Here is a 57,281-nt window from a genome sequence, read left to right as displayed (position 1 = left end):
GAGAATGTCGGCACCCTCACTGATGAAGTGTTCGGCCTCGAGGTCACCTCTACGGGCTTCCATTACCTGCTTCAAAAGGCCGCAGCCAGCCACTCGGGCTACGAAGAAGCTCTGGAATCATTCGGGCGGCAACTCGGCGCTGAAGGCCGGGCTATTCTCCGCGCGATGACAAAAATGCACCGGGGTCATGTGGAGTCTTGAACCTCCCAAGGTCACAGTTCATGAGACTGCCTCGACCTGCGCGGAACAGATTGCGAACCAGGGCTTAGCGGAGCGCGTACTCGCTGCCCGTGCGCAGCTCACCGATAACAGTGCCAAGCTGCAGTACGCTGCCCGCAGCGATCAGCTGTACCTTATTGATCGCACGATGTGCGCGGTCGCCGAACTCGACGACGACGAACTTACCGACCTCTACACGAACCACCTGTCGAGGAAGCGTAAACGTGCACGCGAGCACTACGACGCGATCATGTCTGGCGCCCTGGACGGCCTGTGCAGCTACTGCCAATACGGAATAGCGAAGCAACTCGATCACTTCGTGCCCAAGACACGCGTTCCTGGGCTCGCTATCGACCCGTGGAATCTGGTTCCGAGCTGTGCGGACTGCAACCACCGGCTGCGCAACACCTACGCCAGCTCTCCCGAGGGGCAGCTGCTGCACCCCTATGCGATGCCGGTGGTGGGGCGGTGGCTCCACGCCCACGTGCCCATCGAACAGTTGCCCGTCAACGTCGAGTTCTTCGCTGATCCGGACGCCGTGCTCGATGACGGACTGCAGAAGCGGATTCGGAACCAGTTTGAGGTCCTGGGCCTGGCGGAACTGTACGCAACGGTAGTGAGTCGAGAGCTCACCACAGCAACCCGAAGACTCGTCCGCCTGTTCAGCGACGCCGAGACAAGCGTGATACGTGCCCATCTGCGTGAAGCAGCAGTAGAGCGAGGCATGCCCGATCCCAATGCTCACGTTGCAGTCATGTACGAGGCATTGAGTGAAAGTGATTGGTACTGCACCGAAGGATTTCGAGCTGAGGAATGCTAACGATAGTAATACGGACTGCTGTGCCGGGCCACGGCCGACGGGGGTCCGCCGATTTGCCCTCAGCTCGACGCAATCCGCGAACTTGAGACGAGCTGGCGATCATCCGACACCCCGTGAAGTTCCTGTAGAGGACTCTGCGCAGCATCAGTCAACCGGGCGTCGATCACGAGCCCCAGCAGACTACTGCTAGCCAGATGGATTCCGACGACCGACGCAATTGCGACGCTAATGGCTGACGGACTGTTTGCAAGATCGCTGGATGTTCGATTTAGCAGAGGAAGCTGGGCGGCCTGTAAGAGCTCCTAACAGGATCTGCCGAGTGGCGACGAATGGGGCTGTAGTGCAGCATGTTCCGCTGTGGCAGCAGCACCCTGGATCGTGGACGACGAGTTGTGTGCGGTTATCGAGCCGCTACCACCGGAGCGGCCGGCAGGGACACCAGGACCGGCGCAGATGGACCCTCGACTGGTGCTACAGGGCATCTTGTTCGTGCTGTTCACCGGCATCGGGTGGGAAGACCTACCCCCGGAACTCGGCTTCGGATCCGGAATGACCTGCTGGTGCCGGTTGCGGGGCTGGCAGGCCGCCGATGTTCGAGAAGATGCATCAGGAGATGTTGGCCCGCAGTCACGCTGCGGGGCTGATCGATTTCGACCGCGTCATGGTCGACGGCTCTCACATCCGGGCGAAAAAGGGGGCGCCGCGACCGGCCCGTCCCCGGTCGACCGCGCCAAAACGGGCTCGAAGCACCACGTCCTGACCTGCGCCAACGGGTTCCCGCTCGCGGTGACCTTGTCCGCGGCCAACGTCAACGATCACCTGCTGCCCGAACTCCTCGACCGCGTCCGCCCCCTGCGCGGACGCTGCGGCCCGCCGCGCCACCGGATCAAAACTCTGATCGCGGACAAGGGTTACGACTATCCCCGCGTCTACGAGGAACTGCGGCAATGTCGCATCACCGGCCACATCCCACGACCAGGAACCCGCGACAAGGTGACCGCGGGACGCTGGATCGTCGAACAAACCCTCGCCTTGCTCCATCAGTTCCGCCGCCTGGCCACCCGATGGGAACGCCGCACCGACATCCACCACGGGCTCCTCCACCTCGCCGCCGCGCTCATCTGCTGGCGACGGGTCGGCAACCGAACCGGATAGGGAGCTCTAAGGGGCCGCAGTCTAAGGAGCGCGGCCGCGTCGTGGGCCATCAGCGCGGAGCGTGAACATCAAGGTCGTTCAAGGATGCACGAGGCACCGGCTCCCACCATAATTTGACGCTGTCGCGAGAAGTGGGCGAGGGGCTTGGACTGCAGTGGCCTGCTTGAGGTGAGAGAACATCAGTGCGTCGGCGAAAACGCCGCCGACCGTGGTGCCGAGTGTGGGACTCGAACCCACACGTCCTTTCGGACAACGGTTTTTGAGACCGTCGCGTCTGCCAGTTCCGCCAACCCGGCGCACCGAGTGAGAACTATAGCGGGTCGGCGGCCGATCGCCGAAAACGGGGCGGGTGGCGCCGATCGGTGGGGACTTTGCGCAGGGTATATGCGTTGTGCGGGCCTCGCAACGGTAGTCTTTACATCACTCGACACCCTGTCGGGCGGGAGAGGCCGAATGCCGGTGTCGCCGCGCCGCGTGGGTGGTCGGGACAGGCGTCGGGACGGCAGAGGGGTCGAGGTATGAGCACTACAGCTGGGGATGCCGGCGCGCAGGACGCCGGGGTGAAGAAGTCTGCCGGTGCGAAGCGGGTTGTCGTGGCCGAGGACGAGGCGCTCATCCGGATGGACCTGGTCGAGATGCTGACCGAGGAGGGCTACGAGGTCGTCGGCGAGGCGGGTGACGGGCAGCAGGCGGTGGATCTGGCGGTGGAGCACCGGCCGGATCTGGTGATCATGGACGTGAAGATGCCGCGCCGCGACGGGATCGACGCCGCCGCCGAGATCGCGTCGAAACGTGTTGCGCCCGTGGTGATCCTGACCGCGTTCAGTCAGCGCGACCTGGTCGAGCGGGCCCGCGACGCGGGGGCGATGGCGTACCTGGTCAAGCCGTTCACCAAGTCGGATCTGGTGCCCGCGATCGAGTTGGCGGCGAGCCGTTTCCACGAGATCACGGCGCTCGAGAGCGAGGTCGCCAATCTGTCCGAGCGGCTGGAGACGCGCAAGCTGGTCGAGCGCGCCAAGGGTGTGCTGATGCAGACGCAGGGGTTGTCGGAACCGCAGGCGTTCAAATGGATTCAGCGCACCGCGATGGACCGGCGTACGACGATGAAAGCGGTTGCCGAGGTCGTGCTGGAGAACCTCGCGCCCAAGTGAGCTGGGGTGTTGCCGTGTGCGGGGTGATCCCGGAAAGAATTAACGCACCGGAAACACAATCACCGGAAAGAATTCGGCTCGTCGTCGTCTGCATGTGCCCATTGCCGTGCGGATCGCCCGTACCGACGCTATGTTTCTGTCCGGGCCGACATTGGTCGGCCTCCTCGGTGACCCGGGGGAGCTCAGGACGTAGAGGTGAGACGTGCGCAGTTCGACTTGGTTGGGTTCGACATCGTCGCGTTCGGTATCGCGCGGCCGCACGACGCGGGGCATGCTGGCCATCGGTGCCGCCGCCGCGCTCGTACTGACCGGATGCAGCGATAAATCGACCGACAGCGGTTCCGATACGACTGGCGCCGGCACCGCGGGCCTGTCCATCCAGCCCGTGACGCAGGTGGATCTCGAGGGCAAGAAGGTTCCGGCCACCGACTCCGCCTCGGCGGCCGATCCGGCCGGTGACGGCAAGGCGACCTGCGCTCCCGGCACGGCGATCGCGATGGCCGGCGCGCTGACCGGCCCGGACGCGGCGCTGGGCATCAATATCGTCAACGGCGCGAAGCTCGCGATCACCAAGCACAACGAGGCCAATCCCGGCTGCCAGATCGAGCTGAAGCAGTTCGATACCGAGGGCGATCCGCAGAAGGCCACCCAGGTGATCCCGCAGGTCATCAACGACCGCTCGATCGTCGGCCTGGTCGGCCCGGCCTTCTCCGGCGAGACCGAGGCCACCGGCCAGATCCTCAGCGACGCGGGCCTGCCCACGCTGACCTCCTCGGCGACCAAAGCCACCCTCACCGACAACGGCTGGACCAGCTTCTTCCGCGGCCTGGCCAACGACGACGTGCAGGGCCCCTCGGTCGCCAAGTACCTGGTGAACACCGCGGGCTACGACAAGGTCTGCGTCGTGCAGGACAACACCGCCTACGGCGTCGGTCTGGGCACCAAGGTCACCGAGTCGCTGGGCGCGGCCGCCGATCCGGCGTGCGCGGCCGGTGTCAAGAAGGGTGACAAGGATTTCTCCGCCACTGTCACCAAGATCGCGGCGGCCAAGCCGGACGCGGTGTTCTTCGCCGGTTACTACGCCGAGGGCGCCCCGCTGGCCCAGCAGTTGAAGTCCGGCGGCGTGGACGCGGTCTTCGTCGGCCCCGACGGCGTGAACGACCCGCAGTTCCTCTCGCAGGCCGGTAGCGCCGCCACCGGCGCCGTGCTGACCTGCCCCTGCGGCCCCGGCCCCGAGCAGTTCGCCAAGGACTACCAGGAACTGAACGGTCAGGCGCCCGGCGTGTACTCGGTCGAGGCCTACGACCTGGCCACCATCATGGCCAAGGGCATCGACAGCGGCAAGGTGACCCGACCGGACCTGCTGGAGTTCGTCCGCGCCTACGACGCTCCGGGTCTGGCTCGCCAGTACAAGTGGAGCCCGGACGGCGAGCTGGCCAACGCGCAGATCTGGATCTACGAAGTCAAGTAGTCCGGTAGCGACACAGCACGCACGACAGGGCAGGGACGTCCCGTCGTGCGTGCTGTTTCATGGGGGCAGAAGATGAGGGCGAATCGGTCATGACAACAACGGTATCGGCGGGAGCGGTGATGCACGCCGCCGGCTCGATCGGATTCGATTATCAAGCGGTGATCGATCAATTCTGGCGACTGACGGTCGACGGAGTCACCTACGGATCCATCTACGCGCTGGTCGCGGTGGGCTACACGCTGGTGTACGGCGTGCTGCGGCTGATCAATTTCGCCCATTCCGAGATATTCATGCTGGGCATGTTCGGCCAATTGGTCGGCCTCATGATCTTCGGTTTCACGGCGGGACCGGACGCCTACAACCAGGGCGTGCTGCTGACGGTGGTCTACCTGGGGCTGGCGATGGTCGTCGGCATGGCGGTCTCCGGCGGCGCGGCCGTCGGGCTCGAACGCGCGGCGTATCGGCCGTTGCGCAGACGCGGCGCGAAACCGCTGGCCTTTCTGATCACCGCGATCGGCATGTCGTTCGTGCTCCAGGAATTCGTGCACTTCCTGCTTCCCAAAATCGATCCCGATCTCGGCGGCGCGAATGCTCAGCAGCCGATCCAGCTGGTGACCCCCACAGTGCAGTTCAGCTTCGGCGGCGCCGATGTGACCAATGTGGCGATTCTGATCGTCGCGGCCGCCGTCGCACTGGCGCTGGCCACCGAAGTGCTGATCAACAGAACCAAATTCGGCCGCGGCATCCGCGCGGTCGCCCAGGATCCGGACACCGCGACGCTGATGGGCGTCTCCCGTGAACGGGTCATCATGCTGACCTTCCTCATCGGCGGCGTGCTCGCCGGCGCGGCCGCGACGCTGTACGCGATCAAGATCCCGCCCGCGATCATCTATTCCGGCGGATTCATCCTGGGCATCAAGGCCTTCGCCGCCGCGGTGCTCGGCGGTATCGGCAACCTGCGCGGCGCGCTGCTGGGCGGTCTGCTGCTCGGTGTGGTCGAGCAGTACGGACAGATCCTGTTCGGCATCGAATGGCGTGACGTGGTGGCCTTCGTGGTGCTGGTCGCCGTGCTGATGGTTCGTCCCACCGGCATCCTCGGTGAAAGTCTCGGGAAGGCCAGGGTATGACCACCTCGACTGTTACTCCGCCCGCGTCGACTCCGCCCACCTCGGCCGGCTCGGCGCCGCCGCGCGCGGGCATCGGCGACGCCATCCGCACCTGGTGGGACGGCTTGTCCCGTCCCGCGCAGTGGGGCGTCGGCGTGCCCGCGATCGTCGCGCTCGCGCTGTTGCCGCTGTTCCCGCCCTCGTTCCTGGACACCCCGTCCTACAACTTCGGTCTGGTCATGGCCGAGTTCGCGATGTTCGCGCTCATCGCCATCGGCCTCAATGTCGTTGTCGGCCAAGCCGGTCTGCTCGACCTCGGCTATGTCGGCTTCTACGCCGTCGGCGCCTACACCGTCGGACTGCTCACCAGCCCCAACAGTCCGTGGAACCAGACCGACGGCGGCTGGCTCGACCCGCAGTGGGCGTGGCTGGCCTGTCTGCCCATCGCGGTGCTGGTCACGGCGGTCTCGGGTCTGATCCTCGGATCGCCGACCCTGCGTCTGCGCGGTGACTATCTGGCGATCGTCACCCTCGGTTTCGGCGAGATCGTCCGTCTGCTCGCCGACAACCTGCACGAGCTGACCAACGGCAGCCTCGGCCTGTCCGGGGTCGCCTACCCGCGTGTCGGCGAGTCCGAGGAGAAGCCCAACGGTGTGTTCTCCGCGGGCAACACCGGCGACCCGGACAGCGCGAATCTGCTCGACCGCGCCAGTTACGGCACGTACTGGTTCTGGTTCGGCCTGGTGATGGTGATCATCGTGCTGCTGATCGTCGGCAATCTCGAGCGCAGCCGGGTCGGCCGCGCCTGGGTGGCCATCCGCGAGGACGAGGACGCCGCCGAGGTCATGGGCGTGCCCGCGTTCAAGTTCAAGCTGTGGGCGTTCACCATCGGTGCCGCCATCGGTGGTCTGTCCGGCGCGATCTATGCCGGTCAGGTGCAGTTCATCAATCCGACCGGCTTCAACATCATCAACTCGATGCTGTTCCTGTGCGCGGTGGTGATCGGCGGCCAGGGCAACAAGCTGGGCGTGATCTTCGGCGCCTTCATCATCGCCTACCTGCCTAAACGGCTCAGCTCGGTCACGCTGGTCGACAGCGAGTCCAGCGGTTATCTGTGGCTGACTGTGACGGTGCTGATCTTCGTCGGTCTGCTGGTGTTCTGGAAGTTCCGGGGCAAGGAGTTGATGGGCTGGCTGCGCACCGCCGTGATCGCGGGCATGGTCTTCACCGGCGTGATGGCCGCGTTGCTGCTGGGCAGTGTGCTGCTGTTCCGGCAGGGCGGCGCGCAATCGCTCGGCGACCTCAAGTATCTGTACTTCGGTATCGCGTTGGTGGTGATGATGATTCTGCGGCCGCAGGGTCTGTTCCCGGTGCGGCAGAAACTGCTCACCTACGGCAGACAGGTGTATCAGGCCGTGCGCAGACCGACGGTCGGCGAGCCGATCGGAGCGGACAAGTGACCGGGCCGGGCGCGGGTGACGCGCTGTTCGACAACGAGGACATGGCCGCCGGTTACACCGCCGAGCCGGAGGCCAGGAGCGCCGGCGAGGTCGACGTGACCGCGGTGTTGCCGGTGCTGGCCGACGAGGAGGCGGTCGCCGAGGTCGTCGCTCCGCATCGGGCGTTCGAGACCGCGGTCGGCGAGCCGCTGCTGCGCACCGACGGCCTCACCGTCCGCTTCGGCGGCCTGACGGCGCTCGACGATGTCAGCTTCGAGATCCGCCGCGGCGAGATCCTCGGGCTGATCGGGCCCAACGGCGCGGGCAAGACCACCTGCTTCAATGCCATCACCGGCGTCTACACCCCGTCGGCGGGACAGGTGTTCTTCGACGGCCGACCGTTGAAGAAGACCAAACGCAACGCCATCACCCGCCTCGGCATCGCCCGCACGTTCCAGAATGTGCGGCTGTTCGGGGAGATGACCGCGCTGGAGAACGTGGTGGTCGGCACCGACGCCAGGCACAAGACCTCGGTGCCCGGCGCGATCTTCCGCACGCCGCGGCATCGCCGGGAGGAGCGCGACGCCATCGAACGCGGCATGGCGCTGCTCGAGTTCGTCGGCATCGCCGAGCGCGCGGTGGAGAAGGCGCGCAATCTCTCCTACGGCGATCAGCGTCGCCTGGAGATCGCCCGCGCGCTGGCCACCGAGCCGAAGCTGTTGTGCCTGGACGAACCGGCGGCGGGGTTCAATCCCAGCGAGAAGTCGGCGCTGATGGATCTGATCCGCAAGATCCGCGACGACGGGTTCACCGTGCTGCTCATCGAGCACGACATGCGGCTGGTCATGGGCGTGACCGACCGGATCGTGGTGCTCGAGTTCGGCCGCAAGATCGCCGACGGACTGCCCTCGCAGATCCGCGAGGATCCGGCGGTGATCGCGGCCTATCTCGGTGTCCCGGACGAGGAGATCGCGTCGGGCAAGACCGCTGCGGCGCCGTCACCGCCCGCGCAGCCGTCGAGCGCGCCGTCGCCCGCCGACTATCCGACGCAGAAACTGCCGGTCCAGAAACCAGGCGCAGGCCCGGTGGTCGAGGTCTCCGAGCCTGTCCGCGAGAAGCCGAACCTCGGCAAACCCGCACCCGCGGCGAGCAAGGCCGGCAAGCCATCGGACGGGCCCCCGCTGCTCGAGGTGGAGGACATGGTGGTCAACTACGGCCGCATCCAGGCCCTGCACGGAGTGTCGCTGCGGGTGGCCGAAGGTGAGCTGGTGACCCTGCTCGGCGCCAACGGCGCGGGCAAGACCACGACGATGCGCGCCCTGTCCGGCCTGCTGCCGCTCACCCGCGGCCGCATCACCTTCGAGGGCCGCGACATCACGACGATGAAGGCGCACGACCGCGTCATCGAGGGCCTCATCCAGGCACCCGAGGGCCGCGGGGTGTTCCCCGGCATGACGGTCCAAGAAAATCTCGACATGGGTTGTTACGGAAGGACTTTCAAGCAGAAGTCCGAGTACGACCAGACCCTCGCGTGGGTATTCGAGCTCTTCCCCCGCCTGCTCGAGCGCCGCAAACAGGTCGGCGGCACCCTCTCCGGCGGCGAACAGCAGATGGTGGCCATCGGCCGCGCCCTGATGGCCCGGCCTCGCCTGCTCCTGCTCGACGAACCGTCGATGGGGCTGGCACCCATGGTGATTAAGCAGATCTTCCGCATCATCACCGAGATCAACGAGCAGGGCACCACGGTGCTGCTGGTGGAGCAGAACGCCCAGCAGGCTCTCGCCCGCAGCGACCGGGCCTACATCCTGGAGACCGGTGGGGTGACCAAGACGGGCCGGGGCTCGGAACTGCTGACCGACCCCGCGGTCGAATCGGCGTATCTCGGCGTGGGCTGAGCGGGACACCGCCGCCCCGAGGTACCTGCCTCGGGGCGACGGCGTCCGTCGCGAGCGGGTCTCGTGCCCTGTGCCGACGTTGTCGGTGCGGCTCAATACACTCTGACGGGTGACTCCAGCGACCACCACTCAGCGTCCGGGTTCCAGCGCCGCCCCCGCCGGGGGTGACCGGCCGACACTGCTGTTGCTGGACGGCCATTCCATCGCTTATCGGGCGTTCTTCGCGCTACCCGCGGAGAACTTCAAGACGGTGACGGGGCAGACCACGAACGCGGTGTACGGGTTCACCGCGATGCTGATCAATCTGCTGCGCGACGAGAAGCCCACGCATATCGCGGCGGCGTTCGACGTGTCGCGCAAGACTTTCCGCACCGAGGCCTACCCGGAGTACAAGGCCAACCGTAGCCAGACGCCGGACGAGTTCCGGGGGCAGGTGGAGCTGACGAAGGACGTGCTGGCCGCGCTGGGTATCCCGGTCATGGCGATCGAGGGGTACGAGGCCGACGACCTGATCGCGACCATCACCACACAGGCGCGAGCGCAGGGATTCCGCGTCCTGATCGTCACCGGGGACAGGGACTCGCTGCAACTGGTCGACGACGACGTGACGGTGCTGTATCCCCGCAAGGGCGTCTCCGATCTGACCCGATTCACCCCGGAAGAGGTGATGGCCAAGTACGGGCTGACCCCCGCGCAGTATCCCGACTACGCGGCGCTGCGGGGCGACCCGAGCGACAACCTGCCCGGCATCCCGGGTGTGGGGGAGAAGACCGCCGCGAAATGGATCCGCGAGTACGGCGATCTGGCCACGCTGGTGGAAAAGGTCGACACGGTGAAAGGCAAGGTCGGTGACGCGCTGCGGGCCAATCTGAGCAGCGTGGTGCTGAACCGGCAGCTGACCGAGATGCTCAAGGACGTGTCGCTGCCCTACACCCCGGACCAGCTGGCGCAGGGGCCGTGGGATCGGGAGAAGATCCACCGGCTGTTCGACGACCTCGAGTTCCGGGTACTGCGCGACCGGCTGTTCGAGACGCTGGCGCCGCCGCAACCCGAAGCCGAGTCCGGGTTCGAGATCAGCGGTGGCGCGCTCGCCGTCGGCGCGGTCGCGGACTGGCTGGCAGAGCACGCGACATCCGGTGTGCGCCATGGCGTCTCGGTCGTCGGCAAGGGCACCCCCGCGCACGGCGACGTGACGGCGCTCGCCATCGCCTGCGGCGACGGGGAGAGCGGCTACATCGATGTCGCGATCCTGACCCCGGAGGACGAGGCGGCGCTCGGCGCCTGGCTGGCCGACCCACAGGTGCCGAAGGCACTGCACGAGGCGAAGGCGGCGATGCACGCGCTGCGCGGGCGGGGCTGGCACCTCGGCGGGCTCACCAGCGACACCGCGCTGGCCGCCTACCTGGTGCGACCGGGCCAGCGCAGCTTCAACCTCGACGACCTCTCGCTGCGCTATCTGCACCGCGAACTGCGCGCCGAGACCGACGACAGCGCCCAGCTCTCGCTGCTCGACGACGAGGACACCCTCGATGCCGAGATCGCGCGCGCGCAGATGCTGCGCGCTCGCGCGGTGCTCGACCTGGCCGAGGCGCTGGACGCCGAGCTGGAGAAGATCGAGTCCACGGCGCTGCTCACCGATATGGAGCTGCCGCTGCTGTCGGTGCTGGCCGAACTCGAGCACGCGGGCATCGCGGTCGACTGTGATCAGCTCGAGGCACTGCAACGGCAGTTCGCCGACAAGGTGGCTCGAGCCGCCGAAGCCGCCTACGGGGTGATCGGCAAGCAGATCAACCTCGGCTCGCCCAAACAGTTGCAGGTGGTGCTCTTCGACGAACTCGACATGCCGAAGACCAAGCGCACCAAGACCGGCTACACCACCGATGCCGACGCACTGGAATCACTGTTCGAGAAGACCCAGCATCCCTTCCTCGAACACCTGCTCGCGCACCGCGACGCCACCCGGTTGAAGGTGACCGTGGACGGCTTGCTGAAGTCGGTCGCCGACGACGGCCGCATCCACACCACCTTCAACCAGACCATCGCGGCCACCGGCCGGTTGTCCTCCACCGAGCCGAACCTGCAGAACATCCCGATCCGCACCGACACCGGCCGGATGATCCGCGACACCTTCGTCGTCGGGCCCGGCTACACCGAGCTGATGTCGGCCGACTACAGCCAGATCGAGATGCGGATCATGGCCCACCTGTCCGGCGACGAAGGGCTCATCGAGGCGTTCAACTCCGGCGAGGATCTGCACAGCTTCGTGGCCTCCAAGGCGTTCGACATCCCGATCTCGGAGGTGACCCCGGAGCTGCGCAGGCGCATCAAGGCCATGTCCTACGGGCTGGCCTACGGGCTGAGCTCCTACGGCCTGTCGGCCCAGCTGAAGATCAGCACCGCCGAGGCCAAGGAACAGATGGACATCTACTTCTCCCGGTTCGGGCGCATCCGCGACTACCTGCACGAGGTCGTCGAGCAGGCCCGCAAGGTGGGGTATACCGAGACCCTGTTCGGCCGTCGTCGCTACCTGCCCGATCTGGATTCCGGGAATCGGCAGCGTCGCGAATCGGCCGAACGGATGGCGCTCAACGCCCCGATCCAGGGCACCGCCGCCGACATCATCAAGGTCGCGATGATCGACGTGCACCAGGCGATCCCGGCCGCGGGCCTGCGGTCGCGCATGCTGCTGCAGATCCACGACGAACTCGTCTTCGAGGTCGCCGACGGCGAGCGAGAGGCGCTCGAAGCGCTGGCCCGCGACCGGATGGCGTCGGCGATCTCGCTGTCGGTGCCCCTGGACGTCTCGGTCGGCACCGGTCGCAGCTGGGATTCCGCCGCGCACTGATCGGGCATGAGCTGAGTCACGCGCTGTCACACGGGTCGCGCAGCCGGTGTCCTGTGTCCGAACCCTGCGATGGAGGAGGACACATGAATCGCAGCCGCCCGCACCAGCCGGTCGCCGGTCGTGGATTCGGCGGGAGCTGCTGTCGGATCGGGTCCGGCTGGTGGTCTTCGTGTTCGGTGTCATCCGTGACGGCGGCGCGGCGCCGTCTTTCGAGCCGGTCGTGGTCGACGGCGGCCCGGCATTCGTGATCAGCGTGAACGGCGAAGTGGACGGCGTGCTGTCGATCCACGTGGCCGACGGCCGGATCACCGGTCTGTACTACGTCCGGAACCCGGAGAAGCTGACGCACATCGTTTCGGCGACCACCCTGTCACTGCGCTGACGGCGGCGACCGGCTTCATCGTGGGGCGATCTCCGGGGGATGCCGGTCGAACCACGGCGCGGCCGACTCCAGCTGGGCGGCCAAGCGCAGCAACAGCGCTTCGCTCCCGGTCGCGCCGGTGAAATGCGCGCCCATCGGCAGGCGCTCGGGGGTCTTCCCGAGCGGGACGCTCATGGCAGGCCTGCCGGTGACATTGGCGAGCTGGGTGAACGGGGCCGCGGAGAGGTTGGCGGTCACGGTGTTGCGGTACATGCCGGTGCGCGCGACGATATGGCCCGCACCCGCCCGCAGCAGGTGCGGCAGGATCGCGGCGGCCGCCCGAGGCAGATCGTCACGGCCGATGAGCAGGGGCGGTTCGGCGAGTGTGGGGCTGAGCAGCAGGTCGTAGCGGGTGTGGAACTCGGCCAGGGCGCGGGTGTACGCGTTCCAGCGGTCACCGGCGGCAACCAGGGCGGGACCGGACAGGCTGCGGCCCACGGCGGCCATGGCCTGGGTGTCGACATCGAAATCGGTGGGTGAGGCCCCGGTGCGGGCGCAGGTCTGGGCGATCGAAGCGGCCAGGTGCGCGGTCCAGACGGTCATGAAATCGTGCGCCAGTGCCAGCCCGTCGATGTCGGGTTCGGCCGGCTCCACCTTGTGTCCCAGAGACTCCAGCAGGCGGGCTGTCTCGGTGACGACGGCGGTCGCGTGCTCGTGTACGGGGGTGCCGAGGGGGGAGCGGTCGGTGAAGCCGATACGCAGCGGTCCGGGCGGCAGCGCGATCGCGTCGAGGTAGGGCTGGAGCGGGCGAGCCACGGTGTAGGGCGCGCCGGGGTCGGGCGGGGACAGGAGATCGAGCATGGCGGCGGTGTCGCGGACACTGCGCGAGACCACACCCTGCACGCCCGCACCGAGGATGGAGTCACCGGCCAGCGGCCCGTTGGGGACGAGGCCGCGGCCGGGTTTCAAGCCGAACAGTCCCGTACACGCGGCGGGAATGCGAATGGAGCCGCCGCCGTCGTTGGCGCCCGCGACCGGTACGACTCCGGCGGCCACAGCCGCGGCCGACCCGCCGGAGGAGCCGCCCGGAGTGCGCGTGAGATCCCAAGGGTTGCGGGTGATTCCGAAGGTGCGCGAGACGGTGACGGCCTTGCAGCCGAATTCGGGGGTGGTGGTCTTGCCGAAGATCACCAGACCTGCATCGAGCCAGCGCCGGACGACGATGCTGTGCTCCGCGGCGGGGACCGCGCGCAGCGGACCGGTGCCCGCCGAGGTGGGATGCCCGGCGTAGTCCTGCATCAGGTCCTTGACGAGGAACGGGACACCGGCGAACGGTCCGTCGAGGGCGCCGGCGGCACGCTCGCGGGCAGGGCGCTCCAGCAGGGTGGTGAGGACATCGAGAGCGGGATCGACCTCGGTGCAGCGGGCCAGCGCGAGTTCGAGGAGTTCGATCGGGCGCACCTCACCGGCGGCGACGAGCGCGGCCAGACCGATCGCGTCGTACGCGCGGTATTCGTCGAATCGCATGTGTCATTCCTCTCACACCTCGCGCCCGGACGGGCTCGCGCCACGCCGAGTTCGGCGCCATGGCCGTGAGCTGCGGTGATGATACTCACCGGTAGCGACATCAGGGGCTCGATAAGGTTGCGGTCCGGCATTCGGGTGCCTATTGTCGAGACCGTGCCGAATCCCGCCCATCGCTTTCGCGCAGCGCAACACAGCAGCGCAGCGCTAGGTGTCGCCGACCGCGACGCCGTGTCGCCGATGGCTCTTGCCGGGCTCACCATGAACGCGCAGACCGCCGCCACCCCGGCATACGCGCTACCCGTCGTAGTAACCCGCCGTAGCGGGGTCTGATTTCGGACCGGCCCCCTCGCTGCGGGCTGTTACCTCTGTTGATGCTGGTCCCCTCCACCGACTTCTTCGGGAAGACCTTCTTCAATGACCATGTCCTTTGCCACCATGCCCACGACCATCGACCCCCAGGCGCTGGCCTCCGCCGCCCCGCGCGGCCTGCGCGCCGAGAGCGCCGGAATGACTCCGGCCGAGTTCCACGATCGCTACTGCCGCGAGACCGGCCCGATCCGGCTCAGTGACTGGGCCGCGACCGGTGACCGGGCCGCCGCCTATACCGCGACGCTCGAGTTCGCCGACAGGCTGCGCACCGTGGCCACCACCGGCAGCCCGGTCGCCGCACTGACCTCGGCCCTCTACGAAGAGGGCTATCCGGTCGAGATCCTGCAGTTCCACCAGCGCCGCACCGGTGAGGGCACCGCGACCTTCATCCGCTGCGAGTTCAACGGCAAGCGCGGCTGGGGCGCCGCCATGGCCGATGACAGCGCCGAATCCTCGGTCCGTGCCATTCTTTCCGGCGTCAACCGGCTCGGTTCCTGACCGGTTTCGCACGGAAGAGTTCCGCGGAAGAACAACGGCTCGCCCAACCAAGTATGGGCGAGCCGTTCGCGCTGTGCCGGGACTACTCCCCGGCGGACTGCTGCTCGGCGAGCTGCTTGCGCACCTCGTCCATGTCCAGCGCCTTCACCTGTGTGACCAGGTCCTCGAGCGCGGCGGGCGGCAGCGCCCCGGGCTGTGCGAACACGAGCACGCCCTCGCGGAAGGCCATGATGGTCGGGATCGAGCGGATATTGGCGGCGGCGGCCAAGCCCTGCTCGGCCTCGGTGTCCACCTTGCCGTGCACGACGTCGGGATGCTTGGTCGAAGAAGCTTCGTAGGTGGGCGCGAAGCTGCGGCACGGTCCGCACCATTCGGCCCAGAAATCGACCAGCACCACGTCGTTGCCGGTGACTACTTCGTCGAAATTCTGCTGGGTGAGCGTCTGGGTCGCCATGACGTCCTCTCGTGTCGTGTGTCGCCTGCTGTAACGCCGGGGACGCCGTCCATCTTCCCCCGTGGCATGCCGGCCCGGCGTGGCGTCGTTCGCCGTTCCGCTCGGAGTACCCGAGGCTCGGGTGGGAAAACGCCTCGTCGGGCGGGTCGCGCGAGCGGCGTGAGGAGGCGGCGCCATGATAGGCCGGTGAGCGAAGCGAAGAACGCCGGTCCTTCCCGATCAGGCCGAGCCGCCGCACCGACGATCCCGAGACGGCTCGGCCTGATCGAAGGCGACGGCATCGGTCCCGAGGTCGTCCGGTCCGCCCGCGCGGTGGTCGACGAAGCGGTGTCGGCGGTCGGTGGCGCGCCGATCGAATGGGTGCCCGCCGTCATCGGCCATCGGGCGATCGCGGAGTTCGGCCACCCGCTGCCGGAGCGGACGATCGAGGTGCTCGCGGGGCTGGACGCCTGGGTGCTCGGCCCGCACGACAATGTCTCCTACCCCGCTGAGTTCCGGGCCTCGACGCCGCCGGGTGGTGCGATCCGCAAGCGCTTCGACCTCTACGCCAATATCCGCCCGGCGCGTGCCTTCCCCGGCGTGCGGGCCGCGGCCCTCGGGATCGACCTGGTGGTGGTGCGGGAGAACAGCGAAGGTTTCTACGCCGATCGGAACATGTTCGCCGGATCGGGCGAGTTCCAGCCCACCGCCGACATGGCCATGTCGATCGCGGTCATCACCCGCGCGGCCAGCGAGCGGATCGCGCACCAGGCGATGCGGCTGGCCGCGAGCCGCCGCAAGAAGGTGACCATCGTGCACAAGGCGAACGTGCTGCCGCGCACCATGGGGCTGTTCCGCGATGTCTGCTACGAGGTGGCGAGGGCATATCCCGATGTGCGAGTCGACGACGAGCACGTCGACGCTGCCGCCGCCCACCTGGTGCGCGCCCCGGGCGACTACGACGTGGTGGTCACCGAGAACCTCTTCGGCGACATCCTCTCCGACCTCGCCGGCCAGCTCAGCGGATCGCTGGGCACCGCGCCGTCGCTGAACTGCTCGGCGACCCGCGCGATGGCCCAGGCGGTGCACGGCGCGGCCCCCGACATCGCCGGGCACAATCGCGCCGACCCCGTGGCGATGCAGCTGTCCGCGGCGATGTTGTTGCGGTGGTTGGGAACTCGCGACGGCGATGCGACGCTCACCCACGCCGCCGAACGCATCGACGCGGCGGTGGCGGCCACCTTCGCGGCGGGCATCGCCACAGCCGACCTCGGCGGCACGGCCTCGACCGCGGCGTTCACCGAGCAGGTGTGTGCGCGGACGCATCGCCGCTGAAGGGGCCGCACGCGCCCCTCTCATCGGCCGGAAATCGGTGAACGCATCGCCGCCCGAGGCCGTCCTCCCGGCGCGCATCCTGTGGTGCAGGGTGGGCCGCCGCGAGTCCGCCGCGGTGTCACCGCCAATTCGTCACCAGCGGTCGCGGAGCTCGTCCGGACGACGGTGATGCTTGCCGACCGGACGCTCGGCGCCGAACGCGAGCTGCTCCTCGGAGCGGACCGGGTCCCCCTCGCGCGGTGCGGCGTCGCCGCGCCCCCGAGACATCGGATCGACGGAGCCGGAGCGCATCAGCTGACCGCCGTGGTCCCAGGCCGACTGCCCCGGATCGATGCCGTAATGGGAGAACAATTCGGCCTCGGCGTCGCGGCTGATACGACCGTCGGAGTCCAGGTTCGGGGCGGACTTGACTTGGGCCTTGCTCACCTGCACCCGCACGGCATCCTTGTCACCCTGGCGCCGGGCACCCACCAGAGGTACCAGCGAATCGCTGGAGAACAATCCGGTGGACACCGCGACCCAGGTGGGGGAACCGCTGTCGTTGTCGAGGTAGATCTGCTTCACTCTGCCGATCTTGTCGCCGTCGGCGTCGAGAACCGTGCTGTCGAGCAAGGAATCGAGCAGTGACCGAGCCATGTTCGCTCCTCGGTGGTCGTGGGGTTTCCCGGGGCCCCTGCGAGAAGGCATCGGGGCATGAGCTGCTGATCAGCTACATTCAGGCAACTACCCGAGGGGTCCCTTCGGCAAACACCACAGGCCACGTTCACGCCGTAGCGGCGGATTCCTGCCGGGCGATGCGTTCATCGTGTCGGGTGGGGGAGGACGTCCGATCACCGCTGCGCAGCAGACGAGGGCCACCGCTCCGCGGCAGCCCTCGTCATCATCGCTCCGCGGCGCCTCTCGTCATCATCGCTCCGCGGCGCCTCTCGTCGTCACCGCTCCGCGGCGACGTACCTGCGCAGGCGCACTGAGGCGACCGGCTCCGTGCGCGTCGAGGCGTGGCGATCGGGCTGTGTCGCGGGTCCGTGGGTGAGGGGCTCCTCGGATCCGGGGTGGATGCGATGGCGTCCGTAGGTGTCCCAGCCGCTGCGGCGCGGGTCGATGCCGTAGTGCGCGAACAGTTCTGCTTCGGCCCTGCGGCTGACTCCGCCGTCGCGATCGCGATGCGGGGCCGTGCGCACGCGTTCCTTGCTCACCTGGACTCGGAGCGATTCGCGGTCGTACCGATGCTGGGCACCGGAGAGCGGCACCAGCGAATTGCCTTCGACCATGTCGGTGGCGACCGCCACCCATGTCGGCGAACCGCTGTCGTCGTCGATGTAGATCTCTTCGACGGCGCCGACCGTTTCGCCGTTGGCGTCGAGAACCGTGCTGCCGATCACGGAGTCGAGCAATGACTGAGCCATGATCACTCCTCGGTTGTCGGATGGATCTCGGTTGGCCGTGCGGGGTGTACCCGCACCTACCCGTGCCCGGTGCGCCGCAAACACCGGCCCGCTGCCCGGGGTGCGCCGGGCGGATCGGGCAGGCTTCCCGGCCGGGCTCAGGCCGTGAGAGCGGTGAGGTCGTCGAGCAGGATCATGACCTCGCCCGCCTGTTTGGTCACCACATCGAGCCGGATCCGCAGGGCGCGCAGTTCCGTGGCGGCGATCGGTGTGGCGAATCGGTGGTGCAGCCGGATCCACTCGCCCGCGGCGGAGGTCGAACCGAGCGGCACCGCGCCCTCGGCCAGATCCGCCCACACGCGAACGTCGGCGTGTGGCGAACGGATCCACAGCCGCAGTTCGCTGGTCGCGGCGGGCAGGCTCCGCGAGTGCTCCGCCCGCGGTGCGAGTTCGACCTCGAAACCTTCGGTGGCCGAGCGGATCAGCAGGACGACCGCGCGATGGTCGGCCCCGCGCTCGCCGTCGGCGTAGACGCCGGGGCGCTTGGCGGGCGCGCCCTCGACAAAGGTGGTCAGATGCGTCTGCGTCGCGCCTGAGCCCACGATCGCCCAGTCGTCCCTGTGCTCGAAATCGTCGAGGAGTACCTCGGTCGAGGTATCCGGCATCGCCTGCATTCCCTTCTCCGCGGGCCCGGCACGTGCTCCGGGTTCCAGGGCTCACCCTACAAGCCGCCGCGACCCGAAACCTGTGGCGGCGGTAAGGAATCAGGCTAGCGGCAGGCGTGCTCGCGGATCCGGTGCGCGTGCGCGTGGATGACGGTGGGCACCGCCTGCAGCGAGACCGCCGCCGCGTAGTCGATGAGGAAATCGCCGTCGGGATCGCAGACGGTCAGGCTGTAGCCGACCAGCGGTTCGTCGAGCACCGACAGCGCCCGCGCCCAGTGGTCGATGCGGACCCGCACCGCCAATTCGTCCAGCGCCGCCGCCACCTGCGCGCCGGTACCGGTGTGCCGGGCTGCCCACCACGGCCGCGAACCGGCCGGCCAGGTGATCTCCACCAGGCAGTCCAGGTCGCGAATCTCCGACACATCGGTCACGCGGGTCATTGTTCCCCCGGTGAGGGACACGCCGGGAACTCCCAGCCGTGAGTTCGGCGTGTCCGGCTTCGCGGGGAGTTAGCCGGCGGTGCTCTCCTGTTCCTCGAGCGCGCGGCGCAGCAGCTTGCCGGTGGCGTTGCGGGGCAGTTCGTCGAGGAAGACGACATCGCGGGGCACCTTGTGACGGGCCAGGTTCGCCTTGACGTAGTCCTTGATCTCCTGTGGATCGCGGGCGGCGTCCGCGGTGGTGACGACGAAGGCGCGCAGGCGCTTGCCGAAATCGCGATCGGGCACGCCGACCACCGCGGCCTCGAGCACGTCGGGCCGCTCCACCAGCAAGTTCTCCACCTCCAACGGGAAGACGTTCTCGCCGCCGGAGATGATCATGTCGTCGTCGCGGCCGTCGATGAACAGCCTGCCCGCGGCGTCGAAATGCCCGACGTCACCACTGGAGAGCAGGCCGTCGACGGTCTCTTTGGTGCGGCCGTCGGTGTAACCGCTGAAACTCAGGCCACTGGAGACGAAGATCGTGCCGACCACGCCCGGTTCGGTGACCTTCCTGCGCTGTTCGTCGTAGATCGCCACCCGGCAACCGACCGGCGGGCGGCCCACCGTGCCCGGCGCTTCGCGCATGTCGCGTGGGGTGGCGACGGCGGCGACGGCGACCTCGGTGGAGGCGTAGAGGTTGTACAGGACCTCGCCGAAGGCCGCTTCGGTGCGCGCGCTCAGATCCGGTGACATCGCGGAGCCGGCCGCGAAGATCACCCGCAACGACGAGGTGTCGTAGCGGGAGAGGACCTCCGGGCCGAGATCGACGATGCGCTGCAGCATGGTCGGCACCAGAACCAGGGTGGCGGCGCGATGCTCGGCGATCGCCGCGACGGTGGCTTCCGGGTCGAACTTGCGCTGACGCAGCACCACCTTGTTGCCCAGGCCCCAGCCCAATCCGAGCTGGGACAGCCCGGTGCCGTGGAAGACCGGCGCGGCCATGACGATGGTGTCCTCTTTCGGCAGTGGGATGCGATCGAGGAACTGGGCCGAGGTCAGCGGTGAGACCTTGTCGCGCGGCGCGCCCTTCGGCGTTCCGGTGGTGCCGCTGGTCAGGATCACGATCCCGCCGGGCTCGGCGGGCGGCGCGGGCGGCGGGCCGTCGGAATGGGCTGCGACGAGCGCGTCGATCGTCGGCGTGGTGTCGCCGGGAATCGGTTCGTCGACCCAGGTCAGGAAGCGCTTGGTGGTCGCGGGCACCGCTTCGACGACCGCCGCGAACTCGCTGTCGTACAGGATCGCCTGGACCTTCTCGCGAATCGACACGTCGGCCAGTTGCGGCTTGGCGAAGCCGGTGTTCATCAGCACCAGACGCGCGCCGAGCTTGCCCGCCGCCAGCATGGTCAGGATCATGCCGCGGTGATCGCGGCACAGCGAGGCGAGCACCGTGTCGGCGCCCAGCCCGGCCGCGGCCAGGCCGTGAGCCAGGGCGTCGGACTGCCGGTCGAGTTCGGCGAACGTGAGGGTGCCGCGCTCGTCGACGAGCGCGGGGGAATCGCGGTGGGCGCGCACCCCGTGTCGCATCACCGTCGTGAAAGGACCGTAGATCTTCGAGTCGCGCACGGTGCGCAGCGTTTCCGCGGGTCGCAACGGGTCGATCATCCCGCGCTTGCTCAGCACCCTCACCGCGGCGACCCCATCGGCTGCCGTTCGCACGATCTCCCGTGGCGAAACCATCTTTCCCAACTGCACTCTCCACTCGACTCGACCGCGTTCCCGCGCCCCGCACCAGTGGGGCCGAGCCTAGCCGAGGGGGAGAATCCTCATTCACTTATTGGTGAGATCACTTCGGGCGGGCGGGCGTGCCGAGCCGCCCGCGCGGTGCCCGCGGCCCTGACACGTGATGCCCGAAATTCTGTTTCCTTTGGATTACTGTCCAGCGCGAAGGCGTCGTCTCGCTTACATTGCGACCGTGCGGTGAACGCGCGGTTTCACCCATGGAGAGTGGAGGCTGCTGTGTCTGTTGTGCGAGCGTTGTGCGTGGTGTTCGGCGGCGCGCTGATCCTGAGCGGGTGCACGACCAACACCGAGGGCTCCGGTGACGAGGTCGCCGAAGTCGAGGTCTCCGAGGTCTCCGAAATCGCCGCGACGTTGCCCGATGACATCGCGCAGGCGGGCAAGCTGGTGGTCGGGGTCAACGTGCCCTATCAGCCCAACGAGTACAAGGACGCCTCGGGCAACATCGTCGGATTCGACGTGGACCTGATGAACGCCGTGACCGCGGTGCTCGGTATCGAGGCCGAATACGTGGAATCGGCGTTCGAGAAGATCATCCCGGCGATTCAGGCCGGCACCTACGACGTCGGCATGTCGTCGATCACCGACTCCGCGGAGCGTGAGAAGCAGGTCGACTTCACCACTTACTTCAACGCGGGCATCCAGTGGGCGCAGCAGACCGGTAAGCCGATCGACCCGGACAATGCCTGCGGCCTGCGGGTCGCCGTGCAGGCCACCACCGTCGAGCACACCGACGAGGTACCCGCCAAGAGCGACAAGTGCGTGGCCGAGGGCAAGGCGCCCATCGACATCAAGGCCTTCGACGAGCAGAGCGCGGCCACCAACGCCCTGGTCCAAGGTCAGGTCGACGCCATGTCGGCGGATTCGCCGGTCACCGCGTACGCGGTCAAGCAGAGCGGCGGCAAGATCGAACTCGCCGGCCCGGTCTTCGACTCCGCCCCGTACGGCTGGGCCGTCGAGAAGGGCTCGCCCCTGGCGGCCGCCCTGCAGGCCGCGGTCAATCACCTGATCGAGAACGGCCAGTACAAGCAGATCACCGAGAACTGGGGTGTGCAGGAAGGCGCCATCACCGAGTCGGTGATCAACGGGGCCGTGAGCTGATCGATGACAGACAGCGACGACGAGGCGGCCGCACCGACGGATCCGCTGCGCGAGGACCTGCCGGCGCGACCCTCCGGTGACCCGATGCTGGAGCCCGAGCCGATCCGGGCGGTGCCCCTGCGCAGGCCGGGGCGGTGGATCGCGGCGGCGGTGATTCTGGTCCTGGCCGGACTGTTCGTCTACGGCGCGGCCACCAACGATGCCTACCAGTGGGGCACCTACGGCCGCTACCTGTTCGACACCCGCATCCTGTCCGGCGCGGTGGTCACCCTCGAACTGACCGTGCTGGCCATGCTGATCGCGATCGTGCTCGGCACCGTGCTGGCCGTCATGCGCTTGTCGCCGAATCCGGTGCTGCGCGCGACTTCGTGGGTCTATCTGTGGATCTTCCGCGGCACCCCGGTATTCGTGCAGTTGGTGTTCTGGGGCCTGTTCCCCTCGCTCTACAAGCAGATCGTTCTCGGGGTGCCGTTCGGGCCGAGCTTCTTCGAACTGGACGTGCAGAATCTGCAGGCCGCGTTCACCTTCGCGGTGATCGGTCTCGGGCTCAACGAGGCGGCCTACATGGCCGAGATCGTGCGCGCGGGCATCAACTCGGTCGGGGAGGGGCAGCGGGAGGCCTCGATCGCGCTGGGCATGTCCTGGTCGCAGACCATGCGCCGCACGGTCCTGCCGCAGTCGATGCGGGTCGTCATCCCACCCACCGGCAACGAACTCATCGGCATGCTCAAGACCACCTCGCTGGTCACGGCCATCCCGCTGAGCACCGACCTGTACGGCCGCGCCCGTGACATCTACGGCGTGAACTTCCAGCCCATCCCGTTGTTGCTGGTCACCGCCACCTGGTACCTGGCTATCACCAGCGTGCTCATGGTCGGGCAGTACTACCTGGAACGGCATTACTCGCGGGGCGTGTCACGGCAGTTGACCGCCAGGCAATTGCGGGCACTGGCCGACGCGCAGAAACCGGATGTGGCGAAATGACAGTGACGGCGGGTGGGCCGGTCCCGATGATCCGCGCCGAGCGGGTGTGCAAGAGCTTCGGCGCGCTGCGGGTGCTCGCGGGTGTCTCGCTCGAGGTGGCGCGCGGGGAGGTGATGTGCCTGATCGGCCCGTCCGGCTCGGGCAAATCGACCTTCCTGCGCTGTATCAACCATCTCGAGCAGGTCGACGCGGGACGGCTCTATGTCGACGGCGAACTGGTCGGTTACCGGCAGAAGGGCGACAAACTCTACGAACTGCATCCGCGTGAGGCGGCCAGGCAGCGCCGCGACATCGGCATGGTGTTTCAGCACTTCAATCTGTTCCCGCACCGCACCGCGCTGGAGAACATCATCGAGGCGCCGACCCAGGTCAAGAAGGTGCCCAAGGCCGAGGCCGTCGAGCGCGGGCGCGAACTGCTCAGGAGGGTCGGCATGGCCGACAAGGCCGACGCCTACCCCGCGCAGCTGTCCGGCGGCCAGCAGCAGCGCGTCGCCATCGCCCGCGCGCTGGCGATGGATCCCAAGCTCATGCTCTTCGACGAGCCGACCTCGGCGCTGGATCCGGAACTGGTCGGCGAGGTGCTCACCGTGATGCGAGAACTCGCCGACAGCGGGATGACGATGGTGGTGGTGACCCACGAGATGGGCTTCGCCAGGGAGGTCGCGGATCAGCTGGTGTTCATGGACGGCGGCGTGGTCGTCGAATCCGGCCCGCCCCGTGAGGTGCTGGCCGAGCCGAAGCAGGAGCGTACGAAGACCTTCCTGTCCCGCCTGCTCTGAATATCCTCCACACCCACAGGAGCCCCGGATACGTCCGGGGCTCCTGTATGCCCGGGACCCGCATGCTATCTTTGTGATATCACTTCGATATTCCGGGAGGTTGTCATGGAGTTTCGGCCCGCGTCGCGCGTCAACGGATTCCTCGTACTGCTGGCGTTGCTGGTGCTGTTGCTCGTCTTCGGTGGTGCGGCCGCGCTCGGCTTCGTCGCCGCGGCCGGCGGTGACAACGTGCCCGCGCTGATCGCCGCCATCGCGGCCTGCGTGGGGGTTGTCGTCCTGCTCCTGTCGGCCACCGGGCTGACCGTGGTCAACCCCAACGAGGCGAAGGTGGTGCAGTTCTTCGGCCGGTACATCGGGTCGGTGAGCGAGCCCGGCTTCTACTCGGTGATCCCGCTGACCGACCGCAAGTCCATCTCTCTGCGGGTACGCAACTTCGAGACCCAGAAACTCAAGGTCAACGACGCCGACGGCAACCCGGTCGAGATCGGCGCGGTGGTCGTCTACAAGGTGGTCGACAGTTTCAAGGCGGCCTTCTCGGTCGACGACTACGAGGAGTACGTGGAGACCCAGTCCGAGGCCGCGGTCCGGCACCTGGCCACCACGCACCCCTACGACGCGCACGACGTCGGGCGCACCAGCCTGCGCGACGGCACCGAGATCGCCGAGGAGCTGACCGTCGAGCTGCGCGAACGCACCGCGATGGCGGGCATCGAGGTGATCGAGGCGCGCATCACCCACCTGGCGTACGCGCCGGAGATCGCCCAAGCCATGCTGGTCCGTCAGCAGGCGGCGCAGGTGGTCGCCGCCCGCACACACATCGTGGAGGGAGCGGTCGGGATGGTCAGCATGGCACTGGATCGGCTCACCGCGCAGGGGGTGGTCGAACTCGACGAGGAGCGCCGCGCGGCGATGGTGTCGAACCTGCTGGTCGTGCTCTGCGGCGACCGCGCGACACAGCCGGTGGTCAACGCCGGATCGCTGTACTAGCGGCGCGCCCATGGCCGAACGGAAGAAGGTGCTGCTGCGGCTCGACCCGGCCGTCCACGAGGCGATCGCCCGGTGGGCGGCCGACGACCTGCGCAGCATCAACGCGCAGATCGAGTACGCGTTACGGCTGGCCCTGGAGCAGGCCGGGCGCAAGCCGAAGCCCGGCGCTCGACCCGATGGCGAACTCGGCTGACGGGCACGCGGCATGCGCGTCCGTGCCCGGCTACGCGACCTGAGCGGAAGTACGGACGACCCCGGCCTGTGCGTGCCGGGGCCGTCCGGCTCTCACGCCGGTTTGTGCGTGACGAAAATGGCGGTACCGGGGAAGATCTCGCCGCGCAGCGGGCTCCACTGCCCCCACTCCCGCTCCAGCCACTCCGGCCAGTCCGGCTCGACCAGGTCGTCGATCAGCAACCCGGCGGCGACGATCTCGCGCACCCGGTCGCCGATCGTGCGGTGATGCTCGACGTAGGTCGGCTCGCCGTCGGCGTCGACCTCCACGTACGGGGTGCGGTCGAAATACGGGATGGTCGCGCGCAACCCGTCGGGGCCGGGATCGTCGGGGAAGACCCAGCGCATCGGATGGTTCACCGAGAACACCCAGCGACCGCCCGGCCGCAACACCCGAGCGACCTCGCGCATCACCGCCGCCGAATCGGCCACGAACGGTACCGCGCCGAAAGCCGAGCAGGCGGCGTCGAAGGACTCGTCGGCGAAGGGCAGCGACTCGGCGCCCGCTTGCACCAGCGGCGTCCGGGGTTGGTGGGGAGCGGACTGCGCCATCGCCGCCAGCCCGCGCCGCAGCATTCCCATCGACAGATCCAGGCCGACGGCGTAGGCGCCCTGTCCGGTGAGCCAACGCGCGCACGGGGCGGATCCGCAGCCGATCTCGAGGACGCGTTTGCCCGCCAGGTCCTCGCCGAGCAGGTGTACATCTCCCTCGTGCAGGCCCTCCGGGCACCAGACGAATTCGCCGCCGGGTGCGTCGACGCCGAGGAACTCCGCGTGCGTGCGGTGATAGTCGTCGGCATCGGCGTCCCACCAGCGGCGGCTGGCGCGCTGGCTGTCGGCCGAACTCAGCCGCGTTCTGGCGATACCCGTGGTACCCAGCGTTGCGTTCGCTTTCGCATGGCGATCATCCGACACCCGAGCACTGTATCGGTGCGTTCGAGAGGGGCTCGCGACTGCGTCCGGAACGACATCTCGGCATGTCGACGCGGGGTTCATCTCCGGTTCGGTCGTGTCGCCGGAGTGGCGTACGGACCGGTTTGCCCCGGTCGACCAAGGTCGCGTACGCTGAACGCGCGAGTGTGCAGTGGGTCCTTGCGTGCTTGGGGGTTTCGGGTATCGGATCGCGATATCGGAAGACTCGAGCGTACTGGGAAACGAGGCACCCCGTGCTGGGTTTCACGCATCGAGCGGTGCGGTACGGTTCACGTACCCGTCATCGCAGCGCCGCGATGATCACGCAGCGTACCGAAAGTTCCAATGTCCGCAACCGACCACAATCCGTCCGGAGCAAACCGACATATGCCCACCACCGTCACCTCGCCGCAGGTAGCCGTCAACGACATCGGCTCCGCCGAGGATTTCCTCGCCGCCATCGACGCCACGATCAAGTACTTCAACGACGGCGACATCGTCGAAGGAACCATCGTCAAGGTCGACCGCGACGAGGTCCTGCTCGACATCGGTTACAAGACCGAAGGCGTCATCCCCTCCCGCGAGCTGTCCATCAAGCACGATGTCGACCCCAACGAGGTCGTTTCCGTGGGCGATGAGGTCGAGGCTCTTGTTCTCACCAAGGAGGACAAGGAAGGCCGCCTGATCCTGTCGAAGAAGCGGGCGCAGTACGAGCGTGCGTGGGGCACCATCGAGGAGCTCAAGGAGAAGGACGAGGCCGTCAAGGGCACCGTCATCGAGGTCGTCAAGGGCGGCCTGATCCTCGACATCGGTCTGCGCGGCTTCCTTCCCGCCTCGCTGGTCGAGATGCGTCGTGTCCGCGACCTCCAGCCGTACGTCGGCAAGGAGATCGAGGCCAAGATCATCGAGCTCGACAAGAACCGCAACAACGTGGTCCTGTCGCGTCGCGCCTGGCTCGAGCAGACCCAGTCCGAGGTCCGTAGCGAGTTCCTGCACCAGCTGCAGAAGGGCCAGGTCCGCAAGGGTGTGGTCTCCTCGATCGTCAACTTCGGCGCCTTCGTCGATCTGGGCGGCGTGGACGGCTTGGTGCACGTCTCCGAGCTGTCCTGGAAGCACATCGACCACCCGTCCGAGGTCGTCGAGGTCGGCAACGAGGTCACCGTCGAGGTCCTCGACGTCGATCTGGATCGCGAGCGCGTCTCCCTGTCGCTCAAGGCGACCCAGGAAGATCCGTGGCGTCAGTTCGCTCGCACCCACGCCATCGGCCAGATCGTGCCGGGCAAGGTCACCAAGCTGGTTCCGTTCGGTGCCTTCGTCCGCGTCGAAGAGGGCATCGAGGGCCTGGTGCACATCTCCGAGCTGGCCGAGCGCCACGTCGAGGTGCCGGACCAGGTCGTGGCCGTCGGCGACGACGCGATGGTCAAGGTTATCGACATCGACCTGGAGCGTCGCCGGATCTCGCTGAGCCTGAAGCAGGCCAACGAGGACTACAGCGCCGAGTTCGACCCGTCGAAGTACGGCATGGCCGACAGCTACGACGAGCAGGGCAACTACATCTTCCCCGAAGGCTTCGACCCCGACACCAACGAGTGGCTCGAGGGTTACGAGAAGCAGCGGGACGAGTGGGAGTCGCGCTACGCCGAGGCCGAGCGTCGTCACAAGATGCACACGGCTCAGATGGAGAAGATGGCGGCCGACGCCGAGGCCGAAGCGGCCAACGGCGGCAGCGGCAACTACTCCTCCGAGAGCGGTGCGCAGTCGGCCGCGAGCCAGGCCGAGCCGGCCGGTGGTTCGCTGGCCAGCGACGCGCAGCTCGCCGCGCTGCGGGAGAAGCTGTCCGGCAACGCCTGAGGCACGCCGACACGAGCATGACGGAAAGGCCCCGGTCCGATTCGGACCGGGGCCTTTCCCGTTGCTCGGGCTGTGGCACCCAGAGCTGCGGAGACGACAATGGCCCAGCCGTGCGGCCGGGCCATCGAGAACAGGTGGGATCAGCTCGCGGTGGCGGGCACCCAACGAGTGGTCGCGGGCGCCGGAGTCCTCCGGCGGCGGGCGGCCAGACTGTGCCGGGCAGGCTGCCGCAGCGAGGTCGGCCACGGCCGGCGATGCTCGGCGAAGGCGGCCGCGACAGCGGGGATCGTGAGGCAGTGCACCCCGCCTGCCATGCCGAGGCGGTGGCGACCCGCTCGGCGGATTCTCATGCGCAATGGAGTTCCTTCGCTCGGTGTTCGGATCGGGGTCGTGCGGATGGATTCGCCACGGCGAAGATTAGTCGAACGAGCCCGCTTCCAACGTATTTTGCGAAGGTAATTACGTCGCGTGTCGTAAGTTTGCCGCCGATGTCCGGCCTCGGGCGGAATTATGTTGCGAGCTGGTCTCGGTAATATCACGGTACGAGCAAAAAGAATGGTGACCGGTAACGAAGCACCCACCCGTGGACCGGTGCGGGGCCGCGCTGCCCGCCGCGCTGCCCGTCGAGGTCCGGCTGTGCCGGGGATGCGAGACTGAGCGCATGTTGCGGATCGGCCTCACCGGAGGCATGGGAGCGGGCAAGTCGACGGTGGCGCGGATTCTCGCCGAGCGCGGGGCGGTGATCGTGGATTCCGACATCATCGCCCGGGAGGTGGTGGCGCCGGGGACCGAGGGGCTGGCGGCGCTGGTCGAAGCGTTCGGCTCGGATATCCTGACCGCGGACGGCAGCCTGGATCGGCCCGCGCTGGCGGCCAAGGCATTCGCCGACGACGAGTCCAGGACGACACTGAATTCCATCACCCACCCGCTCGTCGGCAAGCGCACGGCGGAATTGATCGGGGCCGCGCCGGCCGACGCGATCATTGTGCAGGATATTCCACTGCTGGTGGAGAACGGTCTCGCGCCGTTCATGAATCTGGTGGTGATCGTGGATGTTCCCGCCGCGACGAGAATTCGCCGGCTGGTCGAATTCCGCGGTGTGCCGGAAAGTGACGCGCGTGCTCGGATCGCCGCGCAGGCCACCGACGAGCAGCGCCGCGCGGTCGCCGACGTGCTGCTCGACAACAGCGGTCCGGAGGGCGCGATCGAACCGGTCGTGCACGAACTGTGGGAGCGGCGCCTGGTCCCGTTCGAACGCAACTTGCGTACCGGCATCGCGGCGGAGGCGGGCGCCGAGCTTCTGACAGCCGATCCCGGCTGGGCCGCGCAGGCGGGGCGACTCATCGCCCGGCTGCGGGTGGCCTGCGGTGGCGCGGCATCGAGCATCGAGCACATCGGTCCGACCTCGGTGCCGGAACTGCCCGCGCGGGATCTGCTCGACATCAGGGTGAACGTGGTCGACGAGCCCACCGCGGACGGTCTGCGTGATGTGCTCACCGCGTCGGGATTTCCCCCGCTGCCCGGCGGCGCGAACGATGCCGAGCCGGGGGAGCGCCTGTACGGCAGCGCCGATCCCGGTAGGCCCGCGATCGTGCGCGTTCAGGTCACGCCGCAGAACCCGAACTAGTTAAAAGGATTTATTTCAGAAATAGCCGTGGGCTTGCCTCCGTCTGTGTAGCGTGACGCCTACCCACACGAGTGGGTAGGGAAGACAGGAAGTTGCAACGCCCATGACAGCATCACACCGTCACCTGCGGCGCGCCGGTTTCGGCGCGTCGGCCTTCGGGGCCATGGTCGCCACCGCGGTTCTCACCGCTCCGCACGCCGCCGCCTGGGTCGGCGATCTCTCCGTGTCCGGCGAGAACCACAAGGTCGACTGCTCCTACACCCTGACCGCGCGGGTCGACATCGACCGGCTGACCGAGGTCAAATTCACCGACAACGGTGTGGCGATCCCGGGCAGCCCGGTCAAGCCCTCGATCCTCAGCGACAAGGTCACCATCAAGTGGAAGCCGACCACCGCCGGTTCGCACCGGCTGGAGGCCAGGCAGCTGCTGATCAGCGACTCGGTGACCGTCCAGGTCGCCGAGGGATCCGGCGGATTCACCGGCAGCGCGTCCTGTGGCGGCGGCCTCGGCGGATTGCTCCCGAGCCTGTCGGCGGGCTGATCCGCACTCGAATCCGTGCGTATGGCCCGGCGGATCTCCGCCGGGCCATACGTGTTTTCCGGTCTGTTCAGCGCCAGGTGAGTGTGACGCCGAGCGAGTCGAGCCACCGTTCCAGCGAGTATCCGTGCGCGGCGATTCCGTCGATCGTGCGAGTCGCGTTCTCCACGGCGGCCTGGGCCTCGGCGGCGGTCAGCAAACCGGTGGCGTGCGCGGCAAGAAGCTCGTCCACGTCGAGCAGTTCGGTCTCGCGTCCGGTTCGTACGACGATGTCGAGATAGTGGTCCACCGAACGCCACAGGTCCGGCTCGACCTGGGCGAAGACGCCGAGGTCGAGGTAGAAATCCTGATCGCGGGGACATGCCGGGGTGAAATCGAAGACGGTGACGCGCAACGACAGTCGCGGCAGCAGCCAGGACTGCAGGTAGTGGAACTCGGGGTGATCGGAGTGTCGCGCCATGTACAGCCCCCACGGTTCCACCTGGTAACGCTCGACCGTGCGGACGAAACCCTTCGGGTCGGTGTTGGTCTTGTTCGCCACATCGAAGTGCTCGACCTTGGGCCGGTGCACGTGCACGGGTGCCTGCGTCATGGATCGAAATCTACCGGTGCCGACGTGACGATGCGTCCGACCGACCGGTAGGGGGAGGTTGCCGTACCGCCCGGTCCGGATAGTCGACCGGCGAATATGTTGCTGAATGGTAGCTGATGGCCTATCCTGGTGCGGCCCGAGCGCGTGTTCCGATCCGGATCCTCACCGGTGGACCGGGCGGTGAGCCGGGCCGGGCCGGAGGGGAGTCCGGCCCGCTCCAGGGATTCTGTCGGTCCCCGCAATTACGCTGGTGTCATGGCTTTCGCTACCGAGATCCCCGCCGAGGACGAGAGCACGCCTCTCGCGCACTCGGAGTTCCGCCCGGTCGGCTCCATCGAGCGTGTCGAGGGCCACTTCGAGGTGGTCAGCGAGCACAAGCCGGCCGGTGACCAGCCCGCCGCCATCGCCGAACTCGAGCGGCGCGTCCGCGCCGGTGAGAAGGACGTGGTGCTGCTCGGCGCCACCGGCACCGGAAAGTCGGCGACCACCGCGTGGCTGATCGAACGACTGCAACGCCCCACGCTGGTGATGGCACCGAACAAGACCCTGGCCGCCCAGCTGGCCAACGAGCTGCGCGAGATGCTTCCGCACAACGCGGTCGAGTACTTCGTCTCCTACTACGACTACTACCAACCCGAGGCCTACATCGCCCAGACCGACACCTATATCGAGAAGGACAGTTCGATCAACGACGACGTGGAGCGGTTGCGTCACGCCGCCACCTCGAGTCTGCTGTCCCGGCGCGACGTGGTGGTGGTCGCCTCGGTGTCGTGTATCTACGGCCTCGGCACCCCGCAGTCGTACCTGGACAGGTCGGTGGCCCTCGAGGTCGGCTCCGAGGTCGATCGCGACGCGCTGCTGCGGCTGCTGGTGGACGTCCAGTACACCCGCAACGACCTGTCGTTCACCCGCGGATCGTTCCGGGTACGCGGCGACACCGTCGAGATCATCCCGTCCTATGAGGAACTCGCCGTGCGCATCGAGTTCTTCGGCGACGAGATCGAAGCGCTGTACTACCTGCACCCGCTGACCGGCGACGTGGTGCGTCAGGTGGACACCGTGCGCATCTTCCCGGCCACGCACTACGTGGCGGGCCCCGACCGGATGGAACGTGCGGTGGCCGACATCGAGGCCGAACTCGAACAGCGGCTGGCCGAACTGGAACGGCAGGGCAAGCTGCTCGAGGCCCAACGCCTGCGTATGCGCACCCAGTACGACCTGGAGATGATCCGCCAGGTCGGCTTCTGCTCCGGTATCGAGAACTACTCCCGCCACATCGACGGCCGCCCGGCCGGGTCCGCGCCCGCGACGCTGCTGGACTACTTCCCGGAGGATTTCCTGCTCGTCATCGACGAGTCGCACGTGACCGTCCCGCAGATCGGCGGCATGTACGAAGGCGACATGTCGCGCAAGCGCAATCTGGTCGAGTACGGCTTCCGTCTGCCATCCGCCGTGGACAATCGCCCGCTCACCTGGGAGGAGTTCGCCGAGCGGATCGGTCAGGTGGTCTATCTGTCCGCCACTCCCGGGCCCTACGAACTGGGGCAGACCGGCGGCGAGGTGGTCGAGCAGGTCATCCGCCCGACCGGTCTGGTGGATCCGCTGGTGGTGGTCAAGCCGACCAACGGCCAGATCGACGACCTGCTGCACGAGATCCGGCTGCGCACCGACCGCGACGAGCGGGTGCTGGTCACGACATTGACCAAGAAGATGGCCGAGGATCTCACCGACTATCTGCTCGGTCTCGGCGTGCGGGTGCGCTACCTGCACTCCGAGATCGACACCCTGCGCCGGGTGGAGCTGCTGCGGCAACTGCGGCTGGGTGAATACGACGTGCTGGTCGGCATCAACCTGCTGCGTGAGGGGCTGGACCTGCCCGAGGTCTCCCTGGTGGCGATTCTCGACGCCGACAAGGAAGGCTTTCTGCGCAGCAGCACCAGCTTGATCCAGACCATCGGCCGTGCGGCGCGCAACGTCTCCGGCGAGGTGCACATGTACGCCGACAAGATCACCGACTCCATGCAGCACGCGATCGAGGAGACCGAGCGGCGCCGGGCCAAGCAGATCGCCTACAACGAGGAGATGGGGATCGACCCGCAGCCGCTGCGCAAGAAGATCGCCGACATCCTCGATCAGGTCTATCGCGAGGCCGAGGAGACCGAGGTGGAGATCGGCGGCTCGGGCCGCAACGCCAGCCGGGGTCGCCGTGCGCAGGGCGAGCCCGGCCGGGCGATGAGCGCGGGTGTGCTCGAGGACCGCGACGTGAAGACGATGCCGCGCGCCGAATTGGCCGATCTGGTCGCTCAGCTCACCGATCAGATGATGAATGCCGCGCGGGAGTTGCAGTTCGAGCTGGCCGGTCGGTTGCGTGACGAGATCGCGGATCTGAAGAAGGAACTGCGCGGCATGGATGCCGCGGGGTTGAGCTGAGCCGTGCCCGCGCCGTGCCGCGTCGCAGTTTCTTCCGGTCGATCAGGACTGGGTGGCCAGCCACTCGTTCACGCGGCGCTCGCCTTCCTCGCGGGAGACGTCCTCCACCCGGGTCATCACCACCCAGCGGTGCCCGAACGGGTCGAGAACCACCGCGAAGCGATCTCCGGTGACGAACGTCTGCGGTTCTTCCACGCCGCGGGCGCCGTGTTCGGTGGCCCGCCGGATCACCGCGTCGACATCGGGGCAGTAGTGCACGATCGAGGTGTGCACCCATTCGCCGTTGGGGGCGAGCACGCCGTGCTCGGGCACCGGAAGGCCGACCTGGACGGTGGAATCGCCGATACGCAGTTCGGCATGCGCGGGGCTGCCGTCGGGCAGGTCGTTGCGGCTGAGCACTTCGGCTCCGAACACCTCGGAGTAGAAGTCGATCGCCGCGTTGCCGTCGGCGACCGCCAGGAAGCACGTGATCGAGTGGTAGCCGTCGGGGATCGGATTCACCTTCGCTGTCATGGCTTCGAGTCTGCCGACCCGCGGCGCGGCGAGCTTGTAAGAAGGCGACAATCCGGCGGAGCGCGCCATGGAGGCTGACCCGGGGGAGAAAGGCATCCTGCATCCGCGTGAGCAGTCCCGGCATCGCAGCCTGCGCCGGCTGCGGCCCGGACCGTCGGTGGGCCGCTTCGTGCACTGGTACTGGCTGGTGGACTGGGACCTGCGCGACCGGCCCGCATATCGCGCCGAAGTGCTGCCGTTCCCATGTGTGAACATGACCTTCGAACGCAGCGCGACTCGCACGGGCGCCTTCGTCAACGGTGTGGTCACCACCCGCTATACGCGCGAATTGACCGGTGCGGGAAGAGTATTCGGTGTGCGCTTTCGCCCGGGCGGTTTCGGCGCGTATACCGGCTCGGATGTCGGTGCGCTCCGCGATCGCAGTGTCGAACTGCGCGAGGTCTTCCCGGACTCGGAAGACTTCGGCGAACGGGTACTCGCCGAAGACGACGATCGATCGCGTCGCGCACTGGTGGAGCAGTGGCTGGCGGCCAGGGCGGGTGAGCCGGACGAGGTGTATCGCCTGGTGCTGCGCATCGTCGAGGCGATGGAGCACGATCGCGAGCTGACCCGGGTGGACCAGGTGACCGAGCGATTCGGGGTGTCGATCCGCACCCTGCAGCGCATGTTCGCCCGATACGTGGGCGCGAGCCCGAAGTGGGTGCTGCGCCGCCATCGACTGCAGGACGGAGCGGATCTGCTCGCGCGCGGCGATATCACGGATTTGGCCGCGCTGGCGGTGGAACTCGGTTATTTCGACCAGGCACATTTCTCCCGGGAGTTCGCCGCGGAGATCGGAATGTCGCCCTCGGAGTATGCGCGACATTCCGCGGCGGGATCCGGTCGATTTGTGCCCGACGCCGTTCGGCATGCCGCCCGGTAATTCCGGCAGCAGATTTTCGGCGGCATCCCGACACCGATGACGGCTGCATTCGTATTTCGGCGAGATCTGCTGTGGTCCGGGTAACAGGACTGGTCAACGGCCGCGTCGCGCGTCGGGACGGGGCCGAGTTCGACGAGCGTGGCGATTCACCTCGTTGTGATCAATATCCCAGCGTGCCAAGCCTCTTCGGAATCGTTGTGACTGTTCACAGGATGTGCGCCGGAGAATTCTCATCCGCCCTGGTGGGTCGGGGCCGGGCCCAATCGCGGCCGGTCCGGAATCGGTGCCGGGATGACATGGCGAAGTGTGATGTGTTGCGAATTATGCGGTTTTCGCACCCGGAGGGGCTATCGTCGATCCAGTCGCCGCGCCGGAGCCCGACATGCCGGGAGTGCTGAGCGTAGGCACCCGACCCGCATAGTTGGAGGAGAAATGACCGCCTACCGGACCATTGTCGTCGGTACCGATGGCTCGGACTCGTCGTACGTGGCAGTCGAGAAGGCCGCCGCGCTGGCGGCCGACGCCGGAGCCACCCTCATCGTGGCCTGCGCCTACTACCCGACCGACGACCGGGAGATCGCCGCGGCCGCCGATGTGCTCAAGGACGAGGCCTACCAGGTCCGCGGGTCGGCTCCGACCACCGAGATCCTGCGCATCGCCCGGGACAAGGCCGCTGCCGCGGGCGCCGAGGACATCGTCGAGCGCCCGATCGTGGGCGAGCCCGTCGAGTCGCTGCTCGCGCTGATCAAGGAGACCGACGCGGACCTGCTGGTCGTCGGCAACCGGGGCTTGAACACCTTGGCCGGGCGTCTGCTGGGTTCGGTGCCCTCCGATGTCGCGCGCAAGTCGCGCTCGGACGTGCTGATCGTGCACACCGTGCGCTAGATCGGTCCCTGCGAACTCCGCATCCCGGCGTGTTCCGGGGTGCGGAGTTCGTGTGTGTCGGGTCAGGCGAGCGCGGCGAGCACCTCGGGAAGGTCCGCGCAGTGCACGACGATCAACCGCTGGGTGGCGCGCGTCAGCGCCACGTACAGATCGTTGAGCCCACGCGGGGACTCCTCGATCAGGCCCGCGGGTTCCACCAGCACCACGTCGTCGAACTCCAGACCCTTGACCTGCTGCACCGTCAGCACCCGCACCGATTCGCCTTCCAGTTCCGCCAGCTCGGCAATCAGGTCGGCGGGCGCGATCACCGAGGCAGTGCCCGGTCCCCGCCGTTCGGTCACCACGGCGGCGACCCGGCCGGCCAGCTCGTCACGCCCGACTCGGTGCGCCACCGGCGGGTGCCCGGATTCGCGCACCGACCGCGGCGCGCTCGCCCCCGGATCGATGGCGGCGAGTACGTCGGCGGCGACGGACATGATCTCCGAGGGAGTGCGGTAGTTGACGGTCAGTTCGGTCAGCTTCCAGCGCTGGGCGACATACGGTTCCAGCACTTCCCGCCAGGACGAGGCGCCCGCCGGATCGCCGGTCTGGGCGACATCGCCGACCACCGTCATCCACCGGTTCGGGATGCGACGCATGACCATCCGCCAGGCCATCTCCGAGAGTTCCTGCGCCTCGTCGACGATGACGTGCCCGTAGGTCCAGGTGCGATCCCCGGCCGCGCGTTCGGCGGCGGTCAGCGTGGCCCGCACATCCTGACGTTCGGCCAGCTGGGCGGCGTCGATCAGGTCGTAGGCCATCAGGATCTCCGGATCGAGATCGTCTTCGAGGTCCTGCGGCGCGGAACCGGTGAGAATGTCGAGGGCGTCCTGCGCTTCGGCGATCTTGGATCGCCAGCGCCGCCGGGCGCGTTCCCGCTCCTCGGCGTCGTCCACACCGAGGAGTTCGGCCAGTTCGTCGAGCAGCGGAGCGTCGGCGGCGCTGAATTCACCGGTGTCCGGACGAAGCAGTTCGGCGCGTTCCTCCGGTTCCAGCGAGCGGGCCGCCCTGTCGAGGCGGTCCGGGTCGGCGAGCAGGTCGGCGAGGACCTGCTGCGGGGTCAGCAGCGGCCACAGCCGCCCGATGGCGGCCTGCACCACGGGATCGGACTTCATCTCGTCGCGGATTTCGGCCAGGTCGGCGCGGCTGAGCAGACTCGGCCCACCGGACAGGTCCGCGCCCATGGTCTGCGCCAGCTGCTCGGTGAGTGCGTCGATGACGGAAGTGGCGAACACCGGTCGGGCGAGATTGTGCGGGCGGCGCGAGGACCGCGCCCGGCCCCGAGCCCTGGTGGCGATCTTCTTGTCCAGCGTCACCGGGTAGCCGTCGAAGGACAGCGTGATCGGCTGGGCGGGCACCTCCTGGCGTTCGCGCACGGCCTGTTTGAGCACCTCGAGAATGCGCAGCGAACCCTTGATCTCGCCCGCGCGCAGGGTGTCCGCCCTGGTCGCCTTCACTCCCGGATACAGGTCGCCGATGGTGGACAGCAGCACGCCGGTCTCACCGAGCGAGGGCAACACCTGGCCGATGTAGTCCAGGAAGGTGGCGTTCGGGCCGACGATCAGCACGCCGGACTTGGCCAGTTGCTGGCGGAAGTTGTAGAGCAGGTAGGCGGCGCGGTGCAGGGCGACAGCGGTCTTGCCGGTGCCGGGCCCGCCCTGGACGACCAGCACGCTCTTGTGCTCGGAGCGGATGATCGCGTCCTGCTGGCTCTGGATGGTCTCGACGATGTCGGTCATGTGCCCGGTGCGTGCGGCGTCGAGGGCGGCCAGCAGCGCGCTCTCGCTGCCGACGCCGCCCCCGGCGGCGACCATGCCCGCGCGCTCGGCGGCGTCGAGGTCGAGATACTCGTCGGTGATCGTGGTGACCGAGCGGTTGCGGGTGCGGATGTGCCTGCGCCGGGTCACCCCGTCCGGAGCGGCGGTGGTGGCCAGGTAGAACGGGCGGGCCATCGGCGCGCGCCAGTCCAGCAGCAGGGTGGCGTAGTCGTCGCGTTCATCGAGAATGCCCAGCCTGCCGATATATCGGGGTTCCTCGCTCTCGGCCGCCAAGTCGATGCGGCCGAAGCACAGACCGTGCTCGGCGGCGTCGAACTTGGCGAGTTCCTCGGTGTAGAGCTGGGTGAACGATTCCCGTTCGCTGCGGGCTTGCGGGGCCCCGCTGTTCTCCAGCAGAACGGTGCGCAACCGGTTCTGGGTGTAGGCGCGCATCCCGTCGAGCCGGTCGTAGAGCATCGTCAGGTATTCCTGCTCGCGGGCGATCTCGCGGTCACGCTCGGCAGCGGCGTCGGTCGTGTCGCGGGCCAAGGGGAGGCGGTCGGGCACTGTGAACTCCTTCTCGATGCCGCTGTCCGCTGGGGAAGCGCCGCGTGGGGATACCGTGCGCGGAGGCATACGCGCACGGCGGAAAACAGAGCTGTCGAGTCTACTGGGAGTTCGCCGCAGTCGCTGTCACCCGAGGCCCCGAGTAGTGGTGCCCGGGTGAACGCGGTGTCAGCCCACGTGCGAGGAGTCGATGCCGCGGTGGTGGCCGGTGCCGAAACGGTCTCGACGACCCGGCGGCTTGGCCCGGTACATGGCCACGTCGGCGTCGTGCAGTACCGCTTCCGGGGTGCGTGGGTCGCCGGGCGCCAGGGCGGTGCCGCCGACGGAGGCGCGTACCTCGATGCGGTGCCCGTTGGCGATGATCGGCTCGGCCATCGCGGCGCGCAACCGTTCGATGATGTCGTCCATGTCGACCCGGGCCGGATCGGCGGACAGCAACACCAGGAATTCGTCGCCGCCGAGCCTGCCGATCAGATCGCCGCCGCGCAGCGCGCGCTGCAGCCGTTGGGCCACGATCTGCAGCACGGTGTCGCCGGTGGCGTGGCCGAGCGAGTCGTTGATCGACTTGAATTCGTCGAGGTCGATGAACAGCACCATGGTCACCGGGAGATCGTCGCTGGTGGCGGCGAGAGCGCCCGCCAGTTGCGAGAGGATCAGCGCGCGGTTCGCCAGCCCGGTCAGCGAGTCGTGGGTGGCCTGGTACTCGAGCTGGCGACGGCTGGCCCGGAACTCGGTGATGTCGGAGAACGACGAGACCGCCGAGGAATATCGGTCGCCGGGATTGAGCAGCCTGCTGCTGCCGGAGAGCCAGCGCCGCTGCCCGTCGCGCCGGTCGACGCCGAAGATGTAGCCGGTGAACGGTTCGCCGGTGGCCAGCGTGCGGGCCATCGGATGCTCGGTCACCGGCAGAGGTTTGCTGTTGGCGTCGAGCAGTACCAATGGCAGGTCTTCGATGGCGCGGCCGATCAGGTCGTCGGCGTGCTCCACCGCGCCGAAGATGCGCAGCGCGGCGGGATTGGCCGATTCGATCACGCCGCCGCGCGCGATCACCACCACGCCTTCCTCCAACTGCGAGACCACGGCGGTGAAGTGCTGTTCGGCGCGGCGCTGCGCGTCCTCGGCGGCGCGTTGCGCGCTCAGATCATGGATGACGACCTGGTAGGCGTAGTGGTCGTACCACGGGGTGAGCACCGAGACGGTCTCGACGGGAACGGTGCTGCCGTCCAGGCGTCGCAGTTCCATCTCGGTGGGCGCCGAGGCCGCGCCCGCTGTGGTCAGTCTGCTGATGCGATGCAGCATCGCGGGCACGAATCTGCGGTCGACGAACCGGGTGAGCGGTTGACCGACGACGTCGCTCGCGTCGTGCGCGCCGACGAGCCGCACCGCGGCATGGTTGACGTAGACGACGATCCCGTGCTCGTGCACGCAGATCCCGTCCGGTGTGTGCTCGATCAGCGCCCGATAACGCTGGGCGAGCTGCTCGGCGTCGACCGCGTCGTTCGTAAGCTCCTCACCCACCTCGTCGACCCCCGATCGTAGACCTGACTATGGCTGAAAAAGACCACACCGCCACCGCTGTTGTCCAGCTCACATTCTGGCGCGGAATTTCGCGATCACCCCGAGCATGATCATTACACCAGGGCACGGGCCGTGGAAAGGTGGGGTTCCGGGCCGCAGGGGTGGCCGGGACAGGGCAGGAGCGGGTATGCCGGACGTCGGATCGAGACCGCGACACGACATGAGAATCGCCGGGATCGGCGCGGTCACCGGATACGGATGGGGCGTCGAGGCGCTGTGGCGCGGGCTGATCAGCGGGAAATCGGCCGCCGCGCTGCATCCCGGATACGGGGCGGGGCGCGACGAACACGCTTGGATCGCGCTCGTCCCGGAGGGAGGTGATCCGGAGGTCGGTGAACACCGCTATGCGCGCGCGGTCCAGGCTTCGGTGCGTGAGGCGGTCGCCGACGCTGTCGACCGTGGCTGGGAACCCGGCCGGACCGTCGGTGTCATCCATGCGATCGTGCTCGGCGACGTCCGCAACTGGCGCGATTTCTACATCGTCGACGGCGGTCACCGGGAATCGCGCGATTACCTCACCTTGCTGCCGTCCACGCCGATCGCGATGGTGACGCGCGAATTCGGCTTCCACGGCCCCTCGATGAACGTCTCCGCGGCTTGCAGTTCGGGCAATGCCGCCATGATCTGCGCGCGGCTGTGGCTGGATGCGGGAATCGCCGACGACGTCGTCGTGGTGACCTCGGACATGTCCTGCACCCCGGACATGGTCGAGCATTTCGTCCGGTTGGGCGCCGCCGTCGCGGACGCCGATCCGCTCACCGCCTGCCGTCCGTTCCAGGAAGGCAGCCGCGGCTTCGGCTTCGGCGAGGCGTCGGCGGCGTTCGTCCTCAGCCGCGACCGGGGCAGGCCGTATGCGACGGTGCTGGGCGGCGCGATGACCAGCGACGCCCACCACGTGGTGTCCATCGAACCCACACACGCGCACATCGTCGACTGCGTGCGCACCGCACTGGCGCAGGCGGGTGTGCACCCGCGCGAGGTCGCCTACTTCAACGCGCACGGCACCGGTACCGAGCAGTGCGATGCTGCCGAACGCCATCTGATGGCGGCGGTATTCGACGACCGCCCGTGGGCGTACGCGCTCAAACCGCTCACCGGCCACAGCCAGGGCGCGGCCGCGGGCGTGGAGATCGCCGTCGCGGCGCTGGCCTACGAGCGCGGGGTGGTGCCTGCCGCGCCGGTCGTCGCGACCGCGCACCCGCGGCTGCTCGACGGCGTACAGCCGTTCGAGGGCGGCATCACGGTGAAGTCCGCGCTCGGCATGGGCGGTCACAATTCCATGGTGGTGCTGGGACCGGCCTGAGCCGTCCTACTCGCCCGCGCTCTTCTCCTGCGCGGGCAGTGGCACCGACCAGCGCAACAGCGCGCCCGGCAGTCCGCCGGCGCCCGGTTCCCGAGCCGGGCGCACGTCGAACCGGCCGCCCGCCTGCTGCGCCCGCTGCTCGAGGTTGCGCAGGCCGCTGCGCGCGACCCGCTTGGGCACGCCCCAGCCGTTGTCGCTGACCACGATGGTCAGTTCGTCGTCCACGCTGATCTCCACGGTGAGCGTGTCCGCGCCCGAGTGCCGCACGGCATTGCTGACCGCCTCACGCACGACCGCCTCGGCGTGATCGGCGAGCTCGCCGTCGACCACCGACAGCGGGCCGTTCATCCGCACCGTGGACCGCAGCGCCGAATCGTCGGTCTGCCTGCGGACCACGTCTTCGAGCCGCTGCGCCAGCCCCTCGCCGTCGTCGGTGCTGTGCAGGTCGAACACCGCGCCCCGGATCTCCTGCACGACTTCCTGCAGTTCGTTGACCACCGCCGAGAGACGGTTGCGCACCTCGGGCACGTCCACCTTCGGCATCGCGCCCTGCAAGGTCAGCCCGATGGCGAACAAGCGCTGGATCACATGGTCGTGCAGATCGCGGGCGATGCGGTCCCGGTCGGCGAGCACATCGAGTTCGCGCATCCGGCGCTGCGCGTCGGCCAGCTGCATCGCCATCGCCGCCTGATCGGTGAAGGCGGTGGTCAGTTCGACCAATTCGTCGGGGTAGTGCGGCGAATCGGCGGACCGCACGGCGACGAGCACACCCAGCGTCTCGTCCGGGGTGCTCAGCGGCACCACGAGGGCCGGGCCCGCGTCGGGCAACGGCACGCCGAAGTCGCGGTCGGCGGACTCCTCGTACCGCAGCGGCCCTCGGCGTTCGAGGGCGTCGCCGAGGACGGTGCCCTCGGCCGGGATGACGGTGCCCGCATGTCCCTCGCCCGCCCCCGACCAGCAGATGATCACAAGATCGGTCGGCTCGCCGGGCGCGATCGGGCCGTCGGGCACGCAGGCCAGGAAGCACCGCTGGGAACCGGTCAGCGCGCCCACGTGCTCGACCACGTGGGTGAGCACCTCGTCGGCGTCGGTCCCTGCCAGGAAGTCGGTCGCCGTGTCCCGGGTGGCCTCGATCCAGGCGTGCCGAGTTCTGGCCGACTCGTAGTGGCGGGCATTGTCGACCGCGATGCCCGCCGCCGCGGCCAGCGCCTGGACCAGGGCCACGTCGTCGTCGGTGAACGCCGCCCCGCACGCTTTGTCGGTCAGATAGAGACTGCCGAACGCCTCGTCGCGGATGCGGATCGGCACCCCGAGGAACGAGCTCATGGGCGGATGCCCCGCCGGGAAACCGACCGACTCCGGGTGGGCGGCCAGTTCGTCGATGCGCAGCGGATCGACCCGGCGGAACACCGCCCCGAGCACGCCATGGCCCGCGGGCAGTCTGCCGATCCGTTCGCGCACCTCCTCGTCCACGCCACCCTCGATGAACTGGGTCACCTGCTCGTCGCGGTCGCGCACTGCCAGGCCGCCGTAACGGGCGTCGACCAGGCTGATGGCGGTGCGGACGATGGCGCGCAGCGTCTCGTCCAGATCGAGCCCGGAGGTGACGGTGAGCATGGCGTCCACGAGCCCGTCCATGCGGTCTCGGGAATCGATGATCCGCTCCACCCGGTTCTCGACCTCGGCGAGCAGTTCGCGCAGGCGAGCCCGAGAAGTGCTGTCGCGCACCGAGTATCGGTCCTCGCCCCGATCGATCATGATTTTCCCGTCCCCTCGGCGCGCAACCGCCGCGCTCGGCAATTCTAGTCCGCGCATCGGGGACTTTCGGCCCTGTGCGCCCCGCCACCGCGGCCGGGAGACTGGTCCACCGGGTGCTGAGAGAGCAGGGGTGTCACATGGGTGCTACCGGAGCGCTGTCGTTGTCCGAGCATTGGTCCAGTGCGGCCGATCCGGAATTGGCGGTCACCACGCGCGGCGATGTCGCGCCCGCGGACGTGACCCGCGCGGTGCGCGCGATCGGCCGGGTACTGCGCCGCCACCATCTCGACGTCCCCGCCCGCGTACGCATCACCGCCCCCGCGCCACTGGGCGCCGACGACCGGGATCGCCCGAATGTGGTTCAGGCGAACGTCCGCCTGCCGCACACCCCGGCCCGGGTGCAGGTCACCGGGCCGCGCGGATTCGCGGTGACCTTCGCCGTGGAGCGGTTGGACCGTCAGTTGACCCGCCTGGCCGCCCGGCGTGGTCGCGACTGGCCCGATCCCGCTCGCCCGCCGCTGGCCGAGGTGACCCCCACGCGGCCGATCGTGCGCCGCAAACACTGCAGCTTGCTGATCGGCACGCCCGCCGAGGCCACCGCGGTGATGGACGCGATGGATTACGACGCCCACCTGTTCACCGATTCCGACACCGGCGAGGACGCGATCGTCTGCTGGAACGAGCCGGTCGGGGTGAGCTTGACCAGACAGCGCACCACCAGCCGCCTCGCCGATCACCAGGGCGAGCGCGATCAGGACGTGCTCGATCCGGTCCCGCTCCATGTGCGGTCCGAGGCCGCGCCGGTGCTGACCGAATCCGAGGCGGTCGAGTTGCTGTGCAGGCGCGGGCTGGCACTGCTGTTCTTCACCGATGTGCGCACCCGGCGCGGACGGCTGCTGTACCGCCGCTACGACGGCGATCTGACCATCGTGCTGCCTGCCTGAGAAACGGGGCGGGGCTCACCGGTCGCGCAGCTTGGACGCCAGCACAGCCGCTTGGGTGCGCCGTTCCATGCCGAGCTTGGCCAGCAACCGCGACACGTAGTTCTTCACCGTCTTCTCCGCGAGGAACATGCGCGCGGCGATCTGCCGGTTGGTCAGGCCCTCGCCGAGCAGGGCCAGCAGTCTGCGCTCCTGATCGGTGAGTCCGGCCAGCGGTCCGGTGTCGTTGCGCAGGCGTGCCTTGAGCGCTTCGGCGGCCCGGTTGTCCAGCAGCGAGCGTCCCGCGCCGACCGCCTTGATCGCCTCGGCGAGTTCCATACCCTTGATGTTCTTGACCACATAGCCGCTGGCGCCCGCCATGATCGCGTCGAGCATGGCGTGCTCGTCGGTGTAGGAGGTCAGGATCAGGCAGCGCAGCCCCTCGACCTCGGCGAGCAGGTCACGGCACAGTTCGATGCCGTTGCCGTCGGGCAGACGCACGTCGAGCACTGCCACGTCCGGGCGGGCCGCGCGGATGCCGGTGCGGGCGCCCGCCACGTCACCGGCCTCGCCGGTCACCCGCAGATCCGGGTCGTTGTCGAGCAGGTCGATCAGGCCGCGCCGGACGATCTCGTGGTCGTCGACCAGGAACACCTCGAGTACACGTCCTTGCGCTGTCTTTCCCGGTGCCGACTGTTCCGATCCCGACTGGCCGGACGCTGATCCGGACGAATAAGCCACCGGCTCACCGTATCTCGCTCACCGTCCGGGCGCACCGCGCCGGGCGGGAGGCCCGCGGCGGATGTGACGTGGGCCGTCGATCCGGGGAACTTGTCGGTGGGCGCGCCTAGCATGGCGAACGGGGGTCATGTCTGTTCGTTCGCTGTACCTGATCGAGAAGGGACTCACCTGGTGGCCGATCGCCTCACTGTGCGCGGAGCTCGGGAGCACAACCTGAAAGGGGTCGACCTCGATCTGCCCCGCGACAGTCTGATCGTGTTCACCGGTCTGTCCGGCTCGGGCAAATCGAGCCTGGCCTTCGACACCATCTTCGCCGAGGGGCAGCGCCGCTACGTGGAGTCGCTGTCGGCCTATGCCCGCCAGTTCCTCGGTCAGATGGACAAGCCGGACGTCGACTTCATCGAGGGTCTCTCGCCCGCGGTGTCCATCGACCAGAAGTCCACCAACCGCAACCCGCGCTCCACCGTCGGCACCATCACCGAGGTCTACGACTACCTGCGCCTGCTGTACGCGCGCGCGGGCACACCGCACTGCCCCGTCTGCGGCGGGCTCATCGCCAAGCAGACCCCGCAGCAGATCGTCGACCAGGTGCTAGCCATGCCGGAAGGCACCAAGTTCCAGGTGCTCGCGCCGGTGGTGCGCACCCGCAAGGGCGAGTTCGTCGACCTGTTCGACCAGCTCAACACCCAGGGCTACTCCCGCGTGCGGGTCGACGGTGTGGTGTATCCGCTGACCGATCCGCCCAAGCTCAAGAAGCAGGAGAAGCACGACGTCGAGGTGGTGGTCGACAGGCTCACCGTCAAGACCAGCGCCAAGCAGCGCCTCACCGACTCCATCGAGACCGCGCTGCGCCTGGCCGACGGCATCGTCGTGCTCGACTTCGTCGATCGCGACGAACACGCCCACGACCGCGAGCGCAGGTTCTCCGAACGGCTGGCCTGCCCCAACGGCCATCCGCTCGACATCGAGGATCTCGAGCCGCGGTCGTTCTCCTTCAACTCGCCCTACGGCGCGTGTCCGGACTGCACCGGCCTGGGCATCCGCAAGGAGGTCGACCCGGATCTGGTGGTTCCCGACCCCGACCTGAGCCTCGCCGAGGGGGCCATCGCGCCGTGGTCGCGCGGTCAGACCGCGGAGTACTTCAACCGGTTGTTGTCCGGCCTGGCCGAGGCGATCGGCTTCTCGATGGACACCCCGTGGCGTCAATTGCCGGTCAAGGCGCGCAAGGCGGTGCTCGAGGGCAGCTCCGATCAGGTACACGTCTCCTACACCAACCGCTACGGCCGCAAGCGTTCCTACTACGCCGACTTCGAAGGCGTCATGCCCTTCCTGCACCGGCGCATGGACAACACCGAGTCCGAGCAGATGAAGGAGCACTACGAGGGTTACATGCGCGATGTGCCCTGCCCGGTCTGTCAGGGTGCGCGGTTGCGCCCGGAGATTCTCGCGGTCACCCTGGCCGCGGGCGCGGAGAAGAAGTCCATCGCCGAGGTCAGTGACATGTCCATCGGCGCGTGCTCGGAGTTCCTCAACGGCCTGACGCTGGGGGAGCGCGAGACCGCGATCGCCGGTCAGGTGCTCAAGGAGGTGCAGGCGAGGCTGGGCTTCCTGCTCGACGTCGGTCTGGAGTACCTGTCGCTGTCCCGCGCCGCGGCCACGCTCTCCGGTGGCGAGGCCCAGCGCATCCGGCTGGCCACGCAGATCGGGTCCGGCCTGGTCGGCGTGCTGTACGTGCTCGACGAACCCTCCATCGGCCTGCACCAGCGCGACAACCGCAGACTCATCGAGACGTTGACGCGGCTGAAGAATCTCGGCAACACCCTGATCGTCGTCGAACACGACGAGGACACCATCCGCGCCTCGGACTGGGTGGTCGACATCGGCCCGTTGGCGGGCGAGCACGGTGGCCGCGTGGTGCACAGCGGTCCCTATACCGAGTTGCTGACCAACACCGAGTCGCTGACCGGCGCCTACCTGTCCGGTCAGCAGGCCATCGAGGTGCCGATGGTGCGCCGCCCGGTCGACACCTCACGCAGGCTCACCGTCGTCGGCGCCACCGAGCACAATCTGAAGGGCATCGACGTGTCCTTCCCGCTGGGCGTGCTCACCTCGGTGACAGGTGTGTCGGGCTCGGGCAAGTCCACCCTGGTCAACGACATCCTGGCGACCGTGCTGGCCAACAAGCTCAACGGCGCGCGTCAGGTGCCCGGCAGGCACACCCGCGTCAACGGCCTCGAGCACCTGGACAAGCTGGTGCGCGTGGACCAGTCGCCGATCGGGCGCACCCCGCGGTCCAACGCGGCCACCTACACCGGCGTGTTCGACAAGATCCGCACGCTCTTCGCCGCGACCACCGAGGCCAAGGTGCGCGGCTACCAGCCCGGCCGGTTCTCCTTCAACGTCAAGGGCGGGCGTTGCGAAGCCTGCTCGGGCGACGGCACCCTCAAGATCGAGATGAACTTCCTGCCGGATGTGTACGTCCCGTGTGAGGTCTGTCATGGCGCGCGCTACAACCGCGAAACCCTCGAGGTGCACTACAAGGGCAAGACCATCGCCGAAGTGCTCGACATGCCGATCGACGAGGCCGCCGAGTTCTTCCAGCCGGTCACCTCGATCCATCGCTACCTGGAGACGCTCGTCGACGTCGGGCTCGGCTACGTCCGCCTCGGCCAGCCCGCCCCCACGCTCTCCGGCGGTGAGGCCCAACGCGTCAAGCTGGCCGCCGAGCTGCAGAAGCGCTCGGCCGGTCGCACCATCTACATCCTCGACGAGCCCACCACCGGCCTGCACTTCGAGGACATCCGCAAGCTGCTGATGGTCATCAACGGTCTGGTCGACAAGGGCAACACCGTGGTCGTCATCGAGCACAATCTCGATGTCATCAAGACCTCCGACTGGGTGATCGACATGGGCCCGGAGGGCGGATCCGGCGGCGGCACGGTGGTCGCCGAGGGCACGCCCGAGGACGTCGCGGCGACCCCGGCCAGCTACACCGGCCGGTTCCTCGAGGAGGTGCTGGCGCAGGCGACCTTCGCCCCGGCCGCGCCGCAGGCGAGCCGGGCGAAGAGTGCGGCGGCCCGTCCGGCGAAGAAGGCCGCCGCGGGGAAGAAGGCACCTGCCGCGAAGTCGGCGGCGGCGAAATCGGGGCCCGCCCCGAAGTCGCCTGCGAGCAAGAGCGGCGCGGCCGCGGAGAGCTCGGCCGCTCCGGCGAAGGTCGCGAAGAAGGTGCCCGCCGAGAACGCCGCCGCCAAACGCGCGGCCAGGAAGGCAGCCGCCTTGCGCTGATCCCTCCCGGGTGGCCCGGTGATTCCGCGTCGACGGCCGGTGCGCTGCTGCGTGCCGGCCGTCGTATGTCCTGGTCCGGGCGTCTGGCGCGAGAAGCGCGAGCGCTTCGGGGAGCGGCGAAGTTACCCGAGCGTCAAAACCCGCGAAAGTGAAACAATCGTGTGTAAGATCGGCGTCACCGTGTCCGGGACGGTTCCGGACAGTCGCGGTAAACGATCCCCGGCGCCGAGGCGTGGTGGTGCCCCGACGGAGCTCCACCCTAGTGGCCGAAGCCGGGGCACAGGAAAGGAATTCAGCTATGGAGGGCGTGGATATCGCCGGAATTCTCGAGCTCGTTCTCGGATTCCTCGGCAGCGGCTCTGCGATCAACTACATCCCGGGCACGCCTGCCTGAGCACGTTCGTCACGAAAGGAACCAACACCCCATGGACTCCGGAAGCTCCGGTCTCACCGCACTTTTCACCGCCCTGGCCAACATGCTGAGCTCGGGCTCCTCGATCTCGGTCACCCCGCCGCCGGCGCCTCTGCCCGGGTAGTGACTTCTCCGGCGGGGCGGCCGCTGCCAGGCCGCCCCGCTCACCGGCCGTGATGCCTCCGGCCCGCACTGTTCGGCCGGTCCGATCTCAGTAGACGGGGCCGGTGTACTTCTCGCCCGGTCCCTTGCCCGGCTCATCCGGATGCGCCGAGGCCTCCCGGAACGCGCGCTGCAGCGCTTGCAGCCCGTCACGAATCGGCCCCGCGTGCGGCCCCAGATACTCCACCGACGCGGTCACCAGTCCCGCGAGCGCCGTGATCACCCGACGCGCTTCGTCCAGATCCTTGCGGGGGCTGTTGTCGGGATCCTCATCGGCCAGCCCGAGTTTCTCCGCAGCCGAACTCATCAGCATCACGGCAGCGCGGCTGATCACCTCGACCGCGGGGATCTCGGCCAGTTCACGCACATCGCCCGCCTCGCGGAGGGAGTCGTCGAGCTCGTCAGTCATGACTGACAGGCTAGCGAGGCCGCTCGCAACATCCGGAGCTGGCCGATCTCGGCGGTGTTCTTCATCAGCTCGGCGTTCACCCAGCCCGCGAGATGCGCGACGGTCAAGCCGGCCTCGGCGGGCCACGGATATGCCGAAGTCGCCTCGAAATCGGCGTCGGTGACCCTGTCCAGCGCCGCCGCCCATTCGGTACGCAGGGTGCGCAGTCTGTTGAGCGCGGCCGCACCGCTGCCCGCCCAGAAGAACTGCTCGCGCGGGGTGGGGGTGCGGCAGGCGAGGTGATCGAGCGCAGTGTGCCACCACCAGTCGATGTGCCAGGTGACCCAGCCGATCGTGGGGACCGGGATCGGATCGGGTTCGGTGTCTGCCCAGTCCGGGCGCCACCGCTCGTCCTCGCCGCGGTGTACCGTCCAGACCAGGGGAGTCGGTCGCCAGAGGAAGTCGTCCTCGGTGAGTGCGTCCAGGTGCACCTCGGTCAGCGCCCAGGTCAGGTCGAACTGCCAGCGCAGGAGTTCGCGGGAAGGGATCGGCATGTCGTGCAGCATGGGTCCCGCGACCCGCGCTCGCAACGGCTTTTCGGTCGGTCGTTTCCGGGCGATTCGGAGCGCGGCCGTGACAGTGCTAGACTTTCTGCCGACGACCGCCCCGGCTGCGCTGGGGCTGACAAGTGGAGCCCGACTCCCACCGTTGCCGGCGAATGAACGATTCGGTTCGATCGCACAGGTGAAACGGTCCGGTCATCCGCCGATACGGCGGATTTCTCGTGCGAGATCCATGCATGGGAGTCGCTGCGAGCCTCGTGCCGCATCGACGATCGGTCGACTCGGGCCCCGTGGCGGTGAAATACCGCACCGGGGCTTTTGTGTTGAATCAGGGGTTGCATTGCTTGCGGTCGTCGTGACGACACCGCTTGACCTAGGAGGCCCCATCAGCACTGAGACCCGCATCAACGATCGCATTCGTGTTCCCGAGGTCCGTCTCATCGGACCTGGCGGCGAGCAGGTTGGGATCGTGCGTGTTGAAGATGCACTACGCGTCGCAATGGAAGCTGATCTCGATCTCGTCGAGGTCGCCCCGGATGCCCGTCCGCCGGTCTGCAAGATCATGGACTACGGCAAGTTCAAGTACGAGACCGCGCAGAAAGCGCGCGAGTCCCGGAAGAACCAGCAGCAGACCGTCATCAAGGAGCAGAAGCTCCGGCCGAAGATCGACGATCACGACTACGAGACCAAGAAGGGCCATGTCATGCGCTTCTTGGAGGCCGGGTCCAAGGTCAAGGTGACGATCATGTTCCGGGGTCGCGAGCAGTCCCGGCCCGAGCTCGGGTACCGGCTGCTGCAGCGGCTCGCCGGCGACGTCGCCGATCTGGGTTTCGTCGAGACCTCGGCCAAGCAGGACGGCCGCAACATGACGATGGTTCTCGCTCCCCACAAGGGTGCGAAGACGCGTGTGAAGGCGCAGCAGCAGGCGGCCACCCGGCCCCAGCAGAGCGCCGCACCGGCCGGTGCCGCTCCGGCCGCGGATCAGGGCGAGCAAGCCGCCGGTCCGCAGTAATACGTTCAGATGCCGCGGGTCACCCGGTGACCCGCGGGACGACAGATAGAGGAATCCATGCCGAAGATGAAGAGCCACAGCGGCGCCTCGAAGCGATTCAAGGTGTCCGGTAAAGGCAAGCTGCTGCGTCAGCAGGCGAACCGTCGCCACCTGCTCGAGCACAAGTCCTCCCGCCGGACTCGTCGTCTGGACGGCACCGAGGTCGTCGCGGCTGCCGATGTCCGTCGCGTGAAGAAGCTGCTGGGCCGGTAACCAGCTCCACCGGCTCACCGCCATCCTCTCGACCAACATCCGGGCGCGACCGCGCCCCCTATTCGATCAAGGACTGACCAGTGGCACGCGTCAAAAGGGCCGTCAACGCTCAGAAGAAGCGCCGTTCCATCCTCGAGGCCTCCAAGGGCTACCGGGGCCAGCGCTCGCGGCTGTACCGCAAGGCCAAGGAACAGCAGCTGCACTCGCTCACCTACGCCTACCGGGACCGCCGGGCGCGCAAGGGTGATTTCCGCAAGCTGTGGATCGCGCGCATCAACGCCGCGGCGCGTCTGAACGACATCACCTACAACCGCTTCATCCAGGGCCTGAAGGCCGCCGGTGTCGAGGTGGACCGCAAGATCCTGGCCGAGCTGGCCGTCTCCGACGCCGAGGCGTTCGCCGGCCTGGTGGCCGTCGCGAAGGCCGCGCTCCCGCAGGACGTCAACGCTCCGGCCGCCTGAGCCGAACCTGTTGACCACGGGATATTCTCCGAAACGACCCGCGGACGCGCTTTCCGAGCGCACTCCGCGGGTCGTTTCGTCGTGTCGAACTCCGGTAGGCCGCCGTGGACGTTGAGGTGACGAGCTGGCGCAATCCGCGAGTCGTTTCGGCTGTCAAGCTCCATCGAGGCGCGCACCGGCGCAAGACCGGTCTGTTCCTCGCCGAAGGCGCCAACGCCGTGACCGCCGCGCTCGGGACCGGCCGAGTGCGGGAGCTGTTCTATTCGGCCGCCGCCGCCCGACGTGAGCACGAACTCGTCGCCTCGGCCTCGGCCACCGGCGTGCGCACTACGCTGGTCGATGATCGCGCCGCCGAGCACCTCGGCGAGACGGTCACCGCTCCCGGCCTGGTCGCGGTCTGCGAGCAGGTCGATGTACCGCTCGCGGATGTACTCGGCCGCGACCCGCGTCTGCTGGCTGTCCCCGTCGAGATCGCCGAACCGGGCAACGCGGGCACCCTGATCCGGGTCGCCGACGCGGTCGGCGCCGACGGCGTGGTGCTGGCCGGCCCCACCGTGGACCCGCACAACGGCAAATGCGTGCGCGCCAGCGCGGGCAGCCTGTTCCACGTGCCGATCGTGCGCGGTCGCGAGGTCGACGAGACCCTGACCGCCGTGCGGGACGCCGGGCTCACCCTGCTCGCCACCGCCGCCGACGGTGAGATCGACCTCGACGAGGCCGACGAGATCCTGTCCGGCCCGGTGGCCTGGTTGTTCGGCAACGAGGCGCACGGCCTGGACCCGGCCGTGGCGGCCCGCGCCGACCACCGCGTCCGCATCCCCATCCACGGCCGCGCCGAGAGCCTCAACCTGGCCGCCGCCGCGGCGATCTGCCTCTACGCGAGCGCCCGTGTGCACCACCGCGCCCGCGACGCGGATACGGCGCGTCGGTAATCCGGGTGAATCGCCCGAACGCGATCCCATAGGATTCCACCAGCAGCAATCCGGGCCGGACCTCGGCCCGCACCGCACCGACCCCAACGGGAGAGACGAACCATCGTGGCCGACGACAGCACCGGAGTCGAGCGCAACGCCGACGAGCGCAATGCCGCGGGATCGACCGTGGATCTGAGCGAAGAGGCGCTGGCCGCCGCCGCGGCCGAGGCCGAGAAGGCGTTCGCCGCGGCCGCCGATCTGGACGCCCTCGCGGTCGCCAAGACCGACTACCTGGGCGGCAAGGCCCCGTTGGCACTGGCCCAGCGGGCGCTGGGCGCGCTGCCCAAGGAGGAGAAGAAGGACGCGGGCAAGCGGGTCAATGTGGCCCGCGGCCGGGTCTCTCAAGCCTTCGAGGCGCGCCGGGAGGTGCTGCTCGCCGAGCGCGACGCCGCCGTGCTGGTCGCCGAGGCCATCGATGTGACGCTGCCCGCCCGCCGTCGCCCGGTGGGCGCGCGCCACCCGATCACCGTCATCTCCGAGCGAATCGCCGACGTGTTCGTCGCGATGGGCTGGGAGGTCGCCGAGGGGCCCGAGGTCGAGACCGAGCACTTCAACTTCGACGCGCTGAACTTCCTGCCCGACCACCCGGCCCGGACCATGCAGGACACCTTCCACATCGCCCCGGAGGGTTCGCGCCAGGTGCTGCGCACCCACACCTCCCCGGTGCAGGTGCGCTCCATGCTCGACCGCGAGCTGCCCATCTACGTGGTCTGCCCCGGCCGCACCTTCCGCACCGACGAGCTCGACGCCACCCACACCCCGGTGTTCTCCCAGGTGGAGGGTCTGGCCATCGACAAGGGCCTGACCATGGCGCATCTGCGGGGCACGCTGGACGCCTTCGCGCGCGCCCTGTTCGGCCCCGATACCCGCACCAGGATGCGGCCGAACTACTTCCCCTTCACCGAGCCCTCGGCCGAGGTCGACGTGTGGTTCCCGGACAAGAAGGGCGGCGCGGGCTGGGTCGAGTGGGGCGGCTGCGGCATGGTCAACCCCAAGGTGCTCATCGCCAGCGGCATCGACCCCGAGGAGTACAGCGGTTTCGCGTTCGGCATGGGTCTGGAGCGGACCCTGCAGTTCCGCAACGGTATCCCCGACATGCGCGACATCGTCGAGGGCGACGTGCGGTTCACCCTGCCCTTCGGCATCCAGTCCTGACCTCCCCCTTCGACCGAGAGAGCGAAAAGTCACGTGCGAGTAGCGCAGTCCTGGCTGACCGAGATCATCGAGCGCGCCACCCCCGGCTGGTCGGTCACGCCCGAGGAGCTGGATGCCGCGTTCGTCCGGGTCGGGCTGGAGGTCGAGGAGGTCGACAAGCTCGCGCCGGTGACCGGTGACCTCGAGCATCCGCTGGTGGTCGGCCGTGTTCTCGAGATCACCGAGCTGACCGAGTTCAAGAAGCCGATCCGGTTCTGCAGGGTCGATGTCGGCAACGTCGAACCGCAGGAGATCATCTGCGGCGCGACCAACTTCGCGGTGGGCGATCTGGTCGTCGTGGTGCTGCCCGGCGGTGTGCTGCCAGGCGGATTCCGGATCACCTCGCGCAAGACCTACGGTCACACCTCCAACGGCATGATCTGCTCGGTGGCCGAACTCGGTATCGGCAAGGACCATTCCGGCATCCTGGTGCTGGAGCCGGGCACCGCCGAGCCGGGTACCGACGCCAACGAACTGCTCGGCCTCGACGACACCGTCATCGAGCTGAACATCACCCCGGATCGCGGCTACTGCTTCTCGGTGCGCGGCCTGGCGCGCGAGATCACCTGCGGTTCGGACCTGGAGTATCTCGATCCGGCCGTGCGGACCCTGCCCGCGGACGAGGCGCAGGCCTGGCCGATCCGCATCGAATCCGATTCGCGCTGCACCCGTTTCGCCGCGCGCCGGGTCACCGGCGTCGACCCGGCCGCGGTCAGCCCGTGGTGGCTGCAGCGCAGGCTGCTGCTGTCCGGGGTGCGCCCGATCTCCCCGGCCGTCGACGTGACCAACTACGTCATGCTCGAACTCGGCCAGCCGCTGCACGCCTTCGACGCCGCGCGACTGAGCGGCGGCCTGGTGGTGCGCACCGCGAACAGAGGCGAGACGCTGCGCACCCTCGACGATGTGGAGCGCACCCTCGACGACGAGGACGTGGTCATCGCCGACGACTCCGGCGTGATCTCACTGGCCGGCGTGATGGGCGGCGCCAGCACCGAGGTGAGCGCCGAGACCACCGACGTGCTGCTGGAAGCGGCCACCTGGAACTCGCTGCTCATCTACCGCACCGCGCGCAGGCACAAGCTGGTCTCCGAGGCGGGCAAGCGCTATGAACGCATCGTCGATCCCGAGCTCAACGTCGCCGCGCTGGATCGCGCGGCCACCCTGCTCGCCGAGATCACCGGCGGCACTGTCGAATCCGTGCTCTCCGACGTGCGGGTGCCCACCCCGGAGCCCGAGCCGATCCGGATGGACATCGATCTGGCCGACCGTGTCGCGGGTGTCACCTACCCGCGCGGCACCGCGGCCCGCCGGCTGGCCCAGATCGGTTGCCACGTCGAGGTGTCCGTGGACGAGGAGACCGCGCACGGTCAGCTCGTGGTGACCCCGCCGAGCTGGCGTCCCGACCTGGCCCAGCCCGCCGATCTGGTCGAGGAGGTGCTGCGTCTGGAGGGTCTCGAGCAGATCCCCTCGATCGTGCCGACCGCCCCCGCCGGTCGCGGCCTGACCGCCGTACAGCGTCGCCGTCGCGCCGTGAGCCGCGCGCTGGCCTTCGCAGGCGGCGTGGAGGTGCCCGCGCCGGTCTTCCTGGCCGCAGGCGTCTTCGACGTGTGGGGTCTGGACACCGACGATCCGCGCCGCGCCACCACCCGGGTGCTCAACCCGCTCGATGTGGAGCGCGCCGAGTTGTCCACCACGCTGTTGCCCGGCCTGCTCGAGATCGCCCAGCGCAATATTTCCCGCGGCGCGCGTGACCTGACCCTCTACGCCATCGGCCAGGTCACCCTGCCTACCGGCGAGACCAAGGCCGTCGAACCGCTGCCGGTGGACCGCCGTCCCACCGACGAGCAGATCGGTGAACTGCTGGCCTCGCTGCCCGCACAGCCCGTGCGGGTCGGCGCCGTGCTCACCGGACGCCAGGAGCCGCGCGGCCCGTGGGGTCCGGGCAGGCAGGTCGAGGCCGCCGACGCCTTCGCCCTGGTCGACGCCGTCGCCGACGCCGCGGGTGTGGTGATCGAGCGCCGCGCCGCCGCGTATCTGCCGTGGCATCCGGGCCGGTGCGCCGAACTCGTGGTCGACGGCACGGTCGTCGGGCACGCGGGCGAACTGCACCCGGCGGTCCTCGAGCGCGCGGGCCTGCCCGCCCGCACCTGCGCGGTCGAACTCGACCTCGATGCCCTGCCGCTGACCGAGGCCCGGCCCGCGCCGATCGTCTCGGCGTTCCCCGCGGTCCTGCAGGACGTCTCGGTCAGCGTCGAGAAGTCCGTTTCCGCCGCGGCTGTGGAAGCCGCCCTGCGCGGCGGCAGCGGCGACCTGCTCGAGGACATCGCGCTGTTCGACGTGTACGAGGGTGAGCAGGCCGGTGAGGGCCGCAAGTCTCTCACCTACGCCCTGCGATTCCGTGCCCCCGACCGCACCCTCACCGAGGACGAGGCCAGCGCCGCCCGCGACGCCGCGGTGGCCGCCGCCGGTGCGTCGGTCGGCGCTGTCCTGCGCGGCTGATGCCGGATCGGCCGCGCAGAGTCCGCGTACTCTGCGCGGCCGATCCGTTCAGGTCAGCGAGCGAATCCCGGCGATATCGAATTCCGCGACCGACGCTTCGCGTATCGCGGCACTCTGCCCGTCCTCGGGTCCGCTTCCGCGAAACGCCTCGACGTCCTCCCGCGTCGCCCACCGCTCGAACACATTGATCCGCCCGGAATCCAGCAGATCAGCGCTGATCGCGAAATCCAGGCAACCGCGCGCTTGCCGCGCCTGTTCCACCACCGGGACGCACCCGACCAGATACGCTTCCCGGCGCGCGGGATCGACCATGATGTGCCCGGCCACGACAACCATCGGCTTCTCCTCTCGACTCACTGCAGTCACCGGATAGGACGGGTCTCTGCCGCCGAACTCATCGGCCATCGCGGACAACTGTTGTGCGCTGTCTCGCCTCGTCGGCATCGGTGCCCAGCGACCGGCAGCGAGGTGCCCGAACCCCCGGGGTGCCGCTCATTCATCGCTCAGCGAGAACATTCCGGTAGCGCTGTGGCGGAACGTCCTCCCGCAGTGAATCCGGCGCGAACTCCGGCGTCGCGTCCGCCACCGGTTCAATCGCGGGGGAGGGTTTCGCTCTCGACGTCGTGCGCGCAGGACCATGTTGCGGACCATTCCCAGAGCGGTCGCAGCGCATCGCTGAGCTCGCGGCCCGAGATGGTGAGTTCATAGGCTCCTTTCGGCCCGTGTTTGTGCACCAAGCCCGCCTGCTGCAACTGCTGCAGCCGATTCGACAACATGCTGGACGAGCAGTTGCCCATGCTGCGGCGCAGCTGCAGAAAGCCCAGGGGACCCGGCGCCAGCTCCCAGATGACGCGCAGCGTCCAGCGCTGCCCGAGCAGATCGATCGCCGACAGGACGCGGGTGTGCGCGGGGGAGCTCGGGGAGCCGCTGTCCGCGTCGGTGTTTGCGCTTCTCATTTCGAAGCACCATATTTGGTTCTGAATCAGAAGCATCAGCGAGATGAGGGAGTGGCGCGATGACGGGTTCGGAGACAGTGGCGCGGCGGGTCGCCTTGGTGACCGGCGCCTCGCGGGGAATCGGCGCGGAGACGGCCAAAGGTCTGGCGGCGACGGGAATGCACGTCGTCGTCAACTACCGGGAGAAGGCCAGACGGGCGCAGGCGGTGGCCGACGACATCGTTGCCGCGGGTGGAAGCGCCTCGACGATCGGCGCTGATCTGTCCGACCGCGCGGCCGTGACCGGGATGCTGGGCGAGCTCGAACGCGACTACGGCCGATTGGACGCCCTCGTTCTCAATGCGTCCGGCGGCCTCGAACGCGACGCCGATCCCGGCTACGCACTGCGACTCAATCGTGATGCCCAGGTCCATCTGGCGACCGCCGCCCTGCCGCTGCTCGCGCCCGGTGGCCGCATCGTCTTCATCACCAGCCATCAGGCGCACTTCCACGGCACCGGCCGTCCGCTGCCGGACGGGTACGAGCCGATCGCGGCGAGCAAGCGGGCGGGTGAGGACGCCCTGCGCGCGCTGATTCCCGAATTCGCCCGGCACGCCGTGGGATTCACGGTGGTGTCCGGGGACATGATCGACGGCACGATCATCATCCGCCTGCTGGAGCGCCGCGATCCGGACGCCGTCGCCGCCCGTCGCACCGCGGGCCCGTTGCCCACCGTCGAGGATTTCGCCGCGACCGTCGTGCGGGCCGTCGATGCCGAGGTTCCCGAGGGGCACACCTACTACGTGGGCGGCGAGGACTACGTCGGAGCGCGGTGAGAGCCGGGGGCGCGAGAGTAGCGTGGACATCGGTCCGGTCCGTCCACGATCGCGGAGGCTGTCATGACTGTTCGAGCGGAATGGAACGGCGTCGTGCTCGCCGAGAGCGACGACACGGTGGTCGTCGAGGGAAACCACTACTTCCCGGCCGCCGCAGTGCGCTCGGAGTACTTCACCCCGACCGACACGCATACGGTGTGCCCGTGGAAGGGCACCGCCTCCTACTACACGGTGCGCGTGGACGGCAGTGAGAACCCGGACGCGGCGTGGTACTACCCGCAGCCGAAAGAGGCCGCCGCGCAGATCAAGGACCACGTCGCGTTCTGGCGCGGTGTCGACGTCGTCGAGGACTGAGCTCCGGCGGATTCCACCAGGTGGATCCGGTCGCGCAGCGCGCCACCGG

General features: G+C 68.3%; 52 protein-coding genes, 1 tRNA gene and 2 pseudogenes (1 of these 55 only partly in view). 35 read left to right on the top strand and 20 right to left on the bottom strand.

Annotation, left to right across the window (positions count from 1 at the left end; translation table 11 throughout):
- The 3 genes from IU449_RS25745 to IU449_RS25735 all read left to right on the top strand — a co-directional run.
- Positions 1-201, top strand: partial view of an AAA family ATPase gene (locus IU449_RS25745; protein ID WP_195004741.1) — the end only. Its footprint begins 1,371 nt before the window's first position; 201 of the gene's 1,572 nt are visible here — the last part of the coding sequence; its start codon lies off the left edge, out of view; the stop codon is at positions 199-201.
- Positions 188-1,039, top strand: a complete 852-nt coding sequence (locus IU449_RS25740) for an HNH endonuclease (protein WP_195004740.1) — start codon at positions 188-190, stop codon at positions 1,037-1,039. Before IU449_RS25745 ends, IU449_RS25740 begins: the two co-directional genes overlap by 14 nt.
- A 357-nt stretch (positions 1,040-1,396) precedes the next feature.
- Positions 1,397-2,194: an IS5 family transposase gene (locus IU449_RS25735; protein WP_324188439.1), complete on the top strand. Its 798-nt coding sequence runs from the start codon at positions 1,397-1,399 to the stop codon at positions 2,192-2,194.
- 209 nt (positions 2,195-2,403) lie between these two features.
- On the opposite strand, the gene IU449_RS25730 is transcribed toward IU449_RS25735, so the two are convergent.
- A tRNA-Leu gene (locus tag IU449_RS25730) sits at positions 2,404-2,490 on the bottom strand.
- 222 nt (positions 2,491-2,712) lie between these two features.
- Here IU449_RS25730 and IU449_RS25725 point away from each other — a divergent pair.
- From IU449_RS25725 to IU449_RS25695, 8 genes and pseudogenes are all read left to right on the top strand, one after another.
- Positions 2,713-3,345 (top strand): ANTAR domain-containing response regulator, encoded by a 633-nt coding sequence (locus tag IU449_RS25725; RefSeq protein ID WP_195004739.1) that lies wholly within the window; start codon positions 2,713-2,715, stop codon positions 3,343-3,345.
- A 271-nt stretch (positions 3,346-3,616) separates the two neighbouring features.
- On the top strand, positions 3,617-4,816 hold the full coding sequence (locus IU449_RS25720) for a branched-chain amino acid ABC transporter substrate-binding protein (protein ID WP_195004738.1): 1,200 nt from the start codon (positions 3,617-3,619) through the stop codon (positions 4,814-4,816).
- 89 nt (positions 4,817-4,905) lie between these two features.
- Positions 4,906-5,943 (top strand): branched-chain amino acid ABC transporter permease, encoded by a 1,038-nt coding sequence (locus IU449_RS25715; protein ID WP_228805721.1) that lies wholly within the window; start codon positions 4,906-4,908, stop codon positions 5,941-5,943.
- A complete protein-coding gene (locus IU449_RS25710; RefSeq protein ID WP_195004737.1) occupies positions 5,940-7,382 on the top strand; it encodes a branched-chain amino acid ABC transporter permease in 1,443 nt (480 codons plus the stop codon). Before IU449_RS25715 ends, IU449_RS25710 begins: the two co-directional genes overlap by 4 nt.
- A gap of 41 nt (positions 7,383-7,423) precedes the next feature.
- Positions 7,424-8,335 (top strand): annotated as a pseudogene (locus tag IU449_RS29295) (ABC transporter ATP-binding protein); the annotation flags it as partial.
- Positions 8,336-8,560: 225 nt separating this feature from the next.
- Positions 8,561-9,256: an ABC transporter ATP-binding protein gene (locus IU449_RS29290; protein ID WP_228805746.1), complete on the top strand. Its 696-nt coding sequence runs from the start codon at positions 8,561-8,563 to the stop codon at positions 9,254-9,256.
- A 109-nt stretch (positions 9,257-9,365) separates the two neighbouring features.
- On the top strand, positions 9,366-12,101 hold the full coding sequence (gene polA / locus IU449_RS25700) for a DNA polymerase I (RefSeq protein WP_195004735.1): 2,736 nt from the start codon (positions 9,366-9,368) through the stop codon (positions 12,099-12,101).
- A gap of 160 nt (positions 12,102-12,261) precedes the next feature.
- A complete protein-coding gene (locus IU449_RS25695) occupies positions 12,262-12,483 on the top strand; it encodes a hypothetical protein (RefSeq protein WP_195004734.1) in 222 nt (73 codons plus the stop codon).
- A gap of 15 nt (positions 12,484-12,498) precedes the next feature.
- Here the strand turns inward: IU449_RS25695 and IU449_RS25690 are convergent, their stop codons facing one another.
- Positions 12,499-13,989, bottom strand: coding sequence for an amidase (locus tag IU449_RS25690; RefSeq protein WP_195004733.1), 1,491 nt, complete (start codon positions 13,987-13,989; stop codon positions 12,499-12,501).
- A gap of 414 nt (positions 13,990-14,403) precedes the next feature.
- Between IU449_RS25690 and IU449_RS25685 the strand changes: the two genes are divergently transcribed.
- Complete coding sequence (locus IU449_RS25685; protein ID WP_228805720.1) at positions 14,404-14,856, top strand: alpha-isopropylmalate synthase regulatory domain-containing protein; 453 nt, start codon at positions 14,404-14,406, stop codon at positions 14,854-14,856.
- An 82-nt stretch (positions 14,857-14,938) separates the two neighbouring features.
- Here the strand turns inward: IU449_RS25685 and trxA are convergent, their stop codons facing one another.
- Complete coding sequence (gene trxA, locus IU449_RS25680; protein WP_195004732.1) at positions 14,939-15,310, bottom strand: thioredoxin; 372 nt, start codon at positions 15,308-15,310, stop codon at positions 14,939-14,941.
- A 243-nt stretch (positions 15,311-15,553) separates the two neighbouring features.
- On the opposite strand from trxA, the gene IU449_RS25675 reads away from it, so the two are divergent.
- Positions 15,554-16,624, top strand: a complete 1,071-nt coding sequence (locus IU449_RS25675; RefSeq protein WP_195004755.1) for an isocitrate/isopropylmalate dehydrogenase family protein — start codon at positions 15,554-15,556, stop codon at positions 16,622-16,624.
- Between the two features lie 132 nt (positions 16,625-16,756).
- On the opposite strand, the gene IU449_RS25670 is transcribed toward IU449_RS25675, so the two are convergent.
- From IU449_RS25670 to IU449_RS25650, 5 genes are all read right to left on the bottom strand, one after another.
- On the bottom strand, positions 16,757-17,260 hold the full coding sequence (locus tag IU449_RS25670; RefSeq protein WP_195004731.1) for a PRC-barrel domain-containing protein: 504 nt from the start codon (positions 17,258-17,260) through the stop codon (positions 16,757-16,759).
- A 296-nt stretch (positions 17,261-17,556) separates the two neighbouring features.
- On the bottom strand, positions 17,557-18,030 hold the full coding sequence (locus IU449_RS25665) for a PRC-barrel domain-containing protein (RefSeq protein ID WP_228805719.1): 474 nt from the start codon (positions 18,028-18,030) through the stop codon (positions 17,557-17,559).
- 137 nt (positions 18,031-18,167) lie between these two features.
- Positions 18,168-18,674, bottom strand: a complete 507-nt coding sequence (locus IU449_RS25660) for a hypothetical protein (protein WP_195004729.1) — start codon at positions 18,672-18,674, stop codon at positions 18,168-18,170.
- Positions 18,675-18,778: 104 nt separating this feature from the next.
- A complete protein-coding gene (locus IU449_RS25655; protein WP_195004728.1) occupies positions 18,779-19,105 on the bottom strand; it encodes a hypothetical protein in 327 nt (108 codons plus the stop codon).
- A 78-nt stretch (positions 19,106-19,183) separates the two neighbouring features.
- A complete protein-coding gene (locus tag IU449_RS25650; protein ID WP_195004727.1) occupies positions 19,184-20,830 on the bottom strand; it encodes an acyl-CoA synthetase in 1,647 nt (548 codons plus the stop codon).
- A 288-nt stretch (positions 20,831-21,118) separates the two neighbouring features.
- On the opposite strand from IU449_RS25650, the gene IU449_RS25645 reads away from it, so the two are divergent.
- The 5 genes from IU449_RS25645 to IU449_RS25625 all read left to right on the top strand — a co-directional run bounded on the left by IU449_RS25645 (position 21,119) and on the right by IU449_RS25625 (position 24,934).
- Positions 21,119-21,991: an ABC transporter substrate-binding protein gene (locus IU449_RS25645; RefSeq protein ID WP_416382239.1), complete on the top strand. Its 873-nt coding sequence runs from the start codon at positions 21,119-21,121 to the stop codon at positions 21,989-21,991.
- An 84-nt stretch (positions 21,992-22,075) separates the two neighbouring features.
- A complete protein-coding gene (locus IU449_RS25640; protein ID WP_195004753.1) occupies positions 22,076-22,975 on the top strand; it encodes an amino acid ABC transporter permease in 900 nt (299 codons plus the stop codon).
- A gap of 26 nt (positions 22,976-23,001) precedes the next feature.
- Positions 23,002-23,754, top strand: coding sequence for an amino acid ABC transporter ATP-binding protein (locus IU449_RS25635; protein WP_195004752.1), 753 nt, complete (start codon positions 23,002-23,004; stop codon positions 23,752-23,754).
- 105 nt (positions 23,755-23,859) lie between these two features.
- Entirely contained in the window at positions 23,860-24,741 is an 882-nt protein-coding gene (locus IU449_RS25630) for an SPFH domain-containing protein (RefSeq protein ID WP_195004726.1), read from the top strand.
- Positions 24,742-24,751: 10 nt separating this feature from the next.
- Positions 24,752-24,934 (top strand): toxin-antitoxin system HicB family antitoxin, encoded by a 183-nt coding sequence (locus tag IU449_RS25625; protein WP_195004725.1) that lies wholly within the window; start codon positions 24,752-24,754, stop codon positions 24,932-24,934.
- A 92-nt stretch (positions 24,935-25,026) separates the two neighbouring features.
- On the opposite strand, the gene IU449_RS25620 is transcribed toward IU449_RS25625, so the two are convergent.
- A complete protein-coding gene (locus tag IU449_RS25620) occupies positions 25,027-25,887 on the bottom strand; it encodes a class I SAM-dependent methyltransferase (RefSeq protein ID WP_324188437.1) in 861 nt (286 codons plus the stop codon).
- A 384-nt stretch (positions 25,888-26,271) separates the two neighbouring features.
- Between IU449_RS25620 and rpsA the strand changes: the two genes are divergently transcribed.
- Positions 26,272-27,735, top strand: a complete 1,464-nt coding sequence (gene rpsA / locus IU449_RS25615) for a 30S ribosomal protein S1 (RefSeq protein WP_195004723.1) — start codon at positions 26,272-26,274, stop codon at positions 27,733-27,735.
- 140 nt (positions 27,736-27,875) lie between these two features.
- Here rpsA and IU449_RS25610 read toward each other — a convergent pair whose 3' ends face one another.
- Positions 27,876-28,085: a hypothetical protein gene (locus IU449_RS25610; protein ID WP_195004722.1), complete on the bottom strand. Its 210-nt coding sequence runs from the start codon at positions 28,083-28,085 to the stop codon at positions 27,876-27,878.
- Positions 28,086-28,396: 311 nt separating this feature from the next.
- Here IU449_RS25610 and coaE point away from each other — a divergent pair.
- A pseudogene (coaE, locus tag IU449_RS25605) lies at positions 28,397-29,341 on the top strand (dephospho-CoA kinase); the annotation flags it as partial.
- Between the two features lie 124 nt (positions 29,342-29,465).
- Positions 29,466-29,903: a hypothetical protein gene (locus IU449_RS25600; RefSeq protein WP_195004720.1), complete on the top strand. Its 438-nt coding sequence runs from the start codon at positions 29,466-29,468 to the stop codon at positions 29,901-29,903.
- 67 nt (positions 29,904-29,970) lie between these two features.
- Here IU449_RS25600 and IU449_RS25595 read toward each other — a convergent pair whose 3' ends face one another.
- Positions 29,971-30,492 carry a DUF402 domain-containing protein gene (locus IU449_RS25595; protein WP_195004719.1) on the bottom strand — a complete coding sequence of 174 codons (522 nt, stop codon included), beginning with the start codon at positions 30,490-30,492 and terminating at the stop codon, positions 29,971-29,973.
- 255 nt (positions 30,493-30,747) lie between these two features.
- Between IU449_RS25595 and uvrB the strand changes: the two genes are divergently transcribed.
- The gene (gene uvrB / locus IU449_RS25590; protein ID WP_195004718.1) at positions 30,748-32,922 is read left to right on the top strand and encodes an excinuclease ABC subunit UvrB; all 2,175 of its coding nucleotides are present in this window, start codon (positions 30,748-30,750) and stop codon (positions 32,920-32,922) included.
- A gap of 42 nt (positions 32,923-32,964) precedes the next feature.
- On the opposite strand, the gene IU449_RS25585 is transcribed toward uvrB, so the two are convergent.
- Positions 32,965-33,435, bottom strand: coding sequence for a VOC family protein (locus IU449_RS25585; protein ID WP_195004717.1), 471 nt, complete (start codon positions 33,433-33,435; stop codon positions 32,965-32,967).
- A 67-nt stretch (positions 33,436-33,502) separates the two neighbouring features.
- Here IU449_RS25585 and IU449_RS25580 point away from each other — a divergent pair, with 67 nt between their 5' ends.
- Both IU449_RS25580 and IU449_RS25575 read left to right on the top strand, forming a co-directional pair.
- On the top strand, positions 33,503-34,357 hold the full coding sequence (locus IU449_RS25580; protein WP_195004716.1) for an AraC family transcriptional regulator: 855 nt from the start codon (positions 33,503-33,505) through the stop codon (positions 34,355-34,357).
- Between the two features lie 432 nt (positions 34,358-34,789).
- Positions 34,790-35,242: a universal stress protein gene (locus IU449_RS25575; RefSeq protein WP_195004715.1), complete on the top strand. Its 453-nt coding sequence runs from the start codon at positions 34,790-34,792 to the stop codon at positions 35,240-35,242.
- Between the two features lie 62 nt (positions 35,243-35,304).
- On the opposite strand, the gene IU449_RS25570 is transcribed toward IU449_RS25575, so the two are convergent.
- Both IU449_RS25570 and IU449_RS25565 read right to left on the bottom strand, forming a co-directional pair.
- Positions 35,305-37,515, bottom strand: a complete 2,211-nt coding sequence (locus tag IU449_RS25570; RefSeq protein ID WP_228805741.1) for a HelD family protein — start codon at positions 37,513-37,515, stop codon at positions 35,305-35,307.
- Between the two features lie 258 nt (positions 37,516-37,773).
- On the bottom strand, positions 37,774-39,123 hold the full coding sequence (locus IU449_RS25565; RefSeq protein WP_195004713.1) for a diguanylate cyclase domain-containing protein: 1,350 nt from the start codon (positions 39,121-39,123) through the stop codon (positions 37,774-37,776).
- Positions 39,124-39,343: 220 nt separating this feature from the next.
- Between IU449_RS25565 and IU449_RS25560 the strand changes: the two genes are divergently transcribed.
- Positions 39,344-40,486, top strand: a complete 1,143-nt coding sequence (locus IU449_RS25560; RefSeq protein ID WP_195004712.1) for a beta-ketoacyl synthase N-terminal-like domain-containing protein — start codon at positions 39,344-39,346, stop codon at positions 40,484-40,486.
- A 6-nt stretch (positions 40,487-40,492) separates the two neighbouring features.
- Here IU449_RS25560 and IU449_RS25555 read toward each other — a convergent pair whose 3' ends face one another.
- The gene (locus tag IU449_RS25555) at positions 40,493-42,244 is read right to left on the bottom strand and encodes a GAF domain-containing protein (RefSeq protein ID WP_195004711.1); all 1,752 of its coding nucleotides are present in this window, start codon (positions 42,242-42,244) and stop codon (positions 40,493-40,495) included.
- Between the two features lie 137 nt (positions 42,245-42,381).
- On the opposite strand from IU449_RS25555, the gene IU449_RS25550 reads away from it, so the two are divergent.
- Positions 42,382-43,188 (top strand): sigma 54 modulation/S30EA ribosomal C-terminal domain-containing protein, encoded by an 807-nt coding sequence (locus IU449_RS25550; RefSeq protein ID WP_195004710.1) that lies wholly within the window; start codon positions 42,382-42,384, stop codon positions 43,186-43,188.
- A gap of 15 nt (positions 43,189-43,203) precedes the next feature.
- Here IU449_RS25550 and IU449_RS25545 read toward each other — a convergent pair whose 3' ends face one another.
- Entirely contained in the window at positions 43,204-43,818 is a 615-nt protein-coding gene (locus IU449_RS25545) for a response regulator (protein WP_195004751.1), read from the bottom strand.
- Between the two features lie 258 nt (positions 43,819-44,076).
- Between IU449_RS25545 and uvrA the strand changes: the two genes are divergently transcribed.
- On the top strand, positions 44,077-47,190 hold the full coding sequence (gene uvrA, locus IU449_RS25540; protein WP_195004709.1) for an excinuclease ABC subunit UvrA: 3,114 nt from the start codon (positions 44,077-44,079) through the stop codon (positions 47,188-47,190).
- Positions 47,191-47,813: 623 nt separating this feature from the next.
- Here uvrA and IU449_RS25535 read toward each other — a convergent pair.
- Both IU449_RS25535 and IU449_RS25530 read right to left on the bottom strand, forming a co-directional pair.
- Positions 47,814-48,173: a DUF1844 domain-containing protein gene (locus IU449_RS25535; RefSeq protein WP_195004708.1), complete on the bottom strand. Its 360-nt coding sequence runs from the start codon at positions 48,171-48,173 to the stop codon at positions 47,814-47,816.
- Positions 48,170-48,706: a DinB family protein gene (locus IU449_RS25530; RefSeq protein ID WP_195004707.1), complete on the bottom strand. Its 537-nt coding sequence runs from the start codon at positions 48,704-48,706 to the stop codon at positions 48,170-48,172. The genes IU449_RS25535 and IU449_RS25530 overlap by 4 nt, the downstream gene beginning before the upstream one ends.
- A 349-nt stretch (positions 48,707-49,055) precedes the next feature.
- Between IU449_RS25530 and infC the strand changes: the two genes are divergently transcribed.
- The 6 genes from infC to pheT all read left to right on the top strand — a co-directional run bounded on the left by infC (position 49,056) and on the right by pheT (position 55,107).
- On the top strand, positions 49,056-49,727 hold the full coding sequence (gene infC, locus IU449_RS25525; RefSeq protein ID WP_195004706.1) for a translation initiation factor IF-3: 672 nt from the start codon (positions 49,056-49,058) through the stop codon (positions 49,725-49,727).
- 57 nt (positions 49,728-49,784) lie between these two features.
- Positions 49,785-49,979 carry a 50S ribosomal protein L35 gene (gene rpmI, locus IU449_RS25520; RefSeq protein WP_040795576.1) on the top strand — a complete coding sequence of 65 codons (195 nt, stop codon included), beginning with the start codon at positions 49,785-49,787 and terminating at the stop codon, positions 49,977-49,979.
- 80 nt (positions 49,980-50,059) lie between these two features.
- Positions 50,060-50,440 (top strand): 50S ribosomal protein L20, encoded by a 381-nt coding sequence (rplT, locus tag IU449_RS25515; RefSeq protein WP_014983432.1) that lies wholly within the window; start codon positions 50,060-50,062, stop codon positions 50,438-50,440.
- 116 nt (positions 50,441-50,556) lie between these two features.
- Complete coding sequence (locus IU449_RS25510; protein ID WP_324188436.1) at positions 50,557-51,372, top strand: RNA methyltransferase; 816 nt, start codon at positions 50,557-50,559, stop codon at positions 51,370-51,372.
- Between the two features lie 168 nt (positions 51,373-51,540).
- On the top strand, positions 51,541-52,569 hold the full coding sequence (gene pheS, locus IU449_RS25505; protein ID WP_195004750.1) for a phenylalanine--tRNA ligase subunit alpha: 1,029 nt from the start codon (positions 51,541-51,543) through the stop codon (positions 52,567-52,569).
- Positions 52,570-52,602: 33 nt separating this feature from the next.
- Positions 52,603-55,107: a phenylalanine--tRNA ligase subunit beta gene (gene pheT, locus IU449_RS25500; protein ID WP_195004704.1), complete on the top strand. Its 2,505-nt coding sequence runs from the start codon at positions 52,603-52,605 to the stop codon at positions 55,105-55,107.
- A gap of 48 nt (positions 55,108-55,155) precedes the next feature.
- Here the strand turns inward: pheT and IU449_RS25495 are convergent, their stop codons facing one another.
- Complete coding sequence (locus IU449_RS25495) at positions 55,156-55,443, bottom strand: putative quinol monooxygenase (RefSeq protein WP_195004703.1); 288 nt, start codon at positions 55,441-55,443, stop codon at positions 55,156-55,158.
- Between the two features lie 254 nt (positions 55,444-55,697).
- Entirely contained in the window at positions 55,698-56,063 is a 366-nt protein-coding gene (locus IU449_RS25490; RefSeq protein WP_195004702.1) for a winged helix-turn-helix transcriptional regulator, read from the bottom strand.
- 59 nt (positions 56,064-56,122) lie between these two features.
- Between IU449_RS25490 and IU449_RS25485 the strand changes: the two genes are divergently transcribed.
- Both IU449_RS25485 and IU449_RS25480 read left to right on the top strand, forming a co-directional pair.
- Positions 56,123-56,878, top strand: coding sequence for an SDR family oxidoreductase (locus tag IU449_RS25485; protein ID WP_195004701.1), 756 nt, complete (start codon positions 56,123-56,125; stop codon positions 56,876-56,878).
- A 63-nt stretch (positions 56,879-56,941) separates the two neighbouring features.
- The gene (locus IU449_RS25480; protein WP_195004700.1) at positions 56,942-57,232 is read left to right on the top strand and encodes a DUF427 domain-containing protein; all 291 of its coding nucleotides are present in this window, start codon (positions 56,942-56,944) and stop codon (positions 57,230-57,232) included.
- Positions 57,233-57,281: the final 49 nt, after the last annotated feature.

The organism is Nocardia higoensis, assembly GCF_015477835.1.
Classification (GTDB): domain Bacteria; phylum Actinomycetota; class Actinomycetes; order Mycobacteriales; family Mycobacteriaceae; genus Nocardia; species Nocardia higoensis_A.
Note: the sequence above shows the minus strand (reverse complement) of the source record. Positions and strands in the feature narration are given on the sequence as shown.

Coding starts and splice junctions, on each gene's coding strand:
- IU449_RS25495 (WP_195004703.1), bottom strand. CDS start 55,443: ATGGTTGTCGTGGCCGGGCACATCATGGTCGATCCCGCGCGCCGGGAA.
- rpsA (WP_195004723.1), top strand. CDS start 26,272: ATGCCCACCACCGTCACCTCGCCGCAGGTAGCCGTCAACGACATCGGC.
- IU449_RS25485 (WP_195004701.1), top strand. CDS start 56,123: ATGACGGGTTCGGAGACAGTGGCGCGGCGGGTCGCCTTGGTGACCGGC.
- rpmI (WP_040795576.1), top strand. CDS start 49,785: ATGCCGAAGATGAAGAGCCACAGCGGCGCCTCGAAGCGATTCAAGGTG.
- IU449_RS25710 (WP_195004737.1), top strand. CDS start 5,940: ATGACCACCTCGACTGTTACTCCGCCCGCGTCGACTCCGCCCACCTCG.
- IU449_RS25715 (WP_228805721.1), top strand. CDS start 4,906: ATGACAACAACGGTATCGGCGGGAGCGGTGATGCACGCCGCCGGCTCG.
- IU449_RS25480 (WP_195004700.1), top strand. CDS start 56,942: ATGACTGTTCGAGCGGAATGGAACGGCGTCGTGCTCGCCGAGAGCGAC.
- IU449_RS25580 (WP_195004716.1), top strand. CDS start 33,503: ATGGAGGCTGACCCGGGGGAGAAAGGCATCCTGCATCCGCGTGAGCAG.
- IU449_RS25610 (WP_195004722.1), bottom strand. CDS start 28,085: ATGAGAATCCGCCGAGCGGGTCGCCACCGCCTCGGCATGGCAGGCGGG.
- IU449_RS25650 (WP_195004727.1), bottom strand. CDS start 20,830: ATGGTTTCGCCACGGGAGATCGTGCGAACGGCAGCCGATGGGGTCGCC.
- IU449_RS25550 (WP_195004710.1), top strand. CDS start 42,382: ATGGGTGCTACCGGAGCGCTGTCGTTGTCCGAGCATTGGTCCAGTGCG.
- IU449_RS25530 (WP_195004707.1), bottom strand. CDS start 48,706: ATGCCGATCCCTTCCCGCGAACTCCTGCGCTGGCAGTTCGACCTGACC.
- IU449_RS25570 (WP_228805741.1), bottom strand. CDS start 37,515: ATGCTCTACGACCGGCTCGACGGGATGCGCGCCTACACCCAGAACCGG.
- IU449_RS29290 (WP_228805746.1), top strand. CDS start 8,561: ATGGTGGTCAACTACGGCCGCATCCAGGCCCTGCACGGAGTGTCGCTG.
- IU449_RS25625 (WP_195004725.1), top strand. CDS start 24,752: ATGGCCGAACGGAAGAAGGTGCTGCTGCGGCTCGACCCGGCCGTCCAC.
- IU449_RS25585 (WP_195004717.1), bottom strand. CDS start 33,435: ATGACAGCGAAGGTGAATCCGATCCCCGACGGCTACCACTCGATCACG.
- IU449_RS25640 (WP_195004753.1), top strand. CDS start 22,076: ATGCTGGAGCCCGAGCCGATCCGGGCGGTGCCCCTGCGCAGGCCGGGG.
- IU449_RS25560 (WP_195004712.1), top strand. CDS start 39,344: ATGAGAATCGCCGGGATCGGCGCGGTCACCGGATACGGATGGGGCGTC.
- IU449_RS25725 (WP_195004739.1), top strand. CDS start 2,713: ATGAGCACTACAGCTGGGGATGCCGGCGCGCAGGACGCCGGGGTGAAG.
- IU449_RS25720 (WP_195004738.1), top strand. CDS start 3,617: ATGCTGGCCATCGGTGCCGCCGCCGCGCTCGTACTGACCGGATGCAGC.
- IU449_RS25665 (WP_228805719.1), bottom strand. CDS start 18,030: ATGGCTCAGTCATTGCTCGACTCCGTGATCGGCAGCACGGTTCTCGAC.
- IU449_RS25635 (WP_195004752.1), top strand. CDS start 23,002: ATGATCCGCGCCGAGCGGGTGTGCAAGAGCTTCGGCGCGCTGCGGGTG.
- IU449_RS25630 (WP_195004726.1), top strand. CDS start 23,860: ATGGAGTTTCGGCCCGCGTCGCGCGTCAACGGATTCCTCGTACTGCTG.
- IU449_RS25555 (WP_195004711.1), bottom strand. CDS start 42,244: ATGATCGATCGGGGCGAGGACCGATACTCGGTGCGCGACAGCACTTCT.
- IU449_RS25690 (WP_195004733.1), bottom strand. CDS start 13,989: ATGCGATTCGACGAATACCGCGCGTACGACGCGATCGGTCTGGCCGCG.
- IU449_RS25600 (WP_195004720.1), top strand. CDS start 29,466: ATGACAGCATCACACCGTCACCTGCGGCGCGCCGGTTTCGGCGCGTCG.
- IU449_RS25490 (WP_195004702.1), bottom strand. CDS start 56,063: ATGAGAAGCGCAAACACCGACGCGGACAGCGGCTCCCCGAGCTCCCCC.
- uvrB (WP_195004718.1), top strand. CDS start 30,748: ATGGCTTTCGCTACCGAGATCCCCGCCGAGGACGAGAGCACGCCTCTC.
- IU449_RS25575 (WP_195004715.1), top strand. CDS start 34,790: ATGACCGCCTACCGGACCATTGTCGTCGGTACCGATGGCTCGGACTCG.
- IU449_RS25595 (WP_195004719.1), bottom strand. CDS start 30,492: ATGACGCAGGCACCCGTGCACGTGCACCGGCCCAAGGTCGAGCACTTC.
- IU449_RS25685 (WP_228805720.1), top strand. CDS start 14,404: ATGACCATGTCCTTTGCCACCATGCCCACGACCATCGACCCCCAGGCG.
- IU449_RS25660 (WP_195004729.1), bottom strand. CDS start 18,674: ATGCCGGATACCTCGACCGAGGTACTCCTCGACGATTTCGAGCACAGG.
- trxA (WP_195004732.1), bottom strand. CDS start 15,310: ATGGCGACCCAGACGCTCACCCAGCAGAATTTCGACGAAGTAGTCACC.
- IU449_RS25670 (WP_195004731.1), bottom strand. CDS start 17,260: ATGGCTCGGTCACTGCTCGATTCCTTGCTCGACAGCACGGTTCTCGAC.
- IU449_RS25535 (WP_195004708.1), bottom strand. CDS start 48,173: ATGACTGACGAGCTCGACGACTCCCTCCGCGAGGCGGGCGATGTGCGT.
- IU449_RS25740 (WP_195004740.1), top strand. CDS start 188: ATGTGGAGTCTTGAACCTCCCAAGGTCACAGTTCATGAGACTGCCTCG.